At 54.0% G+C, this 48,001-nt stretch carries 47 protein-coding genes and 2 pseudogenes; 16 read left to right on the forward strand and 33 right to left on the reverse strand.

Annotated elements, in window-relative coordinates; genetic code table 11:
• On the forward strand, positions 1–235 hold a 235-nt coding region (locus CCB157_RS18010), incomplete at its 5' end, for a hypothetical protein (RefSeq protein WP_238594623.1).
• 451 nt (positions 236–686) lie between these two features.
• Here the strand turns inward: CCB157_RS18010 and CCB157_RS06685 are convergent.
• Positions 687–884: a hypothetical protein gene (locus tag CCB157_RS06685; RefSeq protein WP_077615140.1), complete on the reverse strand. Its 198-nt coding sequence runs from the start codon at positions 882–884 to the stop codon at positions 687–689.
• Positions 885–1,201: 317 nt separating this feature from the next.
• On the opposite strand from CCB157_RS06685, the gene CCB157_RS06690 reads away from it, so the two are divergent.
• Complete coding sequence (locus tag CCB157_RS06690; RefSeq protein ID WP_158077233.1) at positions 1,202–1,570, forward strand: YtxH domain-containing protein; 369 nt, start codon at positions 1,202–1,204, stop codon at positions 1,568–1,570.
• A gap of 127 nt (positions 1,571–1,697) precedes the next feature.
• Here CCB157_RS06690 and CCB157_RS06695 read toward each other — a convergent pair whose 3' ends face one another.
• The gene (locus CCB157_RS06695; protein ID WP_077615142.1) at positions 1,698–2,282 is read right to left on the reverse strand and encodes a YpmS family protein; all 585 of its coding nucleotides are present in this window, start codon (positions 2,280–2,282) and stop codon (positions 1,698–1,700) included.
• 215 nt (positions 2,283–2,497) lie between these two features.
• On the opposite strand from CCB157_RS06695, the gene CCB157_RS06700 reads away from it, so the two are divergent.
• Both CCB157_RS06700 and CCB157_RS06705 read left to right on the forward strand, forming a co-directional pair.
• A complete protein-coding gene (locus CCB157_RS06700; protein WP_143286955.1) occupies positions 2,498–2,695 on the forward strand; it encodes a hypothetical protein in 198 nt (65 codons plus the stop codon).
• Between the two features lie 208 nt (positions 2,696–2,903).
• Entirely contained in the window at positions 2,904–3,788 is an 885-nt protein-coding gene (locus tag CCB157_RS06705) for a peptidylprolyl isomerase (RefSeq protein ID WP_077615143.1), read from the forward strand.
• 178 nt (positions 3,789–3,966) lie between these two features.
• Here CCB157_RS06705 and CCB157_RS06710 read toward each other — a convergent pair whose 3' ends face one another.
• The 7 genes from CCB157_RS06710 to CCB157_RS06735 all read right to left on the reverse strand — a co-directional run bounded on the left by CCB157_RS06710 (position 3,967) and on the right by CCB157_RS06735 (position 12,127).
• A complete protein-coding gene (locus CCB157_RS06710; RefSeq protein ID WP_077615144.1) occupies positions 3,967–4,254 on the reverse strand; it encodes a sporulation YhaL family protein in 288 nt (95 codons plus the stop codon).
• Between the two features lie 168 nt (positions 4,255–4,422).
• Entirely contained in the window at positions 4,423–5,385 is a 963-nt protein-coding gene (gene yhaM, locus CCB157_RS06715; RefSeq protein WP_077615145.1) for a 3'-5' exoribonuclease YhaM, read from the reverse strand.
• Between the two features lie 84 nt (positions 5,386–5,469).
• Complete coding sequence (locus tag CCB157_RS18215) at positions 5,470–5,601, reverse strand: hypothetical protein (RefSeq protein ID WP_274519621.1); 132 nt, start codon at positions 5,599–5,601, stop codon at positions 5,470–5,472.
• 66 nt (positions 5,602–5,667) lie between these two features.
• Positions 5,668–7,038, reverse strand: a complete 1,371-nt coding sequence (locus CCB157_RS06720) for a sensor histidine kinase (RefSeq protein WP_077615146.1) — start codon at positions 7,036–7,038, stop codon at positions 5,668–5,670.
• Positions 7,035–7,712 carry a response regulator transcription factor gene (locus CCB157_RS06725; protein WP_077615147.1) on the reverse strand — a complete coding sequence of 226 codons (678 nt, stop codon included), beginning with the start codon at positions 7,710–7,712 and terminating at the stop codon, positions 7,035–7,037. The genes CCB157_RS06720 and CCB157_RS06725 overlap by 4 nt, the downstream gene beginning before the upstream one ends.
• Complete coding sequence (locus CCB157_RS06730; RefSeq protein ID WP_077615148.1) at positions 7,672–10,773, reverse strand: AAA family ATPase; 3,102 nt, start codon at positions 10,771–10,773, stop codon at positions 7,672–7,674. Before CCB157_RS06730 ends, CCB157_RS06725 begins: the two co-directional genes overlap by 41 nt.
• 130 nt (positions 10,774–10,903) lie before the next feature.
• Entirely contained in the window at positions 10,904–12,127 is a 1,224-nt protein-coding gene (locus CCB157_RS06735; RefSeq protein WP_077615149.1) for a metallophosphoesterase family protein, read from the reverse strand.
• A 228-nt stretch (positions 12,128–12,355) separates the two neighbouring features.
• On the opposite strand from CCB157_RS06735, the gene CCB157_RS06740 reads away from it, so the two are divergent.
• Positions 12,356–12,541, forward strand: coding sequence for a YhzD family protein (locus CCB157_RS06740; protein ID WP_077615150.1), 186 nt, complete (start codon positions 12,356–12,358; stop codon positions 12,539–12,541).
• Positions 12,542–12,670: 129 nt separating this feature from the next.
• Here CCB157_RS06740 and CCB157_RS06745 read toward each other — a convergent pair whose 3' ends face one another.
• From CCB157_RS06745 to CCB157_RS06775, 6 genes are all read right to left on the reverse strand, one after another.
• A complete protein-coding gene (locus tag CCB157_RS06745) occupies positions 12,671–13,738 on the reverse strand; it encodes a cytochrome d ubiquinol oxidase subunit II (RefSeq protein WP_143286957.1) in 1,068 nt (355 codons plus the stop codon).
• A gap of 223 nt (positions 13,739–13,961) precedes the next feature.
• On the reverse strand, positions 13,962–15,308 hold the full coding sequence (locus tag CCB157_RS06750) for a cytochrome ubiquinol oxidase subunit I (RefSeq protein WP_077615152.1): 1,347 nt from the start codon (positions 15,306–15,308) through the stop codon (positions 13,962–13,964).
• A gap of 268 nt (positions 15,309–15,576) precedes the next feature.
• Positions 15,577–17,499, reverse strand: coding sequence for an electron transport protein (locus tag CCB157_RS06755; protein ID WP_077615153.1), 1,923 nt, complete (start codon positions 17,497–17,499; stop codon positions 15,577–15,579).
• 291 nt (positions 17,500–17,790) lie between these two features.
• Positions 17,791–18,627, reverse strand: coding sequence for a Cof-type HAD-IIB family hydrolase (locus tag CCB157_RS06765; RefSeq protein ID WP_077615155.1), 837 nt, complete (start codon positions 18,625–18,627; stop codon positions 17,791–17,793).
• 237 nt (positions 18,628–18,864) lie between these two features.
• Complete coding sequence (locus tag CCB157_RS06770; protein WP_158077234.1) at positions 18,865–19,257, reverse strand: YlbF family regulator; 393 nt, start codon at positions 19,255–19,257, stop codon at positions 18,865–18,867.
• Between the two features lie 186 nt (positions 19,258–19,443).
• Positions 19,444–20,565: a DUF445 family protein gene (locus CCB157_RS06775; protein WP_158077235.1), complete on the reverse strand. Its 1,122-nt coding sequence runs from the start codon at positions 20,563–20,565 to the stop codon at positions 19,444–19,446.
• Positions 20,566–20,672: 107 nt separating this feature from the next.
• Here CCB157_RS06775 and CCB157_RS06780 point away from each other — a divergent pair, with 107 nt between their 5' ends.
• The 5 genes from CCB157_RS06780 (at position 20,673) to CCB157_RS06800 (ending at position 25,094) form a co-directional block, all read left to right on the forward strand.
• Positions 20,673–22,037: a YheC/YheD family endospore coat-associated protein gene (locus CCB157_RS06780; RefSeq protein WP_077615158.1), complete on the forward strand. Its 1,365-nt coding sequence runs from the start codon at positions 20,673–20,675 to the stop codon at positions 22,035–22,037.
• Positions 22,038–22,293: 256 nt separating this feature from the next.
• The gene (locus tag CCB157_RS06785; RefSeq protein ID WP_077615159.1) at positions 22,294–22,506 is read left to right on the forward strand and encodes a DUF5342 family protein; all 213 of its coding nucleotides are present in this window, start codon (positions 22,294–22,296) and stop codon (positions 22,504–22,506) included.
• Positions 22,507–22,569: 63 nt separating this feature from the next.
• Positions 22,570–22,758 (forward strand): hypothetical protein, encoded by a 189-nt coding sequence (locus CCB157_RS06790; RefSeq protein ID WP_077615160.1) that lies wholly within the window; start codon positions 22,570–22,572, stop codon positions 22,756–22,758.
• 94 nt (positions 22,759–22,852) lie between these two features.
• Positions 22,853–23,776, forward strand: a complete 924-nt coding sequence (locus CCB157_RS06795) for a PucR family transcriptional regulator (protein ID WP_077615161.1) — start codon at positions 22,853–22,855, stop codon at positions 23,774–23,776.
• 208 nt (positions 23,777–23,984) lie between these two features.
• Positions 23,985–25,094, forward strand: a complete 1,110-nt coding sequence (locus CCB157_RS06800; protein ID WP_077615162.1) for an ABC transporter ATP-binding protein — start codon at positions 23,985–23,987, stop codon at positions 25,092–25,094.
• A gap of 71 nt (positions 25,095–25,165) precedes the next feature.
• Here the strand turns inward: CCB157_RS06800 and CCB157_RS06805 are convergent, their stop codons facing one another.
• Positions 25,166–25,369 (reverse strand): alpha/beta-type small acid-soluble spore protein, encoded by a 204-nt coding sequence (locus CCB157_RS06805; protein WP_077615163.1) that lies wholly within the window; start codon positions 25,367–25,369, stop codon positions 25,166–25,168.
• A gap of 173 nt (positions 25,370–25,542) precedes the next feature.
• On the opposite strand from CCB157_RS06805, the gene CCB157_RS06810 reads away from it, so the two are divergent.
• Complete coding sequence (locus CCB157_RS06810) at positions 25,543–26,133, forward strand: C39 family peptidase (protein WP_158077236.1); 591 nt, start codon at positions 25,543–25,545, stop codon at positions 26,131–26,133.
• An 84-nt stretch (positions 26,134–26,217) separates the two neighbouring features.
• Here CCB157_RS06810 and CCB157_RS06815 read toward each other — a convergent pair whose 3' ends face one another.
• The 5 genes from CCB157_RS06815 to CCB157_RS17580 form a co-directional block, all read right to left on the reverse strand.
• Positions 26,218–26,940: a Crp/Fnr family transcriptional regulator gene (locus CCB157_RS06815; RefSeq protein WP_158077237.1), complete on the reverse strand. Its 723-nt coding sequence runs from the start codon at positions 26,938–26,940 to the stop codon at positions 26,218–26,220.
• Between the two features lie 256 nt (positions 26,941–27,196).
• Positions 27,197–27,655 (reverse strand): hemerythrin domain-containing protein, encoded by a 459-nt coding sequence (locus CCB157_RS06820; protein ID WP_077615166.1) that lies wholly within the window; start codon positions 27,653–27,655, stop codon positions 27,197–27,199.
• A gap of 44 nt (positions 27,656–27,699) precedes the next feature.
• Positions 27,700–28,380: a Crp/Fnr family transcriptional regulator gene (locus tag CCB157_RS06825; RefSeq protein WP_077615167.1), complete on the reverse strand. Its 681-nt coding sequence runs from the start codon at positions 28,378–28,380 to the stop codon at positions 27,700–27,702.
• Between the two features lie 178 nt (positions 28,381–28,558).
• Positions 28,559–28,798: a 4Fe-4S ferredoxin gene (gene fdxA, locus CCB157_RS06830; RefSeq protein WP_077615168.1), complete on the reverse strand. Its 240-nt coding sequence runs from the start codon at positions 28,796–28,798 to the stop codon at positions 28,559–28,561.
• 245 nt (positions 28,799–29,043) lie between these two features.
• Positions 29,044–29,190, reverse strand: coding sequence for a hypothetical protein (locus CCB157_RS17580; RefSeq protein ID WP_158077238.1), 147 nt, complete (start codon positions 29,188–29,190; stop codon positions 29,044–29,046).
• Between the two features lie 282 nt (positions 29,191–29,472).
• Between CCB157_RS17580 and CCB157_RS06835 the strand changes: the two genes are divergently transcribed.
• From CCB157_RS06835 to CCB157_RS06855, 5 genes are all read left to right on the forward strand, one after another.
• Positions 29,473–30,375, forward strand: a complete 903-nt coding sequence (locus CCB157_RS06835) for a ubiquinol oxidase subunit II (protein ID WP_077615169.1) — start codon at positions 29,473–29,475, stop codon at positions 30,373–30,375.
• Positions 30,376–30,397: 22 nt separating this feature from the next.
• Positions 30,398–32,365 carry a cytochrome aa3 quinol oxidase subunit I gene (qoxB, locus tag CCB157_RS06840; RefSeq protein WP_077615170.1) on the forward strand — a complete coding sequence of 656 codons (1,968 nt, stop codon included), beginning with the start codon at positions 30,398–30,400 and terminating at the stop codon, positions 32,363–32,365.
• A 2-nt stretch (positions 32,366–32,367) separates the two neighbouring features.
• Positions 32,368–33,003, forward strand: a complete 636-nt coding sequence (gene qoxC / locus CCB157_RS06845; protein ID WP_077615171.1) for a cytochrome aa3 quinol oxidase subunit III — start codon at positions 32,368–32,370, stop codon at positions 33,001–33,003.
• Positions 33,000–33,323: a cytochrome C oxidase subunit IV family protein gene (locus CCB157_RS06850; RefSeq protein WP_238594624.1), complete on the forward strand. Its 324-nt coding sequence runs from the start codon at positions 33,000–33,002 to the stop codon at positions 33,321–33,323. The genes qoxC and CCB157_RS06850 overlap by 4 nt, the downstream gene beginning before the upstream one ends.
• An 81-nt stretch (positions 33,324–33,404) precedes the next feature.
• Entirely contained in the window at positions 33,405–34,319 is a 915-nt protein-coding gene (locus CCB157_RS06855; protein WP_077615172.1) for a heme o synthase, read from the forward strand.
• A 94-nt stretch (positions 34,320–34,413) separates the two neighbouring features.
• On the opposite strand, the gene CCB157_RS06860 is transcribed toward CCB157_RS06855, so the two are convergent.
• From CCB157_RS06860 to CCB157_RS06920, 12 genes and pseudogenes are all read right to left on the reverse strand, one after another.
• Positions 34,414–35,892 carry a SpoVR family protein gene (locus CCB157_RS06860; protein ID WP_193432266.1) on the reverse strand — a complete coding sequence of 493 codons (1,479 nt, stop codon included), beginning with the start codon at positions 35,890–35,892 and terminating at the stop codon, positions 34,414–34,416.
• A gap of 182 nt (positions 35,893–36,074) precedes the next feature.
• Positions 36,075–37,073 (reverse strand): DUF3231 family protein, encoded by a 999-nt coding sequence (locus CCB157_RS06865; RefSeq protein ID WP_158077239.1) that lies wholly within the window; start codon positions 37,071–37,073, stop codon positions 36,075–36,077.
• 79 nt (positions 37,074–37,152) lie between these two features.
• Positions 37,153–38,727 carry a peptide chain release factor 3 gene (locus CCB157_RS06870; RefSeq protein ID WP_077615174.1) on the reverse strand — a complete coding sequence of 525 codons (1,575 nt, stop codon included), beginning with the start codon at positions 38,725–38,727 and terminating at the stop codon, positions 37,153–37,155.
• Positions 38,728–39,080: 353 nt separating this feature from the next.
• Complete coding sequence (locus tag CCB157_RS06880) at positions 39,081–40,832, reverse strand: phospho-sugar mutase (protein WP_077615176.1); 1,752 nt, start codon at positions 40,830–40,832, stop codon at positions 39,081–39,083.
• A gap of 82 nt (positions 40,833–40,914) precedes the next feature.
• Positions 40,915–41,307, reverse strand: a complete 393-nt coding sequence (locus CCB157_RS06885) for a VOC family protein (protein ID WP_077615177.1) — start codon at positions 41,305–41,307, stop codon at positions 40,915–40,917.
• Between the two features lie 6 nt (positions 41,308–41,313).
• Positions 41,314–41,988 (reverse strand): HAD family hydrolase, encoded by a 675-nt coding sequence (locus CCB157_RS06890; RefSeq protein ID WP_077615178.1) that lies wholly within the window; start codon positions 41,986–41,988, stop codon positions 41,314–41,316.
• A gap of 240 nt (positions 41,989–42,228) precedes the next feature.
• Complete coding sequence (locus tag CCB157_RS06895; protein WP_077615179.1) at positions 42,229–42,660, reverse strand: CBS domain-containing protein; 432 nt, start codon at positions 42,658–42,660, stop codon at positions 42,229–42,231.
• A gap of 18 nt (positions 42,661–42,678) precedes the next feature.
• The gene (locus CCB157_RS06900) at positions 42,679–43,590 is read right to left on the reverse strand and encodes a ComEC/Rec2 family competence protein (protein WP_077615180.1); all 912 of its coding nucleotides are present in this window, start codon (positions 43,588–43,590) and stop codon (positions 42,679–42,681) included.
• A 292-nt stretch (positions 43,591–43,882) separates the two neighbouring features.
• Entirely contained in the window at positions 43,883–45,025 is a 1,143-nt protein-coding gene (yhbH, locus tag CCB157_RS06905; protein WP_238594625.1) for a sporulation protein YhbH, read from the reverse strand.
• 371 nt (positions 45,026–45,396) lie between these two features.
• Positions 45,397–45,957 carry a signal peptidase I gene (gene lepB / locus CCB157_RS06910; RefSeq protein ID WP_077615182.1) on the reverse strand — a complete coding sequence of 187 codons (561 nt, stop codon included), beginning with the start codon at positions 45,955–45,957 and terminating at the stop codon, positions 45,397–45,399.
• A gap of 216 nt (positions 45,958–46,173) precedes the next feature.
• A pseudogene (locus CCB157_RS06915) lies at positions 46,174–47,658 on the reverse strand (PrkA family serine protein kinase); the annotation flags it as partial.
• A gap of 83 nt (positions 47,659–47,741) precedes the next feature.
• A pseudogene (locus CCB157_RS06920) lies at positions 47,742–48,001 on the reverse strand (hypothetical protein); the annotation flags it as partial.

Here is a 48,001-nt window from a genome sequence, read left to right on the forward strand (position 1 = left end):
GCCCGGAGCCCCTTTATTTGCTTCCACCCGTTTGAGGGCAGTGATTAAGTTGTTCCGTGACAGAATCGTCTCCAACAGCGCCATCGAGATCTCTTTCCCTCCGCGGGATGGGGTTCAAGTCTTGCCGGGCAATGCTCAGCCCTCTATCCAAGGCCCTCCGGGCTTCACCCATCTTTCCTTGAAAGAGTTCCGTCAGGAATTCTGCTTCAGCGCATTGCGTCTCGAAAGAGTTTGATCCATCCCTGAATTGACGTTCAGCCCTTCCCTTTTCAGGCGTCCCTTACTCAGGTACTATGGCCTCTGCTGACTCCTGTACGTTCAGCAAAACCTCTCGATTTTGGTTGCCATCCTGGCGTACCGTACAGGTCTCCCCGGATAAGAGTGCGGACTTTCCACTCATGTACCTGCCCAATATACCGCCACAGCCCTTGGCGGCTTAGGACTTCATCTTGTTATGCAGACTCATCCGACTGTGACAGCCTCAAATTGGGTTCGTGTCCCTCAGGTCGAGTGTTTGCCTCCGGCTTCCTTCAGATTCCGCCTCACGGCGGACACCCTTGCCTTCAGCTAACGGTAGGCGCTCGCCAGCCCCCGTTCAGGACTTTCACCCTATAGCACCGCACCCATGCCGGGCGTACGTAAAATAAAAACGCGGCTGCGCGCCGCGTTTTTTGTTTGGGTTCGAATCAAAAGAGCCAATACAATAAAAGAACGAACAGAATCAAACCGCCGATCCCGCCGGTCAGAACGGACAAGCTCTGCCGGCGCCTGAGCGCGGTGTTTTTAAACGCATAACTTTTTTGCTGGGCCCAATCCAGCGCCGTGCGAACGACCAAGGCGCTCCCCGTGATAAACAGCAAAAGAATGAACAATACCCGCAACATCCCCCGCCTCCCACTTTTCGCAGACGCCGTCCGCGTCGGGTTCCGCCGCCTTGGCAGACGCGTGGGAACCCGCGGATCCCCTCCGGCACCCGGCGGTGATTCGGGTGTGGCCGACCATCCTCTATTATGATAACTTATGTGAGATATACTATAATGATGTTAAGAAATTCATGGACAGGGTCCCGCCGTCCGGGGCTTAAGACACGGCGGCCTTCCGTTTCCACGGCCATCTTTGGCCGCGCACCGGAATGAGCGGTGGAAGGCTTTCGGCTTGTCGATTTCGAATTCTTGGCCAGACTGCAAATGAGGTGATGTTGATGGGAAAAACCAAATCGTACTTGTGCGGCTTTTTGATCGGAGGAGTCGCCGCCGGGCTCACGGTGCTCTTGACCACCCCGAAATCCGGAAAAGCGTTGCGCCGTGATATCAAAGAACGCTTGGAAGACGCGAGGATTTCAGATCTGGGCGCAAGCATCGCCTCCGTCAAAACGAGCGTCGAAAGCTTTGTCAATAAAGGATTGCCCGCCCTGCAATCGACCGTTGAAGAAATTCGAACGATCGTGGAAACATGGCGGCGCGACATTCAACCGAACGTCCAAAAAATCGCCAGCGGCGTCAAACAATTGGACAAGGAGAGGAAAGCGATCGTTCTCAACCAAGATAAACCGAAACCGCCCTCGGATTGATAAGGGCGGTTTTTTCTACCCTCTCATTCAGCCAACCGCTCATTCGGCTCAGTCCGGCCCGCGATGGCCGTAGCCGCGAGCTTAACGGAAGTCCGGCGGCCTCCGCGTCCATCCGGTGCGGAAACCGTTACTTTTTGGCGGGGACGCGATAAACGTTAAATTCAAAGACATCTTGCGTCAAATCGATGGTTTTTGCTTTTAAGTAAAAGCGGCCGCCGACTTTGACTTGATCGAGAGCGATGATGATTTCATTTTGCGAAGGGTTGACCGTCACCCAATCGGGAAGCTTGCCGCCCGCCCGGATGAAGCGAAGCACCTCGGACTCCGGCAGGTTGAAACGCCCGAGCTTCACCGCCTTTTCTTTCAACACGATGTTGCCCTGGTCGTTCACCTCGGGGTCAAAACGTATGGTAAAGGGGATGTCCAACCCGAAAAGCTTTAAGGTGCCCGCGAGATCCACCCCGTCGTTCATCGCCACATGAAAGTCGAGATTGCCGGTCGGATGGCGGTCGATCTCATCATTGATTAAAGCGACCAGCCGGTCTTTATCGGTGCGCACCGTAAAAATCGGAGCGGATGTCATCGGCAAGCGGTGGGCGTGAGGCTTGTTCCCCGGAGCGATTGATGCCCAAACGAGCAGGATGACGAGCCCAAGGACGACGGCAAGGTCGACGCACGCCAAAATGATAAATGCTGTTTTCCATTTTTTCACGCGATCACCTTCTTCACCACTCGGCTGCTTTCATTAGCATATATCAAGCGGACGGATTTGAGCAAATCGAAACGATGCCGTCGCCCGCACAAAGTGCACGGGCATCCCCGCTCCCTCCGACGCTCACCCCGTCTCCATTTCGGAGCGGGACTACCATTTTTATGAGAACATTGGTAATCTATAAGTATGTTTAGGGATGGGGTGGGGGTTCATTCATGATATCCGTGGTTTTTACCGCTTTCGCGGCGGGGATTCTTTTTACGGTCAACTGCCTCGTTGCCGCTCTCTGCGACACGCGTGACATTCCTGAAGAAAAACGCGCCCGCCTTTTTCGCATCGTCAACATCGGCATCACGGCCCTGCTGCTGACAAGTTATTTTGAATGGCTGATCGATTTTAAGCAACCGTTGTAAAGCCGTTGATCTGCGCTTGGCAAACACCGGGCTCCATCAAGGCGGGATGGCCAGCCCAACAATGAGGTCTTTCGATCGATCGCTGTCGTGTGACTAAAGATGTGATTTTTTACAATTTCCTACAGTCGTTATCCCGCGGCTATAAAATGTGCTATAGTATTAATTGTATTTGCGCAACCAATAAAATGTAGGTAGGAGTGTTATTTATATGAAAAAATGGATTGCGGCCGTCGCCGTTGTTTTCGGTTTAACGGTGATCACCGCATGCGGAAACGGCACGGTCGTCGACACGAAAGCCGGAAAGATCACCGAAAACGAATTTGTCAAAGAGCTGAAAGATAAATACGGCAAACAAGTGCTGCAAGATATGGTCTACAAAAAATTGCTTTCCAAAAAATATAAAGTCACCGATAAAGAAGTCAATGACAAAATCCACGAGCTGATGCAAGAAAACAACATCACGAGCCAAGACCAATTGCAATCGGTTCTGGCGTCTCAAGGCGTCACAATGAAAGACTTCCGCGATGACGTGAAAACGCAAGTGTTGCTTTTCAAAGCGACGACGGACGGCGTTAAAGTTTCCGATAAAGAAATGCGGGATTATTTCAACAAAAATAAAAATAGCTTAATCGAAGTGAAGGCAAGCCACATCCTCGTCAAAGACAAGAAAAAAGCGGATGAAATCCTGCAAAAACTGAAAAACGGCGAGGATTTTGCCAAGCTGGCCAAGACCTATTCCACCGACGACGCCACCAAAAATAAAGGCGGCGATCTCGGCTGGATCAAAAAAGGGCAAATGGTGGCAGCCTTTGAAAAAGCCGCTTTCAGCATGAAGAAAGGAGAGCTGAGCGGACCCGTAAAAACCGAATACGGCTATCACATCATTAAAGTCACCGACCGCAAAGACAGCTACGAAGATTTCAAATCGGAAATCAAGAACAAAATTCTTGAACAAAAAGCCAAACCGACCCAAGAAGTACTGGACAAGCTCGTTAAAGAAAATGATGTCAAAGTCAAGGACAAACAATTTAAAGACTTGTTCAATACGTCCGTGACGACGAGCAGCGGTTCTGACAGCAACGCGAAAAAATAAGCGGAAAATCAATCAGCGACATGGAAAAACCGGAAAGCCGATCGAGCGGCTTCCGGTTTTTCATTTACATATGGGGCGAGATCAGGGTGCCTATCGATCTGACCCGCTTTCGTCTTCCCCGTGTGGACATTTCCCGAGCCTGTCTATTTTCGGTCTCCGGTTCTCTTCAGATGACGGCTTAATCCGTTCCCGTCTTTTTGCCGCGCCGTTCCCGTTCGGCTTCCATGCGGCGGATGTAGATCGCGCCCTCTTGTTCAATCCACTGCTCGTCCTCTTCTTCGTCATCGTTCGCGTGCTTCAAATATTGCCAAAAGCTGACGAGAATCCCCACCATGACGAGAACGACCCAAAACGGCAACGCCCCGATGTAATTGATCACACCCGAAAGCCAGCCGAGTTGCTGCATGACGTAAACCGCGACCAATGCAAAAATGAGAAATAACGAGCGCTTCGCCTTCGCATTCATGGTCAAACCTCCTTGAAGACCTGTCCCTCTGAGAACACTATATGCGAAAACGAAGCAAATATGACCGAACACGTGCCAAAAACCCAATCTTCTTTTCAACGCTCAGCCAACAAACGCGGTATCCAAAGGTGCCGGGAGAAACGGCAGCGCCATCTATCGCCCGTTTCGTCATTCATGGTTGACGGGCACGCGCCCGGAGAAGGTCGGCTTGTAAAACGCGCGATTGTCCATCGCAAAAAGCCGTTCGGTGAACTCGCCCGGCTTCGTCTGCTCAAGCGCGCGATTCATCATGTTCAGCTTGGCGTCCAGGTTGTCGATCATGTGGAGCACTTCGGCTTCTCGCACGAGCGGCGGTTTGGGACTTCCCCATTCCGGCTTGGAATGGTGGCTTAAAATCATATGTTGCAGCACGACGACTTCCTCGCCTTCCACGCCTAAAGCCTTGGCGGTTTCGGCGATTTCGTTCGCCATGATCGAAATATGGCCGAGCAGTTTGCCTTCGAGCGTGTAATTCGGCGCTCTGGCTCCGGAAAATTCAATGACCTTCCCCATGTCGTGCAATATGACGCCCGCATACAGCAGATCGGTGTCGAGCTCTGGATGGAGCTGGGCGATCGCCTTCGCCAAATCCAGCATCGAGACGACGTGATAAGCCAGCCCCGAGACGTATTCGTGATGGTTTTTGACCGCCGCCGGATACTCAAAAAAGGCGTTCTGGTGTTTTTTCACGAGCGCGCGGGTGATCCGTTGAATCGTCGGGTTTTTTATTTCGAAAATATACTGGGTGACGCGATCGACCATTTCCTCGACATCCATGGGCGCGGTCGGAACGAGATCGGATTTTTTGACGGAATCGCGCTCCGTTGCGGGCCGGATCGAACGGATGCGCAACTGTTTTTTGCCCCGATAGGACGTGATTTCGCCTTCGACCTTGACGACGGCTTCAGCGACGTACACTTCCTCATCCCGCGGGGTGGCGTCCCACAGCTTGGCCTCGATTTCGCCGGTCACATCTTGCAAGATCAGCGTGATAAACGGCTTGCCGTTGCTGGCAACCGAGCGGGTCGCGGATTTTATCATCAAAAACTGATTGACCGGATCGCCTTCCGATCGGTAACCGATTCCATTCATCGCCGGTTCCTCCTCATCACTCTGTCGTTTGTTTGTTATTTTACACAAGTCGGCAAACGCTTGTAAGCCGATAGATCGCCAAAATCAAACCGTCACGGCCCGCACGGTCGCAATTTTAACGGATTTTACCTCCGCCCGATCGCCGCTTGCGTTGTCGGGAACAAATACCGCTGCCGGAATCGGGAGGCGCCGATCCCATCTTTTCCATCCGTCCATGCGCCTCCCTCCGAGCATGAAAGGGCGGGGCCTCCCGTTCCTTCTCGCAGCGAAACCCAAAGGATTTTAAGCGCCGGAGACCGCCTTTTCGGAGGGCAAGCGGATTTCAAAGGCGACGCCGCCCGCCGTGTTTTGCGCACGGATCACGCCGCCGTGGCGTTCGACGATGCGCTTGACGATCGCCAGCCCCAGTCCGAACTGCCCTTTTTTTCCTTTGCTGAACGGCTCGAACAACAGGTCGATTTCGTCCTCTGGAATCGGTTCGCCGTCATTTTCAACCGAAAGGCGGACCTCATTGCCCGCGGACTCCGCTTTGAGCCGAATGCTTTGTTTCGCATAGCGCAAGGCGTTTTCCACGAGATTTTCCAATACGATGAGCCATTGTTCTTCGTCGACGTAAATCGGGACGTCGGCGCCTTCGATATCGATGGCCACCTCCGGCCTTCCCCCGGCCATCCGCTCTTTCACGATCTTTGCTAAATCCCCGAAGCGGACGTTGTTCCGGTCCGGCTTTTCCTCGGGGAGCGAGTCAACGCGCGTGAAATAAAGCAGCTTCTTCACGCGTTTTTCCATCCGCGCGGCTTCTTCCATGATGATGTCCATCGTTTCGTCCAATTGGTCGGCCGGGTAGATCCCGTCCTTGACCGATTGCGCATAGCTTTGGATGACCATGATCGGCGTTTTCAATTCGTGCGACGCCCGTTGCAAAAATTGTTTTTGCGATTCATCGTAGCGCATTAAATTGCGGCGCATGTGTTCGAATTGATCGGACAGCTGGCGAAACTCGTCGTCGCTGTTCCATTCAAAAGGCTTCTTCCAGTTCAGCCGGGCGATTTCTTCAAAGCGGTCGCCGAGCGCCCGGAGCGGCGCCTTTAAGTAGCGGGAGAGCCAAGCCGCCAAGGCGAGCGCCGCCGCCCCCGCCAGCAAAAACACGTAGATCAATTTCCACCAGAGCTTCTTGACCATCTGCTTTGTGTGCGTATCCCACATGTAGGAGATCAAATACATGCCGCTCGGTTCCGTCTTGATTTTCCGGACGACATAATAGAGGGTCGCGCCCTGATAATCGACTTCGTATTCCCCGACCGTCTTTTCCTGGCTTTCTGCGCGCTCCACCATTTTTCTATAAACCGACACGGGCAAAGGGTCACCTTTGATGCCTTGCAAGTCCTGATAATATAACATGTGTCCGACCGCGCGCTTGGCTTGCTGATTTTCGATGTATTTGCCGAGGTTTCCGTCGGGCGGCGACAAATAATCGCTGAGGTTCGGCACGACATAACGCAATTGTTCCTGCTCGATCAGTTGGAAACTGTCGTCCTTGAGCGCCTGCTCCAGCGAAAAGGGGTAGACGATGCCGACGATGAGGCCGACGATGACGATGAGGGAAATAAACGACAGCCAAATGCGTTTGGATAACGACCAGCGCATCGTCATGTCACGATCCTGTAGCCTTCGCCGTACAACGTTTCAAGCGCCAGCCGCGGCATCTTTTTTCGGATGCGGCGAACGACGTCGTCGACCGCGCGATGGGAGCCGAAATAATCCTCGCCCCACACCGCGCTCAAGATTTCTTCCCGCGTTTTCGCCATATTGATGTTTTCCAAAAGAAAAAGGAGGACGTCAAATTCCTTCATCGTCAAATCGATCTCCTCTTGGTTCTCGCCGAAGACTTTGCGCCGGTTGACGTCGATCTTGTACCCGGTCACCTCAATGATGTGCGACTTGAGCCCTTGGCCATAGACGCGATGGAGCAGTTTGCGCGCCCGGATGACCAATTCTTTCGGGAGAAACGGCTTGGTCAAATAGTCGTCGCTGCCCATTTCCAGGCCTTGGATGCGGTCGAGGTCGCGATCGCGCGCGGAGATGAAAATGACCGGCATTTCGGAATGGCGCGCTTTAATCTTTTGGATCAAATCAAACCCCGACATCCCCGGCAACATGATGTCGATGATCCAGAGGTGGGCGCCGCTGTGAAGATATTCCAGAGCGGCTTCGGCGCTGTGGAACACCTGCACCGTCCAGCCTTCATTCTCCAAATATTTGCTGAGTATGGAGGCGAGTTTGACTTCATCCTCTACCAAGTGAATCCGAAACGAAAAGGCCGTCATCCGTCGTCACCCCGTTTTGATTTGAATGGAACAATTCAAGCATATCCTCTGCCCGATAGCGGTGGCACGTCAACAAAAGGATTTGGTGCCGGCCGGACCATTCGCGCAGGAGTTCCAAGACGCGCGCCCGCCGTTCGCCGTCGAAATTGACGAAGCCGTCATCGACAATAAACGGCAGGTTCACGCGGTCATCAAAGAGCGAAGCGAGGGCGAGGCGCAAGGCGAGATAGAGCTGTTCCTTCGTGCCGCGGCTCAGCTCCGCCGCCTTAAACCAAACGCCGTCACGCCGTTCGACGGAAAATCCGTCGGCTTCGGAAAAATAGACCATGCGGTAGCGCCCGGCCGTCATGCGCCACAGATGCTCGCCGGCCAGCGTCAAAATGGTCGGCAGCCGGTTTTCCCGATAGATTTCTTCGGTTTCCTTCAACAAAACAAGCGCGGTTTGATAGACCGCCCACGCCCTTGCCTGTTCGTTGAAGAGCGAGCGCTTTTCTTCAAACTTGTGAAGAAGGTCGTCGTACGCCTCGTTTTCTTCCATTTGCCGAATCGCCGCTTTCAGGTCGGCGATCTCCCGGTCCACGGCTTTGAGATGGCGCTCCGCTTCCGCCATACGCGCATGGACATCCGCCTCGGTTACGCCTTGCCAGCGGCCGGAGCGAAGCCAGTCGAAACACGCCTTCAAATCGTCTGCGCGCGGCACCATCTGCCTCAGCTGCTTTAGAAGCTCCTCTGTTTGCTTGCGGTAGGCATCGTTCGCTTCTTTCATTTTTCCGAGCCGGAAAAAATCCTCTTCCGACTCGACTCCCGCCGCTTTCAAAAGGTCGCGGCATTCCCGCCGATAGCGGGCGATGTGTTCAACGAGCGCCGCGCGCTGATTGTCCAATTCCCGGGCCGCTTCCTCCAAGCGCCGCCGCTTTTCGCGCCTTTCCAAAGCGCGTTCCAGGCGCTTTTCCCATTCGAACGGATCCCCTGCCGGATCATTGAGCTGCTCGGCGCAAGCCGCCACCTTCGCTTCGAATGCGGCCAACCGCGCCCGGCGATCCGCGATCTGTCGGTCGATTCTTTCCAGCCGCGCCAACCGCTCCTGGATGTTTTCGACCAAGTCAAAGACATCGGGGAGCAAGGCGGGATCGGCGATTTCTGGAAAGCGGTGTTGCTCGCACCAGGCGGCGAGCGCCGCCTTCGCCTTTTCCCGTTCCCATTCGAGGCGGTCCAGCTTTTGGATCAAAGTCTGATATTGCCCTTGCTCTTCTTTAAGCCGCTCTTCGCAGGCTTTGAGCTGGGCGCGCCGGTTTTCTTCCCGCTCGTACCGCGCTTTCAGATCGGCAAAATCGACAGCGCGCCCATGCGATTCCAGCTCGTTCCATCGGCGTTGAAGATCTTTCGCCTTTTCGTCCGCCGTAAACTTCCTTTGGACGGCGCGAAGGGAAAACCAGGAAACGAAAGCAAGAACGGTGCCGAAGGCGGCAATCCCCCAAGCGAATGGCGCTCCCCGCGCCATCAACCAAAGGAAAAGCAAAACGGACAAGACCGCAACGGATAACGAGAGCCCATATTTCAAACGCCCGAAGAATCGTGCCAGCGCCCGCTCGCTTTCCAGTGCCTCCCGCTCGCGGACCAGCCATTCTCTTTCCCGTTCCAGTCGCTCCGGAGCGCGGGCCATGATCTTTTCTTTCATTTCCTCAAAGGCCTCATCAGGCAGCGCTTCGCGGGAGAGCTCGGCGCATTTTTCTTTTAACGCCTTGATTTTTGCCGCCGTTTCTTCCACGGCGAGTTCAAGCGCTTCCTGCGTTTTCGCGAGCCGTTCCCACTCGTCGTGCCGATCGTTGAGTGCCTTTTTTGCGTCCAAACCGGTATCGGCTTCTTTAAGCATAGGCAGCGCGGCAGGATCGGCATTCAGGCGGCGAAGGCGATCGGCGAGCGCCGCCTCTTCCGCGCGGCGCGTTTCATCGAGCGCCGCCAACTCCCGGCGCCATGATTCGGCGTCGGCGCTTTCCTTAAGCAGGCGGCGGATGTCGCGCTCACGGGCCAAGATCGGGTCGTCGTCCCCGCAAGCGGCGATGTCCGCTCGGATCGCTTCCAGCCGCTTATCGAATTCATTTTTCTGGGCTTCAAGGGTCACGATTTGCGCGCGCCAGCGCTCATAACGTTCCAAGCCGTTTTCCGGAAAACGCGAGGCGGCGGCGAGTTCGTCCTGCGCTTTTTTGGCGGATTCGTACTCGATCATGAGCGGCTCGCACGCTTTATATCTCATAAAGGCGCGCCTGTCCCTTTCCAGTTGCGCGCGCTCCCGTTCCAGCTGCTCGCGCGTCCGTTCGCGTTCCGCAAGCGCGGCCTTCATTTTCCGGTAATCGGCGAGCTTCGCTTCCCAGCTTTTCAATTGCTCGGACAACGCTTTAAGCTCCGCGAGCGTTTGGTTGGCCGCCGGGTTGCGCCCGCCCGGCTTAAAGAGTTCACCGGCCCTTTTTTCCAGCGTTTTCTCCAGTTCGTGAATGCGGGCGCTGCCGGCCATGCCGACGCTGAAAAGATAACGGTTCAACTCATCGGCTTTCATCCGCTCGATGCCGTTCAATCCGTCCAGATCGAAGCAGAAAACCGCTTCATAGATCTCGCGATCGACGCCTTGCAGCCAGTCGGCGAGCCGGCTTTCGTCGGCCACGTCGCCGTTTTCAAAATAAAGGATCGCCCTCCCCCCGTTTTTTCGAAGGTGGCGGACGACTTTGACCGTCCCGATCCCGGACAACGATAGCGTGAGGCTGCCGCCGATATCCTCCCGGCCGTCTCCAAGATACGGGGAAAGTTCCGCTTTGCGCGGAAAGCCGAACAGGATGCACTTGATAAAGGCGACGAGTGTAGACTTGCCCGCTTCATTCGGCCCGTAGACGATCAAAAACGGGCGGTCGGTGAACGAGTATGTCCAATCGGAGAACCGGCCGAACCGGTCGATGTGCACGGCGGTGATTCGCACGGCTTCTCCTCCCTTCTTCTGGCCGATGAGCATGAGCGGATAAGCGCCGCGGCGTCGTTTCCAAACGGCAAACGGGAAAACCGCCTTGATCACCGATGAACCCTTTCATCGGAACCCGGCCTTATCCGTTTCTTAAAAAGGCTGCGGCCTTCATGCCGCGGCCGTCTCTTTTCCGCCGCGCTCTGTAAATGGCGGATTAGAAATCCTGATTATAAATGGCAAATTAGGAATCCCGATTTTTCAACAGGGAATCGAGCAACCATTTTTCGGCGGCGCGCCAAATGGCTTCTTCGTCTTCCGGACCGAGCGGATCCAAAAACCGCCGGGCCTGGTGATGACGGTAGAGGGGAGCGAGGCGGTCGGCGAGCGGCCGTCTTTCATCCGCCAAACGGATGAGATCTCCGAGAAAGTGTGAACCTTGTGCGAGCTTGTCCCTGTCGTATTTCGGCGCGGTTTGATCTTCCAGCGCGGTGATCCAAACGAAGTCCTCGCGTTCGTCCTCCCCGTCCCGCAAAGCTTCGAGGTATTCATCCGCCCGCTCCATGAGATCCAGCGCCAAATCGCTTCTTCCGGTCAAAACGACGCGGAGCAGCACGCCGGCACCGGACCGGCGCCGCGCTTCTTTTTCCTTTAGACAAGCGCGGAGCAAAGCGTCCGGGTTCGGAGCGCCTTCGAGGTCGATCATGGCTTCATCCCATATGACGTCACCCGCGGGAATGAATTCCTTCGCGACGCGGCCCCGTTCCATCGTGACGAAGTAAAAGCCTTTCTCACCCGTCTCCTTGGCGGACAGTCCTTGAAGCGAACCCGGATAGACGATCGGAGGGTCATCATGGATGACATTCCGCTTGTGGATGTGGCCGAGCGCCCAATAATCAAAGTCTTTTTCCAAAAGATCGGCGACCGCAAACGGCGCATAGACGTCGTGATCCGCATCGCCCTTTATGCTGCCGTGCAGGACGCCGATGTGATAGTCGGCGCCGGGCGCTTTGGTATAGCCGCCGAGCATGTTGGTCGTGACGTGGCGCGTCGGATAACTGAAACCATAGAGGTGGACGGTCGGCCGCCCCGGCTTTTCAAAGCGCAATACCTCCGGATGCGGCCCGAACGTACGGGCGTTTTCCCCGTATTGAATGCCGGACCAATGGCTGTCGAGCGGGTCGTGATTGCCGTGGCAAATGAAGACGTCGATGCCCCGTTCGTGCAAGCGTTCGAGTTCGCGGCGAAAAAAGGCCTCGGCGCGCAGCCCCCGGCCGACGTGGTCAAAGACGTCGCCGGCAATCACGATAAAATCCGCCCCATGTTGGACGGCGAAATCGACAAGCCGCGACCAGGACGAAAGGGTGCTTCGGCGCACGCGCGCGCCGATCGCCTCGGGCAAACCGGACAATCCTTGAAAAGGATGGTCGAGATGAACGTCGGCCGCATGGATGAAGGTGACCGTCATCCGCTTTCCTCCGTTCCCTTTATTTCCTTCATTTTATCACACCGTCACCCGAACGACCATTCGTATCCCCGCCGAGCGCCGAACTCGAAGGACAGCGCTTTCAAATTTACAAAACGCGCGTTATAATAACCTCAAAAAGCGCATGCAACCGTCAGCCCGGCGATAGCGCAACCGCCGCGGCAAACGGCGGCATGCCACACACCTTGCCGAACCGGAAGGAGGACCGACATGCCGACCTACACATTAACCGTCTATGAAAAAGACGGCAAGAAACTCGTCGAAGAAACGTTTGAAGCGGCCAACGACCAAGAAGGGCGGAAGAAAGGGGAAGAGTTATTGAAAGAAAAGCATTTTGAACACCACACGAGCCGGGTCACTTCTTCCTCGGGAAAGCTTGTCCATTTTCACCGTTAAAAGGAAGACGAAAACCATCGTTCTGACCCAAGGTTGGCGCAAGGCGCCCGGCCGATTGCCGATGCGGCGCCGGACCGCCCGGTATGCCGGCTTTTTTGTAGCGCGGCGCTTTCGCCGTGCAATTCCTTTTTATTTGTTCCCCCGATCATCCACTGAATCCTTATCCGCGCGAATGTAGCGATGATCGGCCATAAACATCTTCCAAAAGAAAATGAAGCCTGGAAGAAGCAGCATCAAACCGATGAGGTAGGAAATCGACAGGGCCCGAAACGTATTCGGGTCGGTAAACCCTTGCGCAACCGTTACATAAGGATAAACGATATACGGATAATGGGCTTTTCCGTAGGCATACCCGGCGAGCAAATATTGGACGATCGTCAAGACGACGGAAGCGCGCGGAACGCCGGGCTTCGCCTTCCCCTTTTTTGAATAAAACAAGGCGAGATAACCGAGAAGAAAAGCGAAGACGGCCAATAACAGCCAGAAAAAATTCCCTTGCAGGCGCAAAAACAACCAATCCGCGTCGTTTTGCAGCGCAACGACGATCATGACCGCCATCAAGAGCGTAAACGGGCCGAGCCCGATGGCGCTTTTGCGATAAACGCGGTAAGCTTCCTGATCGCCCGCCACCCGCGCATAATCGGCGAGCAATAGCGAGGACAAATACAACGTATTGGTAATGGCAAAACCGGTAAAGGCATAAAAGCTTAAACTCATGAACAGCGTGGAAAAATCAAGCAACTTGACGCCGTTCACCGCGTGGATGAACGTCCCATGCGTGACCGGCAAAACGAGAATGAGCAAGGCCGGAATCATCACCCCGCTCATGCCGGAAATGACGGTTAAGACCCGCCGGTATTTTTCAACGGCGGAATGGGAAAAAACGAGGAAGGCGCTGCGAAAGGCGAGGAGAAGCAGAATCACGCTTCCCGGCAAGAGCAGCGTCGATCCGAGGATGTCATTGGCGCCCGGGAAAAAGCTGTAAAGGCTGACGACGATGAGAACAATAAAAACGTTCGTCACTTCCCAAGAAGGCGACAGATACCGGTTCGCCATTTCACTCGCGCCCAATTTTCCCCTGTTCATATACAACATCGACCAAAAACCGGCTCCAAAGTCGATCGACGCGGCCACGGCATAAACAAAAATAAACGTCCAAAGAATGATGACCGCCAACGTCGCATCCGCAATGTGCATGTTCATCCGCCCCGTTAAAATGGAATGATTTCCGCAAAACGTTCTAAAGCTTACACGCAGCAAAAAGATGCGCTTGAATGCGTAGACGAAGACACGTCTTCCCAGCCGCTGTGGCAGATGGTTGTCCTGCCCTTGGAAGACTCGTCCGCCTCGCCTGAAGCCATGCAGTCACACCCGCCCATTTTCAAAAATCATTCCCCATTCGGCGAGACTCAGTCGCCGGTTATAGGCTCTCCGGTTTGCCGGAGGACGGCGGCAAATCGTTGGCCACGGGATGCCTTCGAAACAAAAAGTACAAGACGAGAAGCGCCGCGATTAAGAGAACGATATAAACGGCGAGAAAAAGCGTGAACAGCCCGGCCAAATGACCGGCTCCGGTCACGGCTTCCTCCGTGCGCATCACGCGGTAGATCACCCACGGCTGCCGGCCCGTGCAGGCAAAAATCCAACCGAACTCAATGCCTAATATCGCGAGCGGACCGGAAGCAACAAAGCCCCACATCATGATTTTCGGAAAAGCGGGCCGTCTCAATATTTTATTCCAGATGAACCCGATCACCGATAAAGCCAACAAAAGAAAACCGATTCCGACCATGCCGTTGAACAAGACGTGGATAAAAAGCGGCGGCCATTCATCGCGCGGAAAATCGTTCAGCCCTTTGACGCGGGCATCAAAGCGATTTCCGGCCAAAAAGCTGAGCATTCCCGGAATTTTCAGCGCGTATTTGACGTCTTGATCTTTTTCGCTCACGTAGCCTCCGATGGCGAGCGGGGCGTGTGTTCGCGTCTCGAACAATCCTTCGGCCGCCGCCAATTTTTCCGGATTCCATTGGGCGACGCCTTGGGCCGTTTCATGCCCATTCAGCGCGGTCAAAACCGAAAAAATGCCGCCCACCGCGAGCGAAAGCATCAAGGCTTTCCGGTGGAAGGTGTAAATTCTTATGTAATCCCGTTGCTTCAACATTTTGTACGCCGCAATCGTCGCGATGAAGAAAGCGCCCGTCATAAAGGCGGATACCGCGACGTGAACGGCCTGATCGACAAAGCTCGGGTTCATGAAGGCCTGCCACGGGTGCACGTCCATGATCCTTCCGTCGACCAACTTAAAGCCGGCGGGCGTATCTTCAAACGTGTGGACATTGGTGATCAAAACGGCGGAAGCCATCGCGCCCAGCGTGACGAGGGAGACGCTTGCGATCCGCTGCCATGGCCTTAAACGGTCATACGCGTAGACATAAATGGACATGAAAAGCGCTTCGATGAAGAAAGCGTACAGCTCGATTTGAAACGGCAGGGAAATCACCTTTCCGACGAACGTCATAAAGCCGGGCCAGAGCAACATGAGCTGGACGCCGGCGATCGTTCCCGTCGGAATGCCGATGCCTAACAAAACGGCGAACCCCTTGGTCCACCGCCGGGCCATCACCGAATAATCGCGGTCGCCCGTTCTTTGATAAAGAAGTTCCGCCGCAAGAATCATGAGCGGAATGCCGACACCGAGGGTGGCAAAAATGATGTGAAAGCCCATCGTCGTTCCAAAAAAAGAGCGTGCAATCAATGTGTGCGACATGCCCGTTCGCTTCCTTTTTCCATGGTCTAGGTCTGGTTGTATTTTGCGCAACGGTTTCCCAAATTATTCTTCAATCGGTATGAAAATGGATATTTTCCATGAAAAAGCGCGGGGCAAGCCCGGGGCTGGGCGTGTCGCAAACTCCGGTGACTCGCGTTTATGGTTTATGGCGGCAGCGGCGCCGTTCAGCCTCCTTGGCGCATTCCCTATCGTCCGCCAAACATCCGTTGATGGACAAGCGCCCACCGCACCCGATCGGGGACCGATGTTATTTAGTCAGCGACAGTAAATAAGCGATCAGCGCGTCTTGTTCCGCTTTCGTGAACCCCGTCGTCTCATCCACGTAAAAATCATGGCCGCGGCCGCTGACGTGAAGGGCCTCCAACCCGGCGCGCCGATTGGCGGCGACCACGCGGGCACGCAGCCGTGAATCGACAAGCGCCCGCAAGCTGTTCCTGGGATCAATGGGCAGATTTCTTCCGGTCGTCCCGGGAATGCCGAGATCGTGCCGCAAGTCTTTTCCGACCGCGACGCCGCCGTCGTGCAAATACGGCGCTGACCAGTAAAGTCCGTTCAGGCTCGGCGTTTTATAGCCGCCCGCGGATACGCCGTGGGCGAATCCGAGTTGGCGTTGGGAAAAGCCGAGCGGCGCAGGCGGGACGTGTTGAACATCGGGATGCTTCGGCAGCGGCGTCGGGGTGTTGGGCGCGTATTGCACAGCCCGGCCGAACTGGTTCTCCGTTTTTTTCAACGCCCTCGCCCGTGACGGATCGGTGCCGATCGTTTTCGCGCTCACGATGCGATTGTTCGTCAAATATGCCCCGGCATGGCAGCGCAGGCACCCTGCTTTGATGAACACGCCTTTGCCCCGTTCCACCGCCTTTTCATCCAACGTGACCGGTGCCTTGGGCGGAACGATGGTGTTTTGCCAAGCGGCCATCGCGTTGTTTTCCCGGTTCACCTTTTGTCCGGGACTCGTTGCGATCAAACCGTCGGGGGCAGCCGGCGTCAGCTTCGGAAACTTCGGGTTTTTGACCAGTTGGTTGACGCCCGGCACCCCAGGCGTCGGATCGATCTCGGCGAAAAAGCGGGACGGCGTTTTTCCCGATGCCGGATTATAGCGGAATTTCGGGTTGGCGGCATTTTGCAAAATCGTCCCGATATACACTTCTTTATCGATGTCAAAAAGCGCTCGGCTCGCGTCGGCTTGCGACAACGGATCGGTATTTTGCGCATGGACATTGTTCGTAAACACGCTGAGCCCATGGAAAGGCCCGACTTGTGCGAAGCCGCTCCATCCATAGGGAAAATCGCCCTTCGTAAAAGCATCGGGAATCTTCGTCGGATTGGCTTTCAGATCAATGGTTGAATCAAAACTTCCCGCCGGCCAGCGAAGGAGCTGGGCGTCAACGGCGTCTTCCAATTTTTTCGGATCGGGAAGTCTCAGTTTATGTCCCCCGCCGTTCGTCACCGTGCCGCTCTTTTCAGTAATAAAGGTTTTCAGCGCTTGAATTTGCGCGTGCGTAAAATAAGAGGCGGAATTCGGCGCGAGCGCCATGAGCAGGCCGAGATTCAAATCGTTGTTGATCGCCCCTTCAACGACGTTTTTGGACATCCGGTCGACCGTGGCGTGACAGGCGGCACAGCTGATGCCGGCTCTGATCTTTCCGCCGTCGTAGTGGACGGGAATGCCGAGCGGCGCGTAGGCCCCCTTCGGCACGTCAATCCCCGTGCTGATTTTTTCACCTTTGCGAAACATTCGGCCGCCGATTTTCGCGTCAGAAGCCAATTCTACTTTCAAGTCGGTCGTCCCCTTGCCGTGAAGAGCAACGACCGCCTTCATCAGATTGCCGAAGGTTAAAGGTCCGTTAATAATACCGAGGATATCGGTTAAAAACACCTCATTGCCGAACGTTTCTTTGTAAAAGGCGGTCTTGCCGAGTTTGAGCAAATGTTCGTCGATTTTGACCGCCCCGTCGGCCGGCGACCGATGGTTTCCCCCGCCCCCGGCCGCCTTATCGGAAATGAAGCGCCCCCACAAATCGTAGCCCGTTTCGATAAAGTGGCGGTTGATCGTTTGATTCGCCCCGGGCATATAGGCATATTCAAAATGTGATGTCCAAACCGCTGCGATGACGGCCGCCAAAGCGGCAACCGCCCCCGCCGCGATCCAATGCCGTTTTTTTCGCACGACAAAAAGCTCCTTCGAAAATTCGTCAATACTATCATCTCTTCAAGCCATAAAATTATGTAAAAGGTAGGCGGATGAGGAGGAGATAGGGATGCTTCGGACGGTGCCGGCGCCTTCTAAACGGATAGAGGGGCGCGCCGCTTATCCCGGCGGGAAAGCGGAAAGAGGATACATAAAAGTCTGCGCATGCGCCGGCCATTCGCGGGCCACAAGTTCCGCCGATCCGCCCATCGGCTTGATGCAACCGGATGCGGGTCAAAAAACAAATCCCCTGATGCGGAATCAGGGGAGCTACACGCGGACGCGCATTTGTTTTCTAAAGACCTCTCTCACCATATAAGCGACGCCGTTCATGTCGTTCGTGCGCGTCACCCATTGGGCGGCTTCGCGCACCTTTCTCGGCGCATTTTTCATCGCGACGCCGAGCCCGCACTTTTCGATCATTTCCAAATCGTTTTCGGAATCGCCGACCGCAACCGTTTGCGACAACGGAACGCCGAGATGCGCGGCGAGATAAGCGAGACCGTTAAACTTTGACGTGCCTTTGCGCGTGAGGACGAACGTCCGCTCGTCTCTGCGATCGATCTCCAAAGATGGGAACAACCTGTTGATCGACTCGAGGATTTCATCGGCATGGCCCGGATGCACCTCGACCTGGACATCCGTTGCCTCGTCATCCTTTTCCCGCAAATAATCGCTTAAGCGCTGAACGTAACTCACCGGATAAAAAAGCGGTTCGTTCACGCCGACCGTGATTTTCGCGATGAGGTTTTGTTGGCGCGGCCTGTTGGCGATGGCCATTTTTTCATGGGCAATGCGCACGCGGCATTGATAGGTTTCCAAAAGTTCAACGAGCTCGAGCAACACGCCATGATGGATTTTATTCGTGTATACCGGCGCGTCGATGGAAGCCGAAACAAAAGCGCCGTTATGGGCGACGATCGGATGTTTCAACCTTAATGCCTTCGCCACTTTCGCCGCCGAATGAAAATGGCGTTCCGTCACCAGCGTAACGATCGCGCCTTTTTTTTGCGCATATCGGATCGCCTCTCTCGTCTCGCGATCCAGCCGATGATTGCTTCGCAAAAGGGTGCCGTCGATGTCCAAAGCGAGCAAGCGGTATACCAAGGTCATCCCCCTTTTCGATAAGATGGCGCCGTTCTGTTTTTATCCATATGTCTTCTTTCCGACGTTTAGAACAGGCCAAAGGCATGTGCCGAAACGCGCGACGGACGTGGGCCTCATCGTCGGGCGTGAACGGAACGACGGCCAAAAAAAATAAGCCTTAGAGGCTTATAACAGGAGACCAACCTATGAATCGCTTTAAAGATAACACGCCATTGTGAAGCGCATTTGAAGCTTTCATCAACTTTTTGTAAATCTTGCGGCGCCGTTCAGCCCGTTCGCTCCCTCCCCCAGCATGCCATACAGCTCCTCCAACGGCCGGTTCATCCGCCTATGCACGTCGTTGAGCACATCGCCCAGCCGCTGTTCCGCGGCGATCAGGCTCGCGATTTTCGGATGTTCCAACATGCGTTCCCATTTGTCCCGGATGTCGCGCACATCTTCTTCAGAGAAACGGTCGCCTTTCCGGCCGCGCGCTTCCACGTCGGCTTGAACGCGCTGAAACGTTTCATACAGCCGGCGTGCCGCCGCGTCTTCCAGCATCGCTTGAAAAGCGGCCTTCAAGCTTAGATACTCGCCGCTGGACCGAACGGCTTTTTCCAATTCATTCGCAAGCTCATAAAGATTGCCCATCGGATCCTCCCCGTTTTCATCGTTTGCTCGCCTGAGGCGTTCATCCCAAGTGTAACAGAGAAAAACCCGTCCCTTCATCCCCGGATTTTATAAACAAGGCACACGTTTATCATCCTCAGGCGGCACGACAGCAATCCACGCGCGGAACACCGCGGGAAGCAAGCCGCTTCGGACGAAGCCATGCCGTCAGCCAAGCGCCAAAACGAAAAAGGCTTGCACACCGCCAATCAAACCGCCGAGAAAAAATCCGAGATATGTGATCATTTTAAACTCCTTCTTTGAAATAAAAAGGATGACTTCCTCCAGTTCTTGCACGGAAAAGCGGCGAACTTGCTCCGCCACCAGATCTTCCAGGGCGAGGCTCCGCAAAATGACCGGCGCGCTCGCCGCCGCCCGTTCCAACAACCGATCGACCGCCCACGGCACCACGCGATCGCAAACCTCCGCGCTCCATTTGGCAACATCGCGGGCAAGGCCAGTGGCGAGCATGTCTTTCAGCGGAAGATCCGAGACCGCCCGAGGCAGGAGCCCGATCACGTTCAGGCGGGCGTTCGCCTCGCCGACGGTGAGCGACAAAGTGCGTTGCCATTCTTCCCTGAGCCGGCTTTCCAGCCATTCGGCCACCGCCGGTTTTTTCAATAAAAAGACGAGCTGTTCGACGAGCGCATCACCGTCGAGGAGCCAATTCAAAAGGTTGCCGAAAAGCCCTCTTCTTTCAAGCAGTTGGAACATCGCGTCTTTAATGAGGGCCCGGCCTTCGGCTCCGTCCAAAAAATCCGCGAGGCCTTCCGTGATGTATCGGGAAAATCGCGGGCATTCCCTTTCAACCGCCGCCTGCCAATTGCGGGGAAGAACTTCGCGAAGCGGGTAGTCGCCGTATCGTGTCAATAACTTTTCCCCAACCCGTCCCCATTCGTCCGTCATCCAGCGATCAAGCCTTTTCAGCAAACGATCGGCATCGAGGCCGGGAAGTTTTTCCCGCAACGCCTCGCCATTGTCAAGCCAGCGCTTGCCCGCGGCCTTTATGCGCTGCGCGATCCGATCGCGCAATCCCTGCTCCGACAATTTTTTCTCCAGTCCATCCGCCGTAATCAAATGTTTGATGACGAGCTTTCCGAGCGCATCGGCGATTTCATCCCTCCGCTTCGGAATGAGTCCCGGCGTGAACGGAAGCCGCCACTTGCCGATCTTGAGGGGGCGGTAAGGCTTGAACAGCATGCGGATGGCCACGTCGTTCGTCAAGCCGCCGATCACGGCGCCGACAACCGTAAGCAGGCAGACCGTCTCCAATGCGTGCCACCATTCCATAAACATCATCCTCTTTCGATCGGTTTGAAAACCGCAAAACGAATCACCACTTTAGGCAAACAACCATATGCTATGATCAGCACGATTAGGATGGAGGGATTTCCGCCGTGGAAATCATCAACGTCAAAAATTTGAACGGAGCATCCGCGACCGTCAGATTACCTCATGCATTATACCGCAGCGGCATTGAGAAAGTGAGCTTTTCAAACAAAATTGAGCCATGCGCCGTGACGACGACGGACGATGACGTTTGTTACATCTCTGAGGATCTGTTGGCATCCTTGATGATGCCCACGCCCATCAGATTGCGGGCGCTGATTAAAGACGACACGCTTTGCTTTTTGCCGGTCATCGGCATATTTACGACGGGCTATATCCGAGGCTCGGCGCGGCCGTTCGGCACGCGGACGGACGATTTCGCCAAGTTCATGAAACAAGCCGAGCGATTCGGCGCTTACGCCTATCTTTTTACCCCCGACCGAATCGATTGGAATAAAGGCGCCGTCCGCGCCGTCCGCTATCATAACGGGCGTTGGACGGACGCGGTCGCCCCTTTCCCCCAAGTGATTTACGACCGCGTGCCGAACCGCAAGAGCGAACATCTGCCGAAGGTCAAAGAAGCCAAAAAACGATTCCAAAAAGACTTCGCTGTCCCATGGTTCAACGGAGGTTTTTTTGATAAATGGGCGATCTTTCAAGCGCTGAAAGCCCACCCCGTCTCCCTTCAATATCTTCCCGAAACCGCTGATTTAAATTACGCGGCCTTAAAGAAGAATTTGGAGCTGTACCGTACGGTTTTCATCAAGCCGAAAACCAGCAGCCACGGGATCGGGATCAAAAGAATCGAAACGGCGAAAGACGGCTGGATTTGCGCGGAAAACAATTTGGAAGGGACGGTGCGGCGCCATTACGGAACGTTGGAAAATTTGCTGAACGCGGAGTTCGCCGATCACCATCCTTCTCAGTTCATTTTGCAACAAGGCATTCAACTCCCGCTCCAAAACGGCCGTCCATACGACTTTCGCGTCCATACGAACAAGGATCGGGACGGACGGTGGCATGTGAGCGCCGTCGCCGTTAAAATTGCCGGAGAAAACCGCTTGACGACCCACGCCGCGTTCGGCGGCGAAATCAAAACGCTTGGGGAAGTCTTCCGGCGCGAAGCGGCTCAAGAGCGTCTGAATCTTTTAAAAGACGCCGCGCTCACGCTCAGCGAAGTGATCGACCAACAAACCGACGACTTGCTGGGCGAACTCGGTCTCGATCTCGGTATTGACGCCGATCAGCGCGTCTGGTTGTTCGAGGCGAACGCGAAACCCGGACCGGCGATCTTCTCCGTGCCTTCCGTCCGCAAACAAATGCGCTTCGTCCATCGCTTTCTTTTGGAATATGCGACGCATTTGGCGGAACTCAGCATCCGTAAGCCGGATTGGCTGCACACCATCCGTTTGAAGGATTCCGTAAACATTTAACGCCGTTAACCGTCGCCTTGGCCTTCGGCCTCATCGGTATCACCCCCGGATTTTGCGCCATTCGTCAAGGGCTTTGCGGTGCCCGTATGGTGAGCTTTTGTCCCGGTCCCCGGCCCGCTCCCTGATCATTCGGTCCGCCTTTCGCTTTTCGGGAACCGATGGACCGCACGGCCGTTCCTTTTGATGACGCAATGCCCCGATTTTTTGCGCTTTTCATATGGTCCGCCAAATGTTATGTTTAACTTGAGGTGGGGCCATGATTACGCACTTTACCTATCGGCCGTTTTTCTCGCCGACATCGCGCAGGCAGGAATTTCGTTTTTCTTTTTTCTATAAAGGCGCGAAATTCAGCGGCATCTATCATTACAACGGGGCCATCACTTGGGACGATCCTCCGGACAAAGCCGATTTGGATCGATTGACAACCGAAATACATGCCCTGATGTTATTCCACGTCTACGATCGTTGACGAGGCGGAGTCACATAAATCTCCCCCGGATCGGACACCCTTGTCAATAAGGGGGTTCAAGCCATGGGTGAAAAGCGATACGGGCGATATGACTCGTTATCCGATGGAAGGGATCAATATTATCTCGATGTCGATCGCATGATCAATGAGGGCTTGGCGGGCGGCACCGTCGATCCGGATGTGGCGCGCTCCTCCGTCGATCAAGCGCGCGAGATCGTTCGCCCCGAAAGCAAACCGACAACCTCACACTGATCCCCGCCTCGATCTGAACGGATCGAGGTTTTTCTTTTGGCGTCTTTTCAACTCATGAGCCCAAAACGGCCAAACCAGGAGCGATGGAAACGCGATGAAAAGGGAAACGATGCTGAACCAATTGAAAAACCTATACGGCGATGCGTTTCTCGCAACCGACGGCGACCGAAGCGAAGCGGACGCCGACGATTTTTACTGGTTTTATGCGGAGAACGGCGTCCGATTCGGCGTAAAAAAAGCGGCGATGACGGACAGGGAACGGGCGCTGTTGGCGCTTCGCTTTCGTCCGGCACACCCCCCGCTCCGGCTTTACACGCGCGCGGAACGCTTTTGGCATGGCTTGCTTTTCGAAGGGCTGACGGCGGAACGCTTGGATCATGCGAATAACGCCCCTTACTTTTTGCTCCATATTGCCTTGAAAAAGCCGATCGCCGATGCGGAGGGCTTTCGCGAAGCGATCGGCGGACTGATTTCGAAAGAACCCGTCCTCTTGTGGAAAGATGAAGGAACCGCCGTCCTCGTCCTCAATGAACGGCCGGAAAAAGCGATCGTCCAGGAAGTCGTCGATCTCCTCGTGACCGATTTTTATATCGACGTCGCCGCATTCATCGGCGGACCGCTTGCGATCGATGAACGGGCCAAAGCCCGCTACGACTTGGAAGCGGCCGTCTTTCGCCTGGCGCGCCGCCTCCATCCGCAAGAACAGGTGTTCACGTTTGCCCAAGCGGCGCCTCTCTACGCGCTGGAATGCGGGACTCAGGCAATCGAGTCCATCTTCCAACCGCTTTTTGCCGTGTTGGATGAAGAAGATGCCGAAATGGAAAAAAGTTTGCTGGCCTACTTTGAACACGGGATGAACAGTTCGACGGCGGCCAAAGCGTTATACATCCACCGCAACAGCCTGCTTTACCGGCTTGACCGGTTTTCGGAAAAAACCGGACTCGATCCGAAAAACTTCAAGGACGCCGTCTACATCTATTTGGGCATTTTGATGCATCGTTTGCGAAAACAACGTTAACGCCGCCGTTAGGGCACACGGGTTCCGCCCAACAACGGGGCATGCGGCGGCGACCGAATGCGCAGCGGACGGGGCGGTCGTCTTCCCACCGGTCTGTGAAATTTATACAAGAAACGGCGGCGATCTTTGTGCAGGTTGCCGATGCCAACCGGAAAATAAAGCGTTTACAATGGATGTAGACGCTTATTTTCATTAGGAGGGCCGAAACATGGCGAGCATCACCATGAAGCACATCAGCAAGATCTATGAAAACAGCAACACTTACGCCGTTAAGGACTTTAACCTTGAGATTAAGGACAAGGAATTTATCGTATTCGTCGGCCCGTCGGGGTGCGGCAAATCGACGACGCTGCGAATGATCGCGGGGCTTGAAGAAATTTCCGAGGGCGAACTCTACATAGGCGACCGCTTGGTGAACGACGTCCCGCCCAAGGATCGCGACATCGCGATGGTTTTCCAAAACTACGCTCTCTATCCGCACATGAACGTGTACGACAACATGGCGTTCGGCCTGAAGCTGCGCAAATTCAAAAAGGCCGAAATCGATAAGCGGGTGAAAGAGGCGGCGCGGATTCTCGGTCTGGAAAAATTTTTAGACCGCAAACCGAAAGCGCTCTCAGGCGGGCAGCGCCAACGCGTCGCGCTCGGCCGGGCCATCGTCCGCGATCCCCAAGTCTTTTTGATGGACGAGCCGCTTTCCAACCTGGACGCAAAACTGCGCGTGCAAATGCGCGCGGAATTGACGAAGCTTCATCAACGCCTGCAAACGACGACGATCTATGTCACCCACGACCAAACGGAAGCGATGACCATGGCGACGCGCATTGTCGTCATGAAAGACGGCGTCATCCAACAAGTCGGCACGCCGAAAGAGGTCTATGAACTTCCGGAAAACGTGTTTGTCGGCGGATTTATCGGTTCGCCGGCGATGAACTTCATGAACGTCCGCTTGGAAGACGGTTACGCCGTCCTCGGCCAGACAAAAATCAAGGTGCCGGAAGGCAAAATGAAAACGCTGCGCCAGCAAGGCTACGTCGGAAAAGAAGTCATCCTCGGCATCCGTCCCGAGGACATCCACGACGAACCGTTGTTCATCGACGCTTCAAAAGAAACCGCTTTTGATGCGATCATCGACGTCGCCGAGCTGATGGGGGCGGAAACCTATCTCTATTCAACGATCGAAGGCCATGAATTCATCGCCCGCATCGATTCGCGCCACGATGTGAAAAACGGGCAAAAGCTCAAGCTCGCCTTCGACATGAACAAAGCCCACTTCTTTGATCCCGTGACGGAAAAACGCATTGCCGCCAAAGCGTGACCTGCACTCCGACAGGCTAAGAAAACAAGGGAAGCGCGTCTGCGCTTCCCTTGAGCCATTTTTATGGAGTTTTAGGATTGTGGATGGAAAGAACCCAATTGTTGTTGAGCTTGGGCGACCAAACGCTTCGTGATTTCACCGCCCACGGAGCCGTTGGCTCTCGACGTCGAATCGGCGCTCAGGTTGACCCCGAATTCCGCTGCGATTTCTTCCTTCATTTGATTGAGGGCACGTTCAATGCCAGGGACGAGCAATTGATTGCTGTTGTTTGTCATGTTATGTCACCTCCCGTTACATAGTGTGGCCCGGCTCGCTTTTTTCACGCATTCAACTTTTGCCAAGCCGATCAGGCGGCGCCAATTTTTCGTCTGACTCGCAAAAAAGGATGTCTTCGCCGGAAGAATTCGATTAAAATGAAAACGGACGCATGCGGAAAGGAGAGAGGCTTGTGAAGGCAACGAACCTTATTCATGTGCCGCTGATCCGGCAGTTGCCGGAATTGCCGCGCGGTTGTGAAGTGACGTCGCTCGCGATGATGCTCGCGCATGCGGGCATTCAAGCGGACAAAATGGAGCTGGCGGCGTCCATCCGGAAAGTGCCGTTTGAAGAGGACGGCTTGCGCGGCAACCTGTATGACGGTTTTGTCGGTGATATGTATTCATTTGAGACGGACGGCCTCGGCGTCTACGATGAACCGATCATCGAGCTCGCCCGCCGCTATCTGGGCGACCGCGTCGTCGTCTTGACGGGAAAGCCTTGGGAGGCCGTCGAAAAACAATTGGATAAGGAGCGTCCGGTGTGGGTCGTCGTCAATGAAGAATTCCGCCCGCTGCCCGAAAGCGACTGGCAAACTTGGCAAACCCGGCGCGGCGAATTAAAGGTCACCTACAAGGAGCATGCGGTCTTGGTCACGGGTTACGACGCCGACCATGTCTACTTTAACGATCCGCTTGCGGGCATTCAAAACCGGCGGGCTCCGAAAAAAGAATTCGTGGCGGCCTGGGAGCAATTCCATAACCAAGCGGTATCTTATGACTAAAACCGACGGGCCGGCCGCCATTACGGCAACCGGCCCGTCCTTTTTCGCGTTTCGCTCGGAAAGACATCCGGCATGGAAAATATCTTACAGTCGGCAAATCCCGAGCGGACATTCTTCGCAGTGGCAAATTTTTTTCAGATCGTCCATATTGATGATGCGGATCCGTCCGCGGTCGGTTTCGATTAAACCGTCCCGTTTAAATTGGGCGAGCGTGCGGTTGACGGTTTCGCGGGTCGCGCCGATCAAACGGGCAAAATCATTGTTCGTAAATTTTCTCATGATCAGATAGCCGCGGTCATCTTTGATCCCGTACGTGTTGCTCGCCCTGATCAACACCGAAGCGAGCGCGCCGTTTTTTCCGTTGAACGTGAGATCGCGCAATTTTAACTGGGTGTAACGGTGCATGTGCGTCAACCACGAAGCGTATTGGACCGCCAATTCACCATACTGGTAAATCAACCATTCCAAATCTTGTTTTTGGATGACGCCCAGCTTCACGTCATCCAACGCTTCGGCCGTAAAAATGCAGCGTTGGTCATGATCAAGGTCGATTTCTCCGAAGAAGTCCCCCGCAAAGAAATAATAAAGCACAAGGTCAGACCCGTCTTCGCTCGTCTTGGTGAGCTTGACCGTTCCTTCTTTGGTATAATAAAATTTGTCCGCCGGATCGCCTTCGATATAGATGGTCGATCCTGCCGGAAATTCTTTATAAGTCATGACGCTTTCCAATTTTTCCAGGCAATCGTCGGTAAAAATCCGACAGTTTTGCTTTGCCGTCATGGCATCCAAAGGCATGGCCGCACCCATTTTAACAACCTCCTTCAATCTTTCGTTACACATCTGTCGTCGCCCCAACGCGATCAATCGTTGGGTATTCCGCGATTTTGCCGAATCCAGCGGATTCAATCCGCCGCCCTGACTCAAGCGGCTCAAAACACGACGAAGGAGAACAACGATGAATGTTACGGACCCACCCGTTTTCGTGCGATGCCTTTTTGCGTCTCAATAATGGAAAGTAGGAGCCAAGAACGTTAAAACGATGAACGGCATCACCTACAGGCGCTTAAGATCCGCCGCCGTCGAAGTTGGCGTGAAAGTAAGGCTTCAGTTCCATCAACTTGTCTTCCGGCAAGGTGTCCTGAATCATTTGGAAAAGATGGCGCTCTTCTTTTCTGACATGGGCTTCCAACAATTCGCCCAACTCGCGCATGCGTCCAATGGGCGGTTCACCGCTGCCGATAACCTCCGTTACGAGCGCGCGGATTTTGACGTGTTCAAGCAAGTTCTCCTTGATGTCCTCCCGGTCCACATCCGCATGCTGTGCATAAGCGGGCCATAATATTTCTTCTTCTTCGCGAAAATGCGCATTCCCGCCGTTTTCCCAAAACGCTCTCAACTTTTGAACGACCTCTTGAGGAGTCCCCATGCTTTGTTCCGTGCCGACCCGCTTCAGTTCCAACGCTCTAGCGAGAGCGTGGTGGTGATGATGGGAAAGCGGAACAAGCGCGTCGTGCCTTTTCATGAAAACGGCCTCCTTCCAAGTCAAAAGGCCTTGGCCTTCAGACTCTACACCGTGCCGCGCAAGCGCTCGATATCCAAAATCGCGATGGACTGTCGGTCGGACTTCAGAAGGTTTTCCTTCTTCAGACGGTTAAAAATGCGGTTGATCGACTCGCGCGACGCTCCGACCATGTTGGCAAAATCTTGATGGGTGATCGGCATCTCAATGACGAGCGCACCCTCTTTTTGTTTTCCGGACTCTTCCGCCAGCCGCAACAGGTTGTGGACGACGCGCTCATAGACGTCATCCGAGATCAACTCTTGGAGGCGCTGTTGTAACGCCATCATCTTTCGCCCCATGATTTTCATGAGCTTCATGGCGATTTGCGGCGATTCCAAGATGATCCGTTCAAAATCGTCCAAGCGGATGTTCAGCAAGGTCGCTTGCTGAATCGCTTCCGCCGATGCGGGATAAGGCCCGTCATCAAAAAAGCCGATGTGCGGAAACATTTCGCCTTCCTTCAAGAGATTGATGACTTGCTCATCACCGTCTTCGTCCACCTTAAAGATCTTTACCGATCCGGAACAGATGAAGTAGACGGCTTCCCGCGGTTCCCCTTCCATGAACACCAATTGTTTGCGCGCATAACGTCGTTCGGTCGCGATCTCTGCCAAGCGTGTCCGCTCATCCTCGTTCAATTCGGAGAAAAGCGGAACCCGCTTTAGAAATTCAACGATTTCCTTCATTATTTTTATCGCCCCCGGCGAACCGCGTGTTTCCTTCTACCTATAGTATAAACCACCGGAGGCGACAGACAATCGGATTGAAGAAAACGACATAAATTGGTCAAAAAAGCGTGAAATCGATCATATCAAACGACGGCGGAAAGCGCTTAACGGAGAAATCGCGGCCTCCCCAATGCCGTCAATCTCTATGAAAAAAGTCGCGGTTGAGCTGGATGAAGCGCTTTTCGTCTTCCGGCACTTCCTCTTCAGGATAAATGGCCGCCTCCGGACAAACCGCTTCGCATGCGCCGCAATCGATGCATACATCCGGATCAATAAAAAACATCTCTTCGCCCTCCTGAATGCAATCGACCGGGCACACCTGCGCGCATTCGCCGACTTTTTTTCCGATGCACGACGATGTGATGACATAAGCCAAGGCGCATTCCTCCTTCCCCATTTGTCTCATCCAAGGTTCAAAAGAAAGTTCTCCATCACTTGCGATGGACGGTACGGCGCAAGAGGCCGCCCGATTTATCGCAGAGAATCCCCTTCCCGCCTATCGCGTTCAGTAAAGGTTTTCCCTAACTTTCGCCACATCCATGCCGGTTTCACCATGTGTCGGCGTGCTTCCGGAATCCTCCGCCGTCCCGGTGCTGTTCCGGAAGCGGAAGTCGGTTGCGTTTATTTTGACCGCTGTTTCTTTTTTTCATCAGCGAATGTCAGCAAACGCTCGATGGACCGCTCAAGTTCATCCAAGCGGTTTAAAACCGGTCGGATCGCCTCTTCGAGCATGTTTTTTAACCTTTCTTGGCGATCTTCGTTGTTCATAAACAGCCTCCTTTCCGGGACGCTTACTTATATCTTAAAAGCACGCGCCCGGCGAAAATGTGATCCCTATCACATTCACCAAATCCGCGGCCGTCAATGGCAAGCATGGCGCCGGACGGCGGATCTTTTGAACAAAATATGGCCTTCTTGTGAAACGTCTGTGAACAATACACGATATGTGACATTTCTCACATATTCGGGTCGCGGCGGGCGATTAAAATGTGTGTGTAGTAAAAAAAGTTGTTTTTTGATAACAACTTTCATTCGGAAAGGAGAGTTAACATGAAGTCAAGGTGGTGGAAGGGACTCATTCTCGGCGCTTTCAGCTTGTTCGCCTTAACCGGCTGCAGCGAAAAGTACCCGGTCCTTCATCCTGTCGGTCCCGTCGGCGAACAAGAACTCTTTCTTATTAAATTCTCGACCTTGTTAGCCGCCATTGTCGTTATTCCCGTTATCGCACTGTTAATTTTCATCGTCTACCGTTACCGGGATAAACCGGACAACCAAGCGCCGTATCAACCGGAATGGTCGGAAAGCAAAACGCTTGAATTCGTCTGGTGGGCGATACCGATCCTCATCATCGGTATTCTCGGAGCCGTCACGGCAAAACAAACCTTCGCGCTCACCCATCCGCCGAAAAATAGTGGCGAACCGTTGACGATTCAAGTGACGTCCCTCGATTGGAAATGGGTGTTCATGTACCCGGATCAACATATCGCGACGGTCAATTACGCGGAAATTCCCGCCGGTCGTCCGATCCAATTCGTCTTGACCGCGGACGCTCCGATGAACTCGTTCTGGGTTCCCGCGCTTGGCGGCCAAGAATATGCGATGCCCGGAATGGCGATGCGCCTCTGGCTGCAAGCCGATAAAACGGGAACATTCGAAGGCAAAGGCGCCAACTTTACCGGCAAGGGCTTTGCCCACATGACTTTTGACGTTAAGTCCGTAAATGAAAGCGACTTCAATAAATGGGTCGCTGACGTGAAAAAATCGGCGCCCGCCCTCACGAAAGACGGCTATAAAGAACTCCGGAAACCGAGCGTGATGGGCAAAAAATCGTTCTCCAGCTATCCGAAAGACCTGTTCATGGACACCGTCATGAAAAACGGCGGAAAATACATGAACAACCATTGGATGATGATGGACCAACAAGAAAAACAAATGGATCATCACGACCATTAACCCACGGAAAGAGGGGGTAAAGATGTTAGAAAGCTTGAAGGAATTCGCCGGCCATTTTTTCGTCACCGGTGAACCGTTGATTTATATGTCAGACGTCGCGATCGTCGTCGTCTCGCTGGCGATCGTATTCACGCTGACCTATCTGAAAAAATGGAAATGGCTTTGGAAAGAATGGCTGACGACCGTCGACCATAAAAAAATCGGCATTATGTACTTGATCTCGGCGCTTCTCATGCTGTTCCGCGGCGGCGTCGACGCCTTGCTCATGCGGACGCAGCTCGCCTTGCCGAACCTGCATTTTCTCGATCCGCAGCACTACAACGAAATCTTTACGACGCACGGCACGATCATGATCTTGTTCATGGCGATGCCGTTCCTGTTCGCTCTGTTTAACATCGTCGTGCCGTTGCAAATCGGCGCGCGCGACGTCGCGTTCCCCTATTTGAACGCGATCAGCTTCTGGCTCTTTTTCTTCGGCGCCTTGCTGTTCAACCTGTCGTTTGTCATCGGCGGTTCGCCGGACGCCGGCTGGGTCAGCTATCCGCCGTTGACGGAATTGGCGACGGATCCGGGGCCCGGCGAAAACTTCTATCTCTTGTCGCTGCAAATTTCCGGCATCGGCAGCATCGCAACCGGGATCAACTTTATTGTGACGATCCTGAAAATGCGCGCTCCCGGCATGACGTTGATGAAAATGCCGCTTTTCAGCTGGTCGGTGCTTGCCAGCTGCATCATTATCGTCTTCGCGTTCCCGGCTTTGACGGTCGCGCTCGCTTTGCTCATGTTCGACCGCCTTTTCGGTACGCACTTCTTCACGATGCTGCACGGCGGCAACCCGATGATGTACATCAACCTGTTCTGGGTTTGGGGGCACCCCGAAGTGTACATTGCCGTCCTGCCGGCCTTCGGCGTCATCTCGGAAGTCGTCGCGACCTTTTCCCGGAAAAGCGTGTTTGGATATAAATCGATGGTCGCGGCGCTCATGGTGATCACGGTCATCAACTATCTCGTTTGGGCGCACCACTTCTTCACCATGGGGGCGAGCGCTGGCGTCAACGCTTACTTCGCCGTGGCGACCATGCTCGTCGGCATTCCGACCGGCGTAAAAGTGTTCAACTGGCTGTTTACGATGTTCAGAGGACGGATTCGACTGACTCTGCCGATGCTCTGGGCGATCGCTTTCATCCCATGCTTTGCGATCGGCGGCGCGACCGGGGTCATGCTCGCTGCGGCTCCGGCGGACTACCAATATCACAACAGCTTTTTCTTGATCGCCCACTTCCATCAAACCTTGATCGGCGGCGTCGTCTTCGGTTTGCTCGCCGGCCTCTATTACTGGTGGCCGAAAATGTTCGGCTTCATTCTTGACGAACGGTTGGGTAAATGGGCGTTCTGGTTCTTCAACATCGGTTTCTACGTCTGCTTCATGCCGATGTACGCCTTAGGTTTCATGGGCATGACGCGCCGCGTTTACACGTATCCGGCGGAAACCGGCTGGACCGGATTAAACTTCGTTTCGACAATCGGCGCTTATCTCATGGGCATTGGTTTCCTGCTCATCGTCGCTCAAGTGCTCTACAGCATCAAATACGGCAAACGGGATGTCACGGGCGATCCGTGGGACGGACGCACCTTGGAATGGGCGCTGCCGTCGCCGGTTCCGCATTATAACTTCGCCCGCATTCCGGAAGTCTCGGAGCTGGATGCGTGGTGGCACATGAAACAAAACGGCGAAACGCTGGCCGCTCAAAACAAAAAAGCGCCGCTTGAACCGATTCACATGCCGAAAAACACCGGCCGTCCCTTCATCATGGGCGTCTTCTTCTTCATCGCCGGCTTCGGCTTCGTCTTCAACTGGTTCTGGATGGGGGCGATCGGCCTCATCGGCGTCGTCATCACGCTCATCGCCCGTTCGCAAGAAAGGGATACCGAGTATGAAATTCCCGCTGAAGAAATCCGGCGGACCGAGTCCGCTTTAGGGAGGTTGTAACCGTGACGACCGTAGCTGAAAAACGTCCGACGAACGCCGGCCACGACGGCGGCCGGCTTCCGTTGGAATATACGCGGCACGAAGGTCCGTTAAATATTCTCGGCTTTTGGATTTTTCTCGCCACGGACGTCGTTCTGTTCGCCAGTTTGTTCGCCACCTACTTCGTATTAAGGACGCACGTCGACGGCGGTCCGACCGATAAGGAGCTGTTCGGCATCAGCGGCTTCACCATCGAAACGGTGTTGCTTTTGACGAGCAGTTTCACCGGAAGCTTAGCGGTCTATGCCATGCGGAACGGCAACAAAAAACGCCTGCTCGGCTGGTTGATCGTCACGCTCCTTCTCGGGATCGCCTTTGTGGGCTATGAATTGCATGAGTTTCTGGATTATGCGGCCGAAGGCGCGACAATGCAGCGCAGCGCTTTCCTGTCGGCATTCTTTACGCTCGTCGGCACGCACGGGGCGCACGTCACGTTCGGCATCATCTGGATGGCTTCGATCATCGTGCAAATCGCCCGCTACGGCATCGACGCGATCAACGCGCGCAAAACGTTTATCGTCAGCCTTTATTGGCACTTCCTGGATATCATCTGGATCTTCATCTTTACGACCGTCTACATGATGGGGGTGGTCTCATGACCAACGGCCGCATGCAAGAAGGCAAACACGCGCCGCTCATCCCGATGAAAAACTTTGTCGGGTACCTTTTATCGCTCGTCTTGACGTTTGCGGCGCTCGCGCTCGGCATGGCGCACGTCTTGTCCTTCGGCGCCGTCATGCTGATCATGTTGCTGCTCGCGGTGTTGCAGGTCGTCGTTCAGCTCATCTTTTTCATGCACTTTACGGAGTCGGACGGCCCGCGCTATCACATCGTCGGTCTCGCGCTCGGCGCGTTCTTTGCCCTCTGTGTCATCTTCGGTTCCATTTGGATCATGACGTTTAACTCGCAAGTGCATTAATCTTCACGGCAAGGCTTCGTCGGCGGTGGCGCCTCGAAAGGCGCCCCCCTTTTTTAAAAGGTATGAAAGGAGGTTGTTCGCATGTCCATGACACAAACGAAATCGGCGGCTTATTCCCGGGTTTCGGTTTTTGAACTGCTCAAGGGATATATCATTTTAATGAAGCCGCGCATCGCCGCATTGCTGCTCTTTACCGCTTATGCGGCGGCCATCGTCGCAGCAGACGGCTTCCCCTCGCCGCGCATCAGCCTCGCGCTCCTGTTTGGCCTCGGTTTGTCGGCGGGCGGCGCGGCTGCGATCAACATGTGGTACGATCGCGACATCGACGCGGTCATGGCGAGGACACAAAACCGGCCGCTCCCAACGGGGCTCATTCCGGCGCGCAACGCGCTCGCCTTCGGGATTGTCCTGCAGCTCGCGTCGCTCGTCATCATTCTTGAATATCTCAATCCATTGACGGCCGTGCTGTCGTTCGCGGGCTTCCTTTACTACACCGTCGTTTATACGATGTGGCTGAAGCGGCGCACGCCGCAAAACATCGTCATCGGAGGCGGCGCCGGCGCATTCCCGCCGCTCGTCGGCTGGGCGGCGGTGACCGGCGATCTCAGCCTCGCCGCGATTTTCATGTTTTTGATCATTTTCTTCTGGACGCCCTCCCACTTCTGGGCGCTGGCGCTTTATAAAAACGACGAATATACAAAAGCCGGCGTCCCGATGATGCCGGTCGTCCGCGGACCGCGGGCCACGAAAGTCCAATGCGTCATTTATGCCGTCATACTGGGCATCGTCGCCGTCTCCTTGGGGTTGACGACGGCATTAAACGCTTTCTATCTGGCGGCCGCCGTCATCATCAGCGTCTGGTTCCTGTTGGTCAATATTCAGCTCTACCGCGAACCCGACCATAAATTGACGTGGGCGAAGCGCACGTTCATCGCCTCGCTCATCCATTTGCCGGCCATTTTTACGGTCATGGTCATGAGCGTCTTTATTCGCTAAAACGGCTTCGGCCCAACGCATGCATTAAAAACAGGCTGTGCCTCACCGGCACAGCCTGTTTTTAATGTCAACGGCTTGTTCCAAAGAAAAGCCATCAATCCAGCCGCTTTCGGGAAATGCGCCTCCCGTCGCATGTAAAAAGCGTCGGGTGTTCGTCCGCCACCGTCTCCAAATGGACGGGCCGCCCCCACAAGCGGTAGAGGTATTCGAGCACCTTTTCAAGATGGGCGATGTCGAGACCGATCCCTTCATAACGATGGACCAAATACAACTCTCCCGCCTTCGAGTAATCGCCGTCCTCGACGACGATCGTCGGAAAGCCGCCGTTCACCCTCGAGCGAACGATTTCATCGCGGACGTCCTCCCAGTCCTTACTCGTCACTTTATATTCATGGCCTTGCCGCTCAAAGAGAAACAGATCTTCATTTTCCACTAAATCCTTGGTCAAATAATTGCGGATGAACGATTGATCCGACTCCAGTTCACGCACCTCGAAAATCTTGCTCCGGCCTGAATTTTTTTTGATGCCGGACTTCAACATTTCCTCCGTCGGGTTATTGTATCGGTTCTCGATGTCTTCATAAATTTTCAATCCGAGATAATAAGGATTGATTTGGCCTCCGCCCGGCTGAATGACATTGGCGTTTAATTTCGCGAACTCGATCGCTTCTTCGCTCGAAAGGTCAAGCTCCCGCATGATCCGGATATGCCAGTACGTCGCCCAGCCTTCGTTCATGATTTTCGTTTCGAGCTGCGGCCAGAAATAAAGCATTTCCTCACGCAGCATCGTCAGAATATCACGCTGCCAGTCGGTTAATTCTTTGCTGTTTTCTTCGATAAATAACAAAATGTCTTTTTCCGGTTTTTCGGGAAAGCGCTTCTTTGCCGCTTCCTGTGCGGGCGCCTTCGGCTTTTCATCAAGCGCCAGCAAATCGGCGTAATTGGACGTCTTCCGTTTTGACGTCCGAGACTGCCCGGCGGCAATCTCTTCTGTCTCCGGCTCGCGCTTGATCAACGATGGATCGATGTGTTCCTGGATCGACAGCACCGCGTCGATGAACGTTTCCACTTCTTTGCGCCCGTAGGTTTCTTCATAATGTTTGATCCGTTCGGCGGTCGCGCTCATGCTCTCCACCATGTCGCGCCGCGTATTGCGGAAACGCACGTTGTTTTTGAAGAAATCGCAATGGGCGAGAACGTGGGCGACGATCATCTTATTTTGAATGAGACTGTTCGTATTTAATAAAAAGGCGTAGCACGGATTGGAATTGATGACGAGTTCATAAATTTTGCTCAACCCATAGTCGTATTGCATTTTCATCTTGTAGTATTGCTTTCCGAAACTCCAATGGGAAAAGCGGGTCGGCATCCCGTATGCCCCGAACGTGTAAATGATATCGGCGGGACAAATTTCGTAACGCATCGGATAAAAATCAAGGCCGAAGCTTTCGGCGATCTCGGTGATTTCCTGAATGGCGCCCTCGAGTTCCTCCGTCCGCAAACCGACCACTCCTTTAAGACTTTTAATCGGCGACGCCTCTCGCACCGTCGAACCCGAAACCAGCGTTCCCATTTCGGATCCTCGATGTCCTTCGATCGCCTTGTTCACAATGTATGTTTCAAACAGTATATGAATGAGCAGCCGAGACGGTGAAGTCCGATCAACCGAGGGTTGTAAAATCCAAAAAATTAATGGGCGCATGGCCACGCCTGCGCCCCGCAAACCCGCGCGATGCCCCCGTTCAAACGCACAGATCAACCGTTCGTCAGCTTTTCCCGGTCAACCGCCATCGGAGGCGCTTCCATCCAGCCGTTATCGATCATCAATTTGGTCCCATCGCTGAGCAAACGCACGGTTTCGTAGGAAAGATCCATATATTTTATTGACAGATCGCGGCGCTGGGAAATGGCGAGCGAAATCCCATAGTTGCCGAGAGCCATCTCATACAAAAACAAGGCTTGGAACATCATCAATTTCTCGGAGAACGTCCACGTCGTCGACGGCGTCACTTCGATGGCCCACGGAACGGCGGCGGGGACATTGCTTTCTTTTAAAAACTCCAAAAACGCGTTCATATGTTTTTCGGTGACCTGTTTGCCGCGCTTCATGAACCGGCGCACGCGGTTGTCGGCCGTCGTCTGGCAGAAAGCCAAAAGCATGGTGCGCGTGATGTCGCACGTGTACAAATTGATGATCAAATTGCTCATCTCGGCCGCGGTCAACGGGCGCTGCTTTCCCAGCCAACCGGAAAGAAAATGCTTGTCTGTGATCTCTCCCCTTTTTTGCGGATAACTGAGATAAGGCGCTCGTATTTCCAAACCCATTTCGGTGAGAAGATCAACGATTTCATTATAAAGATCGGCCGATGACCTCAAGCAATCCGACACGAAGCGGCGGACATCCTTCCGCGAGGCGCCGGACAGAAAGGCGCCATTGGTGGACAGCCCCATTCTCGTCATGTTTTTCAAATAATACAAGAAAAACGGATCGCTGAACAACTTGGGCGCATCGAGATTGACATCATCATCCGAAAAGCCGATCGGCGCGGGAATATTTTCTTTTTTAAGGAGATCAGCGATCCATTTCGTATGTTGATCGGCCAGACCAATGGCCCGCTCCAAAACGGCGCCGATGGCCCGATCATCCACCGTTTTCAAAAAATGTTTGAGGATGCAACGCGACATATTGTTGGCCAAGTAGTTTGACCATAATCCGCTGACTTCCGGCGCGTTCAATTTTGGTTTTTGACGCATCAAAAACATAACCCCCGTGGCTTTTGGTCTCATTTTTTCCACGGGGGTGTCGCGCTATGCAACGGCAGGCAAAAGCCGGCTACATGGCGGTTTCCGCAAGCCGGATCTCGGGATTTTTTTGTTGGAACCAATTTAAAGCGAACTCGTTTTCAAACAAAATCACGGGCCGATCGTGCGCATCAAATACGACGAGATTGGTCGTGCTCCGCAAGGCGTCGCGCGGAATTTCCCGATCGACGAGCCAGCGGGCCAGCCGGAAGGACAGCGGTTCAATGTCGAGTTCGACGTTGTATTCGCCTTCCATTCGGAAGACGAACACATCGAACTGCAAGCGGCCGACGGCGCCGAGAATATAGTTTCCGAAGTGTTCGGTCCGGTAAATTTGGATAGCGCCTTCCTGGGCGAGCTGGTGGATCCCTTTTAAGAAATGCTTTTGCTTGAGCGCCGTCTTCGCCCGCACTTTCGCAAAGTGTTCCGGGGGAAACGTCGGCAGCTTGCCGAAATGAAACGTCTCTTTTGTCCCGCACAAGGCGTCCCCGATTTGGTAAACGCCGGGATCGTAAATGCCGACGATGTCGCCGGGATACGCCTCTTCAACCATTTCCCGGCTGTCCGCAAAAAATTGCTGGGGCTGGGCGAGTTTGACCGGTTTTCCGGTCCGATCAAGCCACGTTTCCATCCCCTTTTCAAATTTTCCCGAGCAAATGCGCAGGAAGGCCACGCGATCGCGATGCGCCGGATTCATGTTCGCCTGGATTTTGAAAATGAAACCGGAAAAATTGGCATCGGTCGGTTCGATCCGCCCGGCGCTGGAATCCCTTCCCGAAGGCGGCGGAGCAAGCTGCAGGAAGTGTTTTAAGAAGGACGGCACGCCGAACCCGGAAATCGCACTTCCGAAAAAGACCGGGGTTTGCTGGCCTGTTTTGACCTTCTCTAAATCAAAGCGATTGCCCGCCTCTTCGATGAGGAGCAAATCTTCCTCCAACCGGTCCAGCGTCACCGCATCCGTGAGGCCTTCGAGCGCCGGGCGCCATTCCTCCGGCCCTTCCGCCGGAAGAATCGTTTGTTCTTTTTTCTCGTCGTACAATTCGACTTCTTTTCGAATGCGGTCGTAAACGCCCCGGAACGTCGGCCCCATGCCGATCGGATAGTTGACCGGACAGGATTCGATGCCGAGCACGTCTTCGATTTCTTCGAACAGTTCGAGCGGCTCTTTGCCTTGACGGTCCAGCTTGTTGATGAAAGTAAAAATCGGGATGCCGCGGTCGCGGCAAACCTTGAACAATTTAATCGTTTGCGGTTCCACGCCTTTCGCGGCGTCCAATACCATGACGACGCTGTCGACGGCCATGAGCGTCCGATAGGTGTCCTCGCTGAAATCCTGGTGTCCCGGCGTATCGAGAATGTTGATTTTATAGCCGTTATATTCAAACTGCATGACGCTCGAGGTGATGGAAATGCCCCGCTGCTTTTCAAGCTCCATCCAGTCCGATGTGGCAAACTTTTTCGCCTTGCGCGCTTTGACCGCGCCCGCCGTACGAATCGCGCCGCCGAGCAGCAATAATTTTTCGGTTAATGTCGTTTTGCCGGCGTCCGGATGAGAGATGATGGCAAATGTCCGGCGCCGCGCGACCTCTTGTTCCAAGCTCCCCATTGTCCTATCCTTTCCATGCCCATCTTGGTGCATCTTTCGTTTCAAGAATGCATGTTATTGATTATAGCCACTCGCTTCGTTTTTAACAAACGGCATTCCGATCGCCCCGTCCGACGCGATGCGGAAAGAACCGCTTTCCGGTCACTCCGCTCCAAAGCAAGCCGAACGATTCGATCAAGAAAAAAGATAACACAGCCGGCGGCGAAAACTCAACCGCAGTCCCCTTGGCGGAGCCACCGTCCTTCTTTTCCGAACGCGGCCATTCAACCATCTTCCGCCTGCCTTTTCTTAAAATGGGAAACCAAAAAAAGAGACGGCCTTCAAGCCGTCTCCTTCCCGTATGTGCCCGGCCATCAATCGAGAACCGGCGTTGACGTGCCGTTGACGCGAGCCATGATTTCTTGTTTCAGGCGTTCGAGCTTCGCCTTGCTCTCGTCCGCGGAATCGGCTTTGACACCGAAATAAAACTTGATCTTCGGCTCGGTTCCCGACGGGCGCAGGCAAAACCACGATCCGTCGGCCAAATGGTATTTCAACACGTTGGATTTCGGCAAAGCGATCGCGCTGACCGTGCCGGCGGCCCGATCGCGCCGTTCGGATACCTTATAATCCTCAAGCACCGTCACGGGCACGCCGCCTACCGCTTCAGGCGGATGCTTGCGGAAATCTTCCATGATGCCGCGGATTTTATCCGCGCCTTCTTTGCCCTTCAACGTCAAGGACACCAAGTCTTCTCGGAAATAACCGTAAGCCTTGTACAGGTCTTGCAGCGCGTCGTAAAGCGTCTTTCCTTGTTGTTTGTAATAGGCCGCCGCTTCGGCCGCGAGCAGGCAGGCTTGGACGGCGTCTTTATCCCGGACGAAATCGCCGATCAAATAACCGTAGCTTTCCTCATAGCCGAACAGGAATTTATAAGTGCCTGCCGCTTCGTATTCACGGATTTTTTCGCCGATGAATTTAAAACCGGTCAAGGTGTTAACGGTCGGGACCCCGAAGCTTTCCGCAATCTTCGCGCCGAGTTCGGACGTGACGATCGTCTTTAGCACGACGCCGTTTTCCGGAAGCACACCTTTATCCCGCTTTTGCGTCAACAGATAATGAAGCAGGATCGCACCGGTTTGGTTGCCCGTCAAAACCGTGTAGCGGCCTACTTCGTTTTTGACGGCGACGCCGACGCGGTCCGCGTCCGGATCCGTGCCGAGCAGAAGATCGGCGCCGATCTCTTCCCCATAGCGAATCGCATATTCAAAAGCGTCGTGCTCCTCCGGATTGGGCAGCCGGACCGTTGAAAATTCGGAATCGGGTTCCGCCTGTTCTTTGACGACTGTAACGTTCTGGAAGCCCCAATTTTTCAAACCGTCCATGACGGGATGATACGCTGTTCCGTGCAACGGGGTAAACACGATTTTCAAATCGCGGCCCACGCTTTGGATCACTTCCGGATTGACGGAGATCGTTTTTAAATGGTCTTGATACGCCCGGTCGACGTCGGGCCCGATGATTTGTAAAAGCCCCGTTCGCTTCAATTCGTCTTCATCCGCCACCGGCACGGAAAGCTCGTCCTCCACTTGGTTGACGAAGCGAATGACTTCATCGGCTTCCGCCGGGGGCAGCTGACCCCCGTCTTCGTTGTACACCTTGTAGCCGTTATATTGCGGGGGATTGTGGCTCGCCGTAATCATGACGCCGGCGGCCGCCTTTAAATGACGGACGGCAAAAGACAGCACCGGGGTCGGTCGCAGCGATTCAAACACATACGTCTTTATGCCGTGACGCCCGATGGTGCGGGCCGCTTCCATCGCAAACCGTTGCGAATTGCGGCGCGAGTCGTACGAGATGACGACCCCTTTTGCTTTGTTGTCTTCGCCTTGTTGCAGCAGGTAGCGGGCCAACCCTTCCGACGCCTTGCGAACCGTGTAAATGTTCATGCGGTTCGTTCCCGGCCCGAGTTCGCCCCGCATCCCGCCGGTGCCGAATTCCAAGTTTTTATAAAAGGCATCTTCCAACCGGCTCGGGTCGCCTTGCATCGCTTCCAACTCCGCTTTTAATTCCGCATCCAAATCGGGAAATCCGAGCCAGCGTTCATATTGATTTTTCCAATCCATATACCAAACCCCCCTTAAACGACATGTCTAGACATTATTATAGCAAAAATGGTTGACAAGTGCGTTGTCGTGCAACCAACCGTTATTTCCATACGGACATGCGCGTCTGCAGGTCGCTCGTGTGCAGTTCAAGGGTGTTGCCGTCCGGATCGCAGAAGTAGACGGATTGGCCGACGCCGCGCGTCATCGGTCCCTTTTTGATCGTCACTCCCTTTTCTTTCAACCAAACGACCGCGTCGTTAAAATCCGCTTCGCTGATCGTAAAAGCGACGTGATCGACGCCGAGGTGCGCCTCAGGAATCTTTGCGTGCTCCGGCCGTTCCTGCAGGCAGACCCACGCTGTTCCCCATTCCAAATAGGCATCGCGCCTCCCGCGATGAACGAGCCGCATGCCGAGCGCATCCACATAGAAGCGCAAAGAATGCGCGAGGTCCGCCACGTTGATCGTGACATGGTTAAACCCTTCAACCCGCATCGGCTTTCATTTCCCGTCTTCCTTGCTAAACGCTTCGATCAGTTCCTCAAGGGACGTCTCGGCGAGCGAACCGAGCCGGCGGTCTACCTCCGGCGGAAAATCGAGCGATTTAGTCACTTCATTCGGAATGACGACGCAATACAATCCCGCCTTTTTCGCCGCGATCGCTCCGTGCAACGAATCCTCGAAAGCGATGGCTTCATTCGGTTTGACGCCCAAACGTTCGCAAGCCTTTAAGTACAATTCCGGATCAGGCTTGACGTTTTTCACGTCATTCGCTTCGACAAAGACATCAAAATAGTCGGCCAAGCCAAGCCGGATCAAGTGGTTCTTCGCCCACTGATCGCCCGAGCTCGTCGCCAGGCCGATTTTCAAGCCGAGCTTATCGGCGGTCTCCAGAGCGGCGGTTACGCCCGGAAGCACGTCCGCCTGGACGATGTACTCCGCCGCGAGCGTATCGCGCTCATCATAAAACGCGGCGCGGTCAACGGGGCGGCCGATCTGCTCGGATAAATAATCGACGAGATCAAAATGGTCATCATGCGTCCCGGCGAGGTTCGCCCATACGGAAATCGGCAATTCGGCGCCGTATTTTTTATAAACTTCGGCCGTCGCTTTATACATCAGCGTTTCCGTATCGAGAATCAAGCCGTCGAAATCAAAAACGACCGCTTTAATCATGTCATTCCCCCCTGCAATCTTTTTCGAACAAAAGCCTTTTGGATGTTTGCGCTGAAAAACAGGGCGCGCCGGCTCCGGCTTTCAAACGCCGACCCTTCTTCAGTTTAGCAAAAGTTCCTTAAAGATTCCGTATGAAAATTCCACTTTTGAAGCCCTTCAAGCCCGGAATGCTCCGGCATGCCGTTTTTTATGTACTGAAAAAGATAAAGAACCCCCGGAGACCGGGAGTTCCGCGTCGCGTTATTGCGGATTGGACGGTTCGGAAATGCTGTTAAGCGCTTGGCCGGCTTCTTGTTGCGTCGCCTGTTCGGTCGCCAGGTCACCGAGCGAGACGATGCCGACCATTTGGTTGTTTTCGACGACCGGGAGGCGGCGAATTTGATGCTGGGCCATGATCTGAGCCGCTTCGGCGGCATCCATTTCCGGATTCCCCGAAACGATCTGGCCGGAAGTCATGCAATCCGCCACTTTCGCTTTTTCATTCCCGCCCGCCGCGGTGGAACGCAAAGTGATGTCGCGGTCGGTGATGATGCCTTTCAGCTGGCCGTTTTCAACGACCGGCAAAAAGCCGACGTTATTCTGGCTCATTAAGCGAGCGGCCTCTTCAATCGTTTGGTTCGGGGTGACGGAAGTGACGTTTTTTGACATGATGTCCCTAAGCTTTTGTGTCATTGTTGAAAAAGCCCCCTTTCAGCCCTTATTGTAGCCGTTCGCCGACGGTTCAATGACTGCCTTTTTTTGTCTCCCGCTTCGATGATCGTTTTCCAACCCATAGGTAAAAGAAACGCGTTGACCGTCGGAATGGGCGACGATCGTTCCGAGCAAATCCGTGCGATACGTCGGGATCTTAAGATAACGAAGCCTTTGAATGACGGCCTTGTCCGGATAGCCGTAGCGGTTGCCCTTGCCCACGGAAATGACCGCGGCATCCGGATTGACTTTTTTTAAAAAAGGGAGCGTGGTGCCCGTATTCGCGCCGTGATGCCCGATTTTAATAATATCCGCACGCACATTGACCCTCTTTTCGAGCAAATCCGTTTCGCTCTGCTCTCCGGCATCCGCCATGAACAAAAAAGAATTTTTTCGATCCACCAATTTAAGGACGTAGCTGTATTCGTTGAGCGAATCATAGCCGCCTTTTAACGGGGCGACAATCCGGATTTTAATGCCGGGTTCGACGTCGATCTTGTCGCCGGCTTTCGCCTGAAAAATCATAATGCCTTCGCGGCGAACCGCTTCGTAAAGGCGACGGAACGCCCGGGTCGAGTGCGTCAAATCCGGCATATAAAACGCTTTAACTTGAAATTGTTTCATGATGGCCGACATGCCGCCGATATGGTCGTGATGCGGGTGCGTCGCGATCACCGCATCCAATACGACCACGCCGTGGGAATGCAAGTAGTCCGCAAGGCCTTTCCCCGAGCCTTCATCGCCGGCATCCACCAATAAATTTTTCCCCTGCGGCGTTTGGATGAGAATGCTGTCGGCTTGGCCGACGTCGATGAAATGGACATCCATCAGCCGAGGATCGGCGGCGCGGGCTTGATTGTGGAGGAGGAAAATAACGAAACCGAACATCAGCCAGAACCTGCGTCTGCGCATGGCGACTCCCTCCAGAGTTTCTTTCTTGATTAGGTTATCCTAAGGAAGGCGGCGCCATCATGGAAAAAGTTGCGCGATTCATCCCTTTGAAGCGCGCCGATCGGCGAAGTCGGCGGCCGGAAAGCATAAAATGGAAAGCCGGACAGCCATGGCCGGCTCGCCGCTCAGCGAAAAAGCCGACCGGCCAATGACCGGCCTGTCCGACTCGCACAACTGTCGGCTGAAGCCTCGGCCTTTTCACTTTTCCCACAAAAAAATACCCGCGGACAGAACCGGCGGGCACTCATTCGGACTAAGCGTTGACTCGAGCGCGAAAGAAGTGTTTCATCGCATCATAGACGTCGCGTTTCTGTTTTAACAGATAATGCCGGAAATGTTCGTCCTTGATGTCTTCATAAACCGCCATTAAAGTCGAGCGGCGATTGTACGGATTGATTTCGCCATAAAAGAAACAGGCCGACACATCGAGCAGCGCTTTGACGAGTTCGACGCAGCGCTTATTGTCGGAGGACAGATTATCGCCGTCGGAAAAATGAACGGGATAAATGTTGTAACGGCGCGGGGAATAGTGATCATCGATGAGCTCCAGCGCTTTGCTGTATGCCGATGAACAAATGGTGCCGCCGCTTTCGCCTTTCGAAAAGAACTCTTCTTCCGTGACGACCTTGGCTTCCGTGTGATGAGCGATGAAAACGATGTCAACCGCTTCGTATTTCGTACGCAGAAACCGCGTCATCCAAAAGTAAAACGTGCGGGCAATATATTTTTCCCAGATCCCCATGGAACCGCTCGTATCCATGAGGGCGAACACGACCGCCCGGCTTTCCTGGCGCTCCTCGTCATCCCACGTTTTAAAACGCAAATCGTCCTCCGTGATCGGGGCGATGCCGGTTTCTCCCCTCATGGCGTGGCGCTTGAGCGCGGCGAGGATCGTTTTCCGTTTGTCCAGATTGCCCATCAAGCCTTTCTTCCGGATGTCGCGAAAATCGATATGGTGAACGATCAATTCGGACTCGTCTTTTTCCTTGAGATTGGGGAGCTCTAATTCCTTGAAAAACACCTCTTCGATATCCGATAACGACACATTGGCTTCGTAATAGTCGATCCCCGCGCTGTCGCCCGCTTTTCTTTCGCCGTCTCCGCGCGCCGGATGCGGTTGCACCCTTCCGATCGTGTCGCCGACTTCCGTTTTTCCGTCGCCTTGGCCGACGTGTTTGCGGTTTTCCATGCTGTAACGGATTTTATATTCATCGAGCGAACGGATCGGAATGCGCGTGATTCCCCGTCCGTCAGATAACACGATGTTCTCCTCGCTGATGAGATCGGGAAGATTGTTCTTTATGGCTTCCTTGACCTTTTCCATGTGGCGCTGTTGATCTTGACGGCCCTTGCGGTGGAGGTCCCAGTTTTCCTCGGAAATGATGAAGCTGTTCAAAGCATCCCCTCCCGTCATGAAGTCTTCACCCGGCCATTTAACAAAATATTTAGTCAAGCGGGTGAATTATTCTATCTTATGCAGAGCCCCTCTTGACCTTGCCGACTTCGGGCGGGTTTACCGGCGGACATTCCCTTTAACCCCCTTGGGTGTTCCCGGTTTTCCGCATCCGAAAACGGACGGCCGACCAAACCCGCCGTCCTTTTCGCTCGGCCCAACAATCGAAACGGCTTGGCGCGCCGATAACAGCCGGTTTTGCTGACACCGCCCCGGACTTCCCGAAAGATCGCGGAAATTCCGTCAGCCTTCAGGCCGTTATCAAGGCGGGTGAAGGCACAAAAAAATTCCGGCCAGCGGCCGGAAGCGTCGTCTCAATGGTAATAATTAATTTCGGAAAGCGGCCAATAGCGGATATTGACCTTGCCGACGACTTGACTCATGTCGACGAAACCGAAGCTGCGGCTGTCGACGCTGTTGCGGCGATTGTCTCCTAAAACGAGCAATTTTCCCGGCGGAACGCGGTCGACCGGCTTGTCGTTCGGTATATCCCTGAGCGAAAAATTATTGGTCAAATTCCCTGAGGAAATTTTTTCTTTGTACGGTTTTAAGTAGGGCTCTTTGACGGGCTTGCCGTTGACGTAGAGCACGTCGTTTTTATATTCAATGGAATCGCCGGGCAAACCGATGACCCGCTTGACGTAGTCGTCCGTCGGTGTCGCGTGGAAGATAATGATGTCAAAGCGTTTCGGCTTGGAAAAATCGTAATCAATCTTATTGACGATCAAGCGGTTGCCGTCTTCCAAGGTCGGCATCATCGACTTGCCTTCGACCACGTAATTCGTGAAGATGAAGCTGCGGATGATGATCGCGATGATCACTGCGATGGCGAGGGCTTTCAACCATTCGAAGACCTCTTTTTTGCCTCGATTCATTGACGAACCTCCAACCGGGATGTTTGCTTATTCTTATCGTACCATTCCTCATCGGCCAGAACAAGCGGACAAATCCAGGCGTTTTTCCGCCTTCCCTTCGCGGCCCCCGTTGTTCCCCGGCAACGGATCGAATCTGCCGCATCCCATGTCACTAAACCGGTCGGCCGCGTTATCCGCCGAGGCGCGGTGTATTTAACAGGAGCCGCTGCCCCCGGATTATCGGTTCAGCAAGCTGCCGACGTATTGCAATAATTCGTTGGCCGATGTCGGATTATAACCGTGCTCATCGATCAGTCGGGCGATCACTTCATTGATGCGCTTGAGCTGTTGCTCATCGGGCGTTTTCGTCGACGTCGTGATTTTCACCACATCTTTGAGATCGGCGAACAATTTTTTCTGGATCGCCTCGCGCAGACGCTCGTGCGATTGATAATCGAAACGCTTGCCTTTTCGGGCGTAAGCGGAAATCCGGATCAAGATTTCTTCGCGGAACGCCTTCTTCGCGTTTTCAGAAATGCCGATTTGCTCTTCAATCGAGCGCATCAGCTTTTCATCGGGTTCCATTTCGTCACCGGTAATCGGATCGCGGATTTTATTTTTGTTGCAATACGCCTCAACGTTGTCCAAATAGTTGTTCAATAACGTTTTCGCCGATTCCTCGAAAGAATATACGAACGCCTTTTGAACTTCTTGTTTGGCGATCTCATCGTATTCGCGCCGCGCCAGTGTTAAGAAGTTCACGTATTTTTCCTTCTCTTCCGGGGTAATCGACGGGTGGTGGTCCAAGCCTTCTTTAATCGAACGGAGCACATCCAGCGCGTTGATGGAAGGCACGTCTTTCTTGATGATCGCCGATGAAATGCGGTTGATCACGTAACGCGGATCGATTCCGGTCATCCCCTCATCGGGATGTTCGTTTTTCAATTCGTACAAATCGGCATCATTGTAGCCTTCGACGTTTTCACCGTCGTATAGTTTCATTTTTTTCAGCAAATCGATGCCGCGGAGATTGGACGGCTTGAGCCGGGTCAAAACCGAAAAAATCGCGGCCGCTCTCAGGGCGTGCGGAGCGATGTGAATGTCGGCCATATCGCTTTGCGCGATCATTTTCCGATAAATGCGTTCTTCATCCGATACCTTTAGATTATAGGGAATCGGCATGACGATGATGCGCGAGTGAAGCGCTTCGTTCTTCTTATTAGTGATAAACGACCGATATTCCGCCTCGTTTGTGTGGGCGACGATCATCTCGTCCGCGCTGATCAAGGCAAAGCGCCCCGCCTTAAAATTCCCCTCTTGAGTCAGAGAGAGCAAATGCCACAGAAATTTTTCATCGCACTTCAGCATTTCTTGAAATTCCATCAGGCCCCGGTTGGCCTTGTTCAACTCTCCGTCGAAACGATAAGCGCGCGGATCGGACTCGGAACCGTACGTCGCGATCGTGGAAAAATCGATGCTCCCGGTCAGATCGGCGATATCCTGCGATTTCGGATCGGACGGGCTGAACGTGCCGATTCCGACACGTTTATCTTCCGAGAAAAAGATGCGTTCGACCATGACGTCCTCGATCCGCCCGCCGTATTCTTTCTCCAACCTCAACATGTTGAGGGGCGACAGATTCCCTTCGATGCGGATGCCGTATTCTTTATAAAAATCATCGCGCAGCTCATGGGGAATGAGATGTAAGGGATCTCCGTGCATCTCATTAGGTAACCATTTTTATTTCCCGGATTCATCGTTTTCGAAATTAAAATAATATAAGCGGACCAAATGGCCCGCTTCACTTATTTCACTGGTGTCAATTTTGCTGGCGCTTCATTTTGAATAATGTCGCCATCTTCTGCTTCAAATGTATAACTAGGAACCCCACCAGATCCCAATATTGTGTTTACTTTTGGGTATCCAGTTGAATCATACACAATGAAATTGCTGCCTTCACCGATTGGCTGTACTTTATATCGTCCAGGCTTTACATCATCGCCGACTGTGAATTTTCCTGCTTCAAGACGAATCGGAGCGCCATTAGCTTTATCGATTTGACCAC

It is taken from the genome of Caenibacillus caldisaponilyticus, from assembly GCF_002003465.1.
Classification (GTDB): domain Bacteria; phylum Bacillota; class Bacilli; order Bacillales; family Sporolactobacillaceae; genus Caenibacillus; species Caenibacillus caldisaponilyticus.

Coding starts and splice junctions, on each gene's coding strand:
- CCB157_RS06685 (WP_077615140.1), bottom strand. CDS start 884: ATGTTGCGGGTATTGTTCATTCTTTTGCTGTTTATCACGGGGAGCGCC.
- CCB157_RS06690 (WP_158077233.1), top strand. CDS start 1,202: ATGGGAAAAACCAAATCGTACTTGTGCGGCTTTTTGATCGGAGGAGTC.
- CCB157_RS06700 (WP_143286955.1), top strand. CDS start 2,498: ATGATATCCGTGGTTTTTACCGCTTTCGCGGCGGGGATTCTTTTTACG.
- CCB157_RS06705 (WP_077615143.1), top strand. CDS start 2,904: ATGAAAAAATGGATTGCGGCCGTCGCCGTTGTTTTCGGTTTAACGGTG.
- CCB157_RS06710 (WP_077615144.1), bottom strand. CDS start 4,254: ATGAATGCGAAGGCGAAGCGCTCGTTATTTCTCATTTTTGCATTGGTC.
- yhaM (WP_077615145.1), bottom strand. CDS start 5,385: ATGAATGGAATCGGTTACCGATCGGAAGGCGATCCGGTCAATCAGTTT.
- CCB157_RS18215 (WP_274519621.1), bottom strand. CDS start 5,601: ATGGACGGATGGAAAAGATGGGATCGGCGCCTCCCGATTCCGGCAGCG.
- CCB157_RS06720 (WP_077615146.1), bottom strand. CDS start 7,038: ATGACGATGCGCTGGTCGTTATCCAAACGCATTTGGCTGTCGTTTATT.
- CCB157_RS06725 (WP_077615147.1), bottom strand. CDS start 7,712: ATGACGGCCTTTTCGTTTCGGATTCACTTGGTAGAGGATGAAGTCAAA.
- CCB157_RS06735 (WP_077615149.1), bottom strand. CDS start 12,127: ATGACGGTCACCTTCATCCATGCGGCCGACGTTCATCTCGACCATCCT.
- CCB157_RS06740 (WP_077615150.1), top strand. CDS start 12,356: ATGCCGACCTACACATTAACCGTCTATGAAAAAGACGGCAAGAAACTC.
- CCB157_RS06745 (WP_143286957.1), bottom strand. CDS start 13,738: ATGCACATTGCGGATGCGACGTTGGCGGTCATCATTCTTTGGACGTTT.
- CCB157_RS06750 (WP_077615152.1), bottom strand. CDS start 15,308: ATGTCGCACACATTGATTGCACGCTCTTTTTTTGGAACGACGATGGGC.
- CCB157_RS06770 (WP_158077234.1), bottom strand. CDS start 19,257: ATGGGCAATCTTTATGAGCTTGCGAATGAATTGGAAAAAGCCGTTCGG.
- CCB157_RS06775 (WP_158077235.1), bottom strand. CDS start 20,565: ATGGAATGGTGGCACGCATTGGAGACGGTCTGCCTGCTTACGGTTGTC.
- CCB157_RS06785 (WP_077615159.1), top strand. CDS start 22,294: ATGATTACGCACTTTACCTATCGGCCGTTTTTCTCGCCGACATCGCGC.
- CCB157_RS06790 (WP_077615160.1), top strand. CDS start 22,570: ATGGGTGAAAAGCGATACGGGCGATATGACTCGTTATCCGATGGAAGG.
- CCB157_RS06795 (WP_077615161.1), top strand. CDS start 22,853: ATGAAAAGGGAAACGATGCTGAACCAATTGAAAAACCTATACGGCGAT.
- CCB157_RS06800 (WP_077615162.1), top strand. CDS start 23,985: ATGGCGAGCATCACCATGAAGCACATCAGCAAGATCTATGAAAACAGC.
- CCB157_RS06805 (WP_077615163.1), bottom strand. CDS start 25,369: ATGACAAACAACAGCAATCAATTGCTCGTCCCTGGCATTGAACGTGCC.
- CCB157_RS06815 (WP_158077237.1), bottom strand. CDS start 26,940: ATGGGTGCGGCCATGCCTTTGGATGCCATGACGGCAAAGCAAAACTGT.
- CCB157_RS06820 (WP_077615166.1), bottom strand. CDS start 27,655: ATGAAAAGGCACGACGCGCTTGTTCCGCTTTCCCATCATCACCACCAC.
- CCB157_RS06825 (WP_077615167.1), bottom strand. CDS start 28,380: ATGAAGGAAATCGTTGAATTTCTAAAGCGGGTTCCGCTTTTCTCCGAA.
- CCB157_RS17580 (WP_158077238.1), bottom strand. CDS start 29,190: ATGAACAACGAAGATCGCCAAGAAAGGTTAAAAAACATGCTCGAAGAG.
- CCB157_RS06835 (WP_077615169.1), top strand. CDS start 29,473: ATGAAGTCAAGGTGGTGGAAGGGACTCATTCTCGGCGCTTTCAGCTTG.
- qoxB (WP_077615170.1), top strand. CDS start 30,398: ATGTTAGAAAGCTTGAAGGAATTCGCCGGCCATTTTTTCGTCACCGGT.
- CCB157_RS06850 (WP_238594624.1), top strand. CDS start 33,000: ATGACCAACGGCCGCATGCAAGAAGGCAAACACGCGCCGCTCATCCCG.
- CCB157_RS06855 (WP_077615172.1), top strand. CDS start 33,405: ATGTCCATGACACAAACGAAATCGGCGGCTTATTCCCGGGTTTCGGTT.
- CCB157_RS06860 (WP_193432266.1), bottom strand. CDS start 35,892: ATGGGAACGCTGGTTTCGGGTTCGACGGTGCGAGAGGCGTCGCCGATT.
- CCB157_RS06865 (WP_158077239.1), bottom strand. CDS start 37,073: ATGCGTCAAAAACCAAAATTGAACGCGCCGGAAGTCAGCGGATTATGG.
- CCB157_RS06870 (WP_077615174.1), bottom strand. CDS start 38,727: ATGGGGAGCTTGGAACAAGAGGTCGCGCGGCGCCGGACATTTGCCATC.
- CCB157_RS06880 (WP_077615176.1), bottom strand. CDS start 40,832: ATGGATTGGAAAAATCAATATGAACGCTGGCTCGGATTTCCCGATTTG.
- CCB157_RS06885 (WP_077615177.1), bottom strand. CDS start 41,307: ATGCGGGTTGAAGGGTTTAACCATGTCACGATCAACGTGGCGGACCTC.
- CCB157_RS06890 (WP_077615178.1), bottom strand. CDS start 41,988: ATGATTAAAGCGGTCGTTTTTGATTTCGACGGCTTGATTCTCGATACG.
- CCB157_RS06895 (WP_077615179.1), bottom strand. CDS start 42,660: ATGACACAAAAGCTTAGGGACATCATGTCAAAAAACGTCACTTCCGTC.
- CCB157_RS06900 (WP_077615180.1), bottom strand. CDS start 43,590: ATGCGCAGACGCAGGTTCTGGCTGATGTTCGGTTTCGTTATTTTCCTC.
- lepB (WP_077615182.1), bottom strand. CDS start 45,957: ATGAATCGAGGCAAAAAAGAGGTCTTCGAATGGTTGAAAGCCCTCGCC.